The sequence below is a fragment of the Erythrobacter sp. S57(2025) genome (genome assembly GCF_057365055.1).
The window spans coordinates 398448-456118 of record NZ_CP200299.1 but is presented as its reverse complement, the minus strand read 5'-3'; the positions used below and the strand labels follow the sequence as shown (position 1 = coordinate 456118).

The 57671-nt window shown below is 57.8% G+C and carries 52 protein-coding genes and 1 pseudogene (2 of these 53 cut by a window edge); 23 read left to right on the top strand and 30 right to left on the bottom strand.

Features of this window, described 5'->3' with window-relative positions; all coding sequences use genetic code 11:
* Positions 1–568, top strand: partial view of a queuosine precursor transporter gene (locus AC0V6N_RS02040; RefSeq protein ID WP_486169930.1) — the 3' portion only. The gene continues 305 nt to the left of window position 1, outside the view; 568 of the gene's 873 nt are visible here — the last part of the coding sequence; its start codon lies beyond the left edge, outside the window; its stop codon occupies positions 566–568.
* Positions 569–577: 9 nt separating this feature from the next.
* Here the strand turns inward: AC0V6N_RS02040 and AC0V6N_RS02035 are convergent, their stop codons facing one another.
* The 11 genes and pseudogenes from AC0V6N_RS02035 to AC0V6N_RS01985 all read right to left on the bottom strand — a co-directional run bounded on the left by AC0V6N_RS02035 (position 578) and on the right by AC0V6N_RS01985 (position 13119).
* Positions 578–2125 (bottom strand): Ppx/GppA phosphatase family protein, encoded by a 1548-nt coding sequence (locus AC0V6N_RS02035; protein WP_486169929.1) that lies wholly within the window; start codon positions 2123–2125, stop codon positions 578–580.
* Positions 2122–4323: an RNA degradosome polyphosphate kinase gene (locus tag AC0V6N_RS02030; protein WP_486169928.1), complete on the bottom strand. Its 2202-nt coding sequence runs from the start codon at positions 4321–4323 to the stop codon at positions 2122–2124. Before AC0V6N_RS02030 ends, AC0V6N_RS02035 begins: the two co-directional genes overlap by 4 nt.
* A 101-nt stretch (positions 4324–4424) precedes the next feature.
* On the bottom strand, positions 4425–5462 hold the full coding sequence (gene virB11 / locus AC0V6N_RS02025; RefSeq protein WP_486169927.1) for a P-type DNA transfer ATPase VirB11: 1038 nt from the start codon (positions 5460–5462) through the stop codon (positions 4425–4427).
* Between the two features lie 24 nt (positions 5463–5486).
* On the bottom strand, positions 5487–6617 hold the full coding sequence (locus tag AC0V6N_RS02020; protein ID WP_486169926.1) for a TrbI/VirB10 family protein: 1131 nt from the start codon (positions 6615–6617) through the stop codon (positions 5487–5489).
* A gap of 22 nt (positions 6618–6639) precedes the next feature.
* A complete protein-coding gene (locus AC0V6N_RS02015) occupies positions 6640–7488 on the bottom strand; it encodes a TrbG/VirB9 family P-type conjugative transfer protein (protein WP_486169925.1) in 849 nt (282 codons plus the stop codon).
* Positions 7485–8675: a TrbL/VirB6 family protein gene (locus AC0V6N_RS02010; RefSeq protein ID WP_486169924.1), complete on the bottom strand. Its 1191-nt coding sequence runs from the start codon at positions 8673–8675 to the stop codon at positions 7485–7487. The genes AC0V6N_RS02015 and AC0V6N_RS02010 overlap by 4 nt, the downstream gene beginning before the upstream one ends.
* Positions 8672–11116: pseudogene (locus AC0V6N_RS02005) on the bottom strand (VirB4 family type IV secretion/conjugal transfer ATPase). Before AC0V6N_RS02005 ends, AC0V6N_RS02010 begins: the two are co-directional and overlap by 4 nt.
* 35 nt (positions 11117–11151) lie before the next feature.
* Entirely contained in the window at positions 11152–11460 is a 309-nt protein-coding gene (locus tag AC0V6N_RS02000) for a VirB3 family type IV secretion system protein (RefSeq protein ID WP_486169923.1), read from the bottom strand.
* 7 nt (positions 11461–11467) lie between these two features.
* Positions 11468–11803, bottom strand: coding sequence for a TrbC/VirB2 family type IV secretion system protein (locus tag AC0V6N_RS01995; protein WP_486169922.1), 336 nt, complete (start codon positions 11801–11803; stop codon positions 11468–11470).
* Positions 11804–11839: 36 nt separating this feature from the next.
* Positions 11840–12490, bottom strand: a complete 651-nt coding sequence (locus tag AC0V6N_RS01990; RefSeq protein WP_486169921.1) for a lytic transglycosylase domain-containing protein — start codon at positions 12488–12490, stop codon at positions 11840–11842.
* A 206-nt stretch (positions 12491–12696) separates the two neighbouring features.
* Positions 12697–13119, bottom strand: a complete 423-nt coding sequence (locus tag AC0V6N_RS01985) for a tetratricopeptide repeat protein (RefSeq protein ID WP_486169920.1) — start codon at positions 13117–13119, stop codon at positions 12697–12699.
* 317 nt (positions 13120–13436) lie between these two features.
* Between AC0V6N_RS01985 and AC0V6N_RS01980 the strand changes: the two genes are divergently transcribed.
* The gene (locus tag AC0V6N_RS01980) at positions 13437–14993 is read left to right on the top strand and encodes a hypothetical protein (RefSeq protein ID WP_486169919.1); all 1557 of its coding nucleotides are present in this window, start codon (positions 13437–13439) and stop codon (positions 14991–14993) included.
* A 123-nt stretch (positions 14994–15116) separates the two neighbouring features.
* Positions 15117–17813 (top strand): TonB-dependent receptor domain-containing protein, encoded by a 2697-nt coding sequence (locus AC0V6N_RS01975; RefSeq protein ID WP_486169918.1) that lies wholly within the window; start codon positions 15117–15119, stop codon positions 17811–17813.
* Positions 17814–17878: 65 nt separating this feature from the next.
* Here AC0V6N_RS01975 and AC0V6N_RS01970 read toward each other — a convergent pair whose 3' ends face one another.
* From AC0V6N_RS01970 to AC0V6N_RS01935, 8 genes are all read right to left on the bottom strand, one after another.
* Positions 17879–18898: an aldo/keto reductase gene (locus tag AC0V6N_RS01970; RefSeq protein WP_486169917.1), complete on the bottom strand. Its 1020-nt coding sequence runs from the start codon at positions 18896–18898 to the stop codon at positions 17879–17881.
* A 196-nt stretch (positions 18899–19094) separates the two neighbouring features.
* On the bottom strand, positions 19095–19835 hold the full coding sequence (locus tag AC0V6N_RS01965) for an SDR family NAD(P)-dependent oxidoreductase (RefSeq protein WP_486169916.1): 741 nt from the start codon (positions 19833–19835) through the stop codon (positions 19095–19097).
* 36 nt (positions 19836–19871) lie between these two features.
* A complete protein-coding gene (locus AC0V6N_RS01960; RefSeq protein ID WP_486169915.1) occupies positions 19872–20504 on the bottom strand; it encodes a glutathione S-transferase family protein in 633 nt (210 codons plus the stop codon).
* 42 nt (positions 20505–20546) lie between these two features.
* Positions 20547–21689, bottom strand: a complete 1143-nt coding sequence (locus AC0V6N_RS01955; RefSeq protein ID WP_486169914.1) for an acyl-CoA dehydrogenase family protein — start codon at positions 21687–21689, stop codon at positions 20547–20549.
* A gap of 82 nt (positions 21690–21771) precedes the next feature.
* Positions 21772–22167: a hypothetical protein gene (locus AC0V6N_RS01950; RefSeq protein WP_486169913.1), complete on the bottom strand. Its 396-nt coding sequence runs from the start codon at positions 22165–22167 to the stop codon at positions 21772–21774.
* A gap of 89 nt (positions 22168–22256) precedes the next feature.
* Entirely contained in the window at positions 22257–23087 is an 831-nt protein-coding gene (locus tag AC0V6N_RS01945) for a ferredoxin--NADP reductase (RefSeq protein ID WP_486169912.1), read from the bottom strand.
* A 150-nt stretch (positions 23088–23237) separates the two neighbouring features.
* Positions 23238–24290, bottom strand: a complete 1053-nt coding sequence (locus AC0V6N_RS01940) for a Fe(3+) ABC transporter substrate-binding protein (RefSeq protein WP_486169911.1) — start codon at positions 24288–24290, stop codon at positions 23238–23240.
* Between the two features lie 61 nt (positions 24291–24351).
* Positions 24352–25371: an ABC transporter ATP-binding protein gene (locus AC0V6N_RS01935; protein WP_486169910.1), complete on the bottom strand. Its 1020-nt coding sequence runs from the start codon at positions 25369–25371 to the stop codon at positions 24352–24354.
* A gap of 68 nt (positions 25372–25439) precedes the next feature.
* Here AC0V6N_RS01935 and AC0V6N_RS01930 point away from each other — a divergent pair, with 68 nt between their 5' ends.
* The 6 genes from AC0V6N_RS01930 (at position 25440) to AC0V6N_RS01905 (ending at position 30919) form a co-directional block, all read left to right on the top strand.
* Entirely contained in the window at positions 25440–27095 is a 1656-nt protein-coding gene (locus AC0V6N_RS01930; RefSeq protein WP_486169909.1) for an ABC transporter permease, read from the top strand.
* An 86-nt stretch (positions 27096–27181) separates the two neighbouring features.
* On the top strand, positions 27182–28183 hold the full coding sequence (locus AC0V6N_RS01925) for a magnesium chelatase ATPase subunit I (RefSeq protein ID WP_486169908.1): 1002 nt from the start codon (positions 27182–27184) through the stop codon (positions 28181–28183).
* Positions 28180–29484: a magnesium chelatase subunit D gene (locus AC0V6N_RS01920; RefSeq protein ID WP_486169907.1), complete on the top strand. Its 1305-nt coding sequence runs from the start codon at positions 28180–28182 to the stop codon at positions 29482–29484. The genes AC0V6N_RS01925 and AC0V6N_RS01920 overlap by 4 nt, the downstream gene beginning before the upstream one ends.
* A 35-nt stretch (positions 29485–29519) precedes the next feature.
* Complete coding sequence (locus AC0V6N_RS01915) at positions 29520–29846, top strand: hypothetical protein (RefSeq protein ID WP_486169906.1); 327 nt, start codon at positions 29520–29522, stop codon at positions 29844–29846.
* 10 nt (positions 29847–29856) lie between these two features.
* Positions 29857–30750 (top strand): alpha/beta fold hydrolase BchO, encoded by an 894-nt coding sequence (gene bchO / locus AC0V6N_RS01910; RefSeq protein ID WP_486169905.1) that lies wholly within the window; start codon positions 29857–29859, stop codon positions 30748–30750.
* Between the two features lie 13 nt (positions 30751–30763).
* Entirely contained in the window at positions 30764–30919 is a 156-nt protein-coding gene (locus tag AC0V6N_RS01905) for a hypothetical protein (protein ID WP_486169904.1), read from the top strand.
* A gap of 9 nt (positions 30920–30928) precedes the next feature.
* Here AC0V6N_RS01905 and AC0V6N_RS01900 read toward each other — a convergent pair whose 3' ends face one another.
* Both AC0V6N_RS01900 and crtD read right to left on the bottom strand, forming a co-directional pair.
* Positions 30929–31807 carry a hydroxyneurosporene dehydrogenase gene (locus tag AC0V6N_RS01900; protein WP_486169903.1) on the bottom strand — a complete coding sequence of 293 codons (879 nt, stop codon included), beginning with the start codon at positions 31805–31807 and terminating at the stop codon, positions 30929–30931.
* A complete protein-coding gene (gene crtD, locus AC0V6N_RS01895) occupies positions 31771–33345 on the bottom strand; it encodes a 1-hydroxycarotenoid 3,4-desaturase CrtD (protein ID WP_486169902.1) in 1575 nt (524 codons plus the stop codon). The genes AC0V6N_RS01900 and crtD overlap by 37 nt, the downstream gene beginning before the upstream one ends.
* 140 nt (positions 33346–33485) lie before the next feature.
* Here crtD and AC0V6N_RS01890 point away from each other — a divergent pair, with 140 nt between their 5' ends.
* From AC0V6N_RS01890 to pufM, 9 genes are all read left to right on the top strand, one after another.
* Complete coding sequence (locus AC0V6N_RS01890; RefSeq protein WP_486169901.1) at positions 33486–34613, top strand: methyltransferase; 1128 nt, start codon at positions 33486–33488, stop codon at positions 34611–34613.
* Between the two features lie 131 nt (positions 34614–34744).
* Positions 34745–35680 (top strand): chlorophyll synthesis pathway protein BchC, encoded by a 936-nt coding sequence (bchC, locus tag AC0V6N_RS01885; protein WP_486169900.1) that lies wholly within the window; start codon positions 34745–34747, stop codon positions 35678–35680.
* Positions 35677–36666, top strand: coding sequence for a chlorophyllide a reductase iron protein subunit X (locus AC0V6N_RS01880; RefSeq protein ID WP_486169899.1), 990 nt, complete (start codon positions 35677–35679; stop codon positions 36664–36666). The genes bchC and AC0V6N_RS01880 overlap by 4 nt, the downstream gene beginning before the upstream one ends.
* The gene (gene bchY / locus AC0V6N_RS01875; RefSeq protein ID WP_486169898.1) at positions 36666–38195 is read left to right on the top strand and encodes a chlorophyllide a reductase subunit Y; all 1530 of its coding nucleotides are present in this window, start codon (positions 36666–36668) and stop codon (positions 38193–38195) included. The genes AC0V6N_RS01880 and bchY overlap by 1 nt, the downstream gene beginning before the upstream one ends.
* Positions 38192–39637, top strand: coding sequence for a chlorophyllide a reductase subunit Z (gene bchZ / locus AC0V6N_RS01870; protein ID WP_486169897.1), 1446 nt, complete (start codon positions 38192–38194; stop codon positions 39635–39637). Before bchY ends, bchZ begins: the two co-directional genes overlap by 4 nt.
* Before the next feature lie 138 nt (positions 39638–39775).
* Positions 39776–39931, top strand: coding sequence for a light-harvesting antenna LH1, beta subunit (gene pufB, locus AC0V6N_RS01865; RefSeq protein ID WP_486172405.1), 156 nt, complete (start codon positions 39776–39778; stop codon positions 39929–39931).
* 37 nt (positions 39932–39968) lie between these two features.
* Entirely contained in the window at positions 39969–40115 is a 147-nt protein-coding gene (gene pufA / locus AC0V6N_RS01860) for a light-harvesting antenna LH1, alpha subunit (RefSeq protein WP_486169896.1), read from the top strand.
* Between the two features lie 101 nt (positions 40116–40216).
* Positions 40217–41053 carry a photosynthetic reaction center subunit L gene (gene pufL / locus AC0V6N_RS01855; protein WP_486169895.1) on the top strand — a complete coding sequence of 279 codons (837 nt, stop codon included), beginning with the start codon at positions 40217–40219 and terminating at the stop codon, positions 41051–41053.
* A gap of 1 nt (position 41054) precedes the next feature.
* Positions 41055–41978 (top strand): photosynthetic reaction center subunit M, encoded by a 924-nt coding sequence (gene pufM, locus AC0V6N_RS01850; protein WP_486169894.1) that lies wholly within the window; start codon positions 41055–41057, stop codon positions 41976–41978.
* Positions 41979–42165: 187 nt separating this feature from the next.
* On the opposite strand, the gene AC0V6N_RS01845 is transcribed toward pufM, so the two are convergent.
* The 9 genes from AC0V6N_RS01845 to AC0V6N_RS01805 form a co-directional block, all read right to left on the bottom strand.
* Positions 42166–42723 carry a nucleotidyltransferase family protein gene (locus AC0V6N_RS01845; protein WP_486169893.1) on the bottom strand — a complete coding sequence of 186 codons (558 nt, stop codon included), beginning with the start codon at positions 42721–42723 and terminating at the stop codon, positions 42166–42168.
* Between the two features lie 35 nt (positions 42724–42758).
* Positions 42759–43310: a P-loop nucleotide/nucleoside kinase family protein gene (locus tag AC0V6N_RS01840; RefSeq protein ID WP_486169892.1), complete on the bottom strand. Its 552-nt coding sequence runs from the start codon at positions 43308–43310 to the stop codon at positions 42759–42761.
* Between the two features lie 80 nt (positions 43311–43390).
* Positions 43391–43648 carry a hypothetical protein gene (locus tag AC0V6N_RS01835; protein ID WP_486169891.1) on the bottom strand — a complete coding sequence of 86 codons (258 nt, stop codon included), beginning with the start codon at positions 43646–43648 and terminating at the stop codon, positions 43391–43393.
* A 21-nt stretch (positions 43649–43669) separates the two neighbouring features.
* Positions 43670–44152 carry a TspO/MBR family protein gene (locus tag AC0V6N_RS01830; protein WP_486169890.1) on the bottom strand — a complete coding sequence of 161 codons (483 nt, stop codon included), beginning with the start codon at positions 44150–44152 and terminating at the stop codon, positions 43670–43672.
* A gap of 60 nt (positions 44153–44212) precedes the next feature.
* Positions 44213–45439, bottom strand: coding sequence for a geranylgeranyl diphosphate reductase (locus AC0V6N_RS01825; protein ID WP_486169889.1), 1227 nt, complete (start codon positions 45437–45439; stop codon positions 44213–44215).
* Positions 45436–46788 (bottom strand): BCD family MFS transporter, encoded by a 1353-nt coding sequence (locus tag AC0V6N_RS01820; protein WP_486169888.1) that lies wholly within the window; start codon positions 46786–46788, stop codon positions 45436–45438. The genes AC0V6N_RS01825 and AC0V6N_RS01820 overlap by 4 nt, the downstream gene beginning before the upstream one ends.
* Positions 46788–47741, bottom strand: coding sequence for a chlorophyll synthase ChlG (chlG, locus tag AC0V6N_RS01815; protein ID WP_486169887.1), 954 nt, complete (start codon positions 47739–47741; stop codon positions 46788–46790). Before chlG ends, AC0V6N_RS01820 begins: the two co-directional genes overlap by 1 nt.
* Positions 47742–47905: 164 nt before the next feature.
* Entirely contained in the window at positions 47906–49327 is a 1422-nt protein-coding gene (gene ppsR / locus AC0V6N_RS01810) for a transcriptional regulator PpsR (protein WP_486169886.1), read from the bottom strand.
* 13 nt (positions 49328–49340) lie between these two features.
* Entirely contained in the window at positions 49341–50240 is a 900-nt protein-coding gene (locus AC0V6N_RS01805; RefSeq protein ID WP_486169885.1) for a cobalamin B12-binding domain-containing protein, read from the bottom strand.
* 262 nt (positions 50241–50502) lie between these two features.
* On the opposite strand from AC0V6N_RS01805, the gene bchF reads away from it, so the two are divergent.
* The 5 genes in view from bchF to bchL are tightly spaced (at most 18 nt apart) and all read left to right on the top strand, a layout consistent with a single transcriptional unit that may run on beyond the window.
* Positions 50503–51009: a 2-vinyl bacteriochlorophyllide hydratase gene (gene bchF / locus AC0V6N_RS01800; protein ID WP_486169884.1), complete on the top strand. Its 507-nt coding sequence runs from the start codon at positions 50503–50505 to the stop codon at positions 51007–51009.
* Positions 51006–52301, top strand: a complete 1296-nt coding sequence (locus tag AC0V6N_RS01795) for a ferredoxin:protochlorophyllide reductase (ATP-dependent) subunit N (protein ID WP_486169883.1) — start codon at positions 51006–51008, stop codon at positions 52299–52301. The genes bchF and AC0V6N_RS01795 overlap by 4 nt, the downstream gene beginning before the upstream one ends.
* Positions 52302–52303: 2 nt before the next feature.
* Positions 52304–53869 carry a ferredoxin:protochlorophyllide reductase (ATP-dependent) subunit B gene (bchB, locus tag AC0V6N_RS01790; RefSeq protein ID WP_486169882.1) on the top strand — a complete coding sequence of 522 codons (1566 nt, stop codon included), beginning with the start codon at positions 52304–52306 and terminating at the stop codon, positions 53867–53869.
* Positions 53859–57482: a magnesium chelatase subunit H gene (locus AC0V6N_RS01785; RefSeq protein WP_486169881.1), complete on the top strand. Its 3624-nt coding sequence runs from the start codon at positions 53859–53861 to the stop codon at positions 57480–57482. Before bchB ends, AC0V6N_RS01785 begins: the two co-directional genes overlap by 11 nt.
* 18 nt (positions 57483–57500) lie before the next feature.
* A protein-coding gene (bchL, locus tag AC0V6N_RS01780; RefSeq protein ID WP_486169880.1) for a ferredoxin:protochlorophyllide reductase (ATP-dependent) iron-sulfur ATP-binding protein crosses the window boundary here: on the top strand, positions 57501–57671 show its start. It continues 726 nt past the right edge of the window; 171 of the gene's 897 nt are visible here — the first part of the coding sequence; its start codon is at positions 57501–57503; its stop codon lies beyond the right edge, outside the window.

Below are 57671 nucleotides of genomic sequence, written 5' to 3'. Positions count from 1 at the left end.
CCGTGTCATCTGGACCGGTTTTGCCGCGATGATCTTCCTCGCTTTCATGAGCTACATCGTCGTGAGCTTGCCCGCCTTTGACGGCTGGGCCTGCTCTGCAAGTGGCTTTGATGGACAAGGCCCGCTTACCTCAACAACCGATCCTGATGGACCCACGGGCGACATTTGCCAGCAAACGTACGAATCCGTGTTTGGCAGCACATGGCGCATTGTTGTCGCCTCTATCATCGCGTTCTGGGCGGGAGAGTTCGTCAATTCCTATGTCATGGCGAAAATGAAAGTCTGGACAAAGGGCAAAGCACTCTGGACCCGCACGATCGGCTCCACAGTAGTGGGACAAGGCGTAGACAGCCTCATCTTTTACCCCATCGCCTTTTGGGGCATCTGGACCACCGAGGCAGTGATCACAGTGATGATCACCAACTGGCTGCTCAAAGTGTTCTGGGAAGCCGCACTGACGCCGGTGACCTATTTGGTCGTAGGTAAGCTTAAAAAGGCTGAAGGCGTCGATTTGTTCGATACAGAGACCGACTTCTCACCTTTTTCCAGCAAAGATGCGAAAGCTTAGGCGCAAGCCTTATGAGTTTAGCTCCTCGTCTGGAACAATCTCAACGTTCCAATCAAGTCCGAGCCTACCCGCTAACAGCTTCATGTCTTTTTCAGTTGGAAGACCGAACAGTGCACCGTGAGAAATCGCAAGGCGCAGCACCAGAATTTCATCGCGCACGAACAATCTACTCACTTGAAGTGAACGCCTAGATCGCGCGCCAAGCCGGCGCGCCAAACGGATCGCAAGTCCCCAGCATATCGCCTCCTCAAGCGCCTCTTCGCTTGCCAAGGCTTGCACGTCACTTGGCAAATCGAGTGCGTTACCATTGGCCGCAATAGCGGCTGCAAGCATCGCACGCTGGGCGCCATCGACTGCGATCCAGCGTTTATGCATGGCCCAGTCAATCGCTTGTGGCAGGCGGATGTTTGGCTCAATCTGCATCGATGCGAGCCCCAGTTTTGTCGCGGCCAATCTTAGCCGTTCGCTGCCATGTGCACTTGCGGGCGCCGCATCTACCGTCCAAGCGGCAATGCGAGTAGCAAGAGTAGGGGGCGCACCGCGCTGCGTTGCAAAGACCGAAACACCCGCCAGCAAGGGATCTTGCGATTGGTCGTGCGGCGGCAAGCTATCATAGAGCAATCCTTCACGGAGACCCCATGACGAGAACACCAGTTTTTCAGGGCATAGCCTTGCCAAAAGCGCTTGAAGCAGCACTGCCGCATCGGGCAGTTTCTCAGCGCGCATTGTAGAGATCCGTTCGCGCCGTTTTAGGGTTTCGGGAGTCTCTTCTACCAACGTCGCCGCCAGCTCGCGCGCCTCTTTCAACGATAGTTCAAACCCATGCGGGTCCGATAATGGGTGCCCACGGTCCTGCATCGCAAACACTGCCATCGCTCGCCATGTTCCGCCGACAAGATAAAGCGGCTGTGCCTCGTGATCTTCAGACTGAGAAAGGTCCCATCCTGACTTCCGGATCACTTTCTCAAGCGACTTGCGCATATCAGCATCGCTCGATTTGCTCTTGTTGCCGCGAAAGTCTGGCAATCGCAGCGCACCGAGCGGCAGCGTCACCGCGCGTGCAACTTCACCTTTATTGAGCTCCACAAGTTCAAGACTGCCACCGCCAAGGTCTGCAACATACCCTTGAGCACCCGGAAATGCGCCTGCAACGCCATGTGCGCTCAGCGCAGCTTCTTCTTCGCCCGTCAGGATACGCGGCTTGAATCCCAGCCCTTCTAGTGTTCTGACAAATTTAGAGCCATTGCTCGCCTCGCGAACAGCAGCGGTTGCAACGGTTTCAACATTCTCGATACCAAGATCATCGAGCAGTACAGCAAAGCGTTCAAGGCCGCGCATAGCGAGCGCGATTGCCTCGTCCGTCATAGCTCCGTTTTTGGTGAGGTCTTGCCCGAGTTTTGCAGTGACTTTCTCGTTCAAAAGCACGGTCGGCGCTCGCATAGAGCCACCATAGATGACCATCCGAACTGTATTTGACCCAATATCAATAATTGCCCGTTCAGGCGTATTGCCCGCAAAGACTCCATCCCTGTCGCCCCGTTTGCGCTTCAAATTCATCCAGCACGGCCTCTGCGCAGGGAAAGTTTGGGCACACCGTCCGCCTCTAGCGAGCCACCACGACCGGACAACGATGGGTTTGTCATGAAATATCGGTGGCAATTGAAAGGCTTCGCATCGGTTTCAACGCGCGAATAGCTGCCGTCGGGATGCAACCACCAGCTTTGCTCGGTATCAAGCATATTGGCGAGCAAGACTTGCTGAAGGATTTGATCATGGACGGTACGATTCAGGATCGGGATGAGCGATTCAACCCTGCGATCCAGGTTACGCCCCATCAAATCAGCTGATGAAATGAAAACGGCAGCATTTGGCCCTGGCATCGGCTCCCCGTTGGCGAAAGCATAGATGCGGCTGTGCTCAAGGAAGCGGCCGACGATCGATTTCACCCGGATGTTCTCGCTCAACCCACGTACACCGGGCCGTAGACAACAAATCCCACGCACAACCAGTTCAACCGACACGCCCGCATCGCTTGCCGCATAAAGTCGGTCGATCATGCCTGAGTCGGTAACTTGATTGCATTTCATCCAGATAGCAGCAGGCAACCCCTTGGCGGCATTGGCAATCTCTGCATCGATCCTTCGATAGATTTCCTCACGTAGGTCAAGAGGAGCAATTGAGATCAATTCTAAACCGCTGGGTTCGACGTAACCGGTCACAAAGTTCATCATCTTCGCAGCATCGCGGCCCAGCTTTGGGTCTGCAGTGAAGAAGCTCATGTCGGTGTAAATCTTCGCAGTGACAGGGTGGTAATTGCCGGTCCCAAAATGGCAGTAGGTGCGAAATCCGTCGTCCTCACGCCGCACAACCATCGCCGTTTTTGCGTGGGTTTTCCAATCGGTGAAGCCATAGATGACCTGAACCCCTGCACGCTCCAGCTTGGTTGCCCATTTGAGGTTCTGCTCTTCGTCAAAACGGGCCTTCAACTCGACCACGGCAGTGACGGAAATGCCCGCCTCTGCTGCTTCGATCAGAGCGTTGATCACGGCAGATTGCGAACCTGCACGGTATAGAGTTTGCTTGATCGCTACCACGTCAGGATCAGCAGCTGCTTGCCGGATGAAATCAACCACCACTTCGAAACTCTCGTAGGGGTGATGGATGACAATGTCCTTTTCACGAATGGCGGAGAAAAGGTCTCCGTCATGTTCACGCACGCGCTCCGGATAACGCGGCGAATAGGCATCGAATTTTAGGTCAGGTCGGTCCTCATCAACAATCTCAGCCAATCCATCGATACCGATCATGCCATCGGTCTTGATCACGGCGGCCTCATGCACGCCAAGATGTTCGAGCAGCATTTTCTCGGCCTGAGGATCAAAATCCTCCTCAAGTTCAAGTTGAATCACCTGCCCTCGCCTGCGTCTTTGGATGGCGCTTCGGAAAGTGCGGACGAGATCTTCTGCCTCTTCTTCGATCTCAATATCGCTATCGCGCAGCACACGGAACAACCCATCGCCTTCGATTGTGAAGCCGGGGAAGAGCTTTTTCGCATAGCGCTGCACGAGACTTGCGATGGAAATGTAAATTGCCTCACCCGTTCCGCTAATGTCGCTCGGCACACGGACAAAACGCGGCAACGCAGTCGGTATTAGGATCATCTCCATGATCTGTTCTTGATCGGCATCGCGGGTCAGCGTGAAAAGCAGCCCCATGCCTTCGTTATGGACGAAGGGAAACGGGTGTGCGGGATCGAGCGCCTGCGGGGTAATGACCGGGAGAATTTCTTCGAGGAAGAACGCTTCGAGCCAGTGATGCGCCTCAGGCTTTATGCGCAACTCGTCGGCAATATGAATATCGGTTTCAGCAAGCGAAGTGCGCACTTCGCGCCAAATATCTTGCTGACGCTCTGATAACTCAGCCAGCTTTGCTCGCACTGCCAGCAATTGCTGCTTGGGGGTACGACCGTCGATTGAGGGCTTGTCGATCCCGCGTTGCGCTTGCCCCACAAGGCCAGCAACACGGATCATCATAAATTCATCGAGATTACTTCCCGAAATGGATAGAAAGCGCAGCCTTTCAAGCAGCGGGTAACGCGGATTGCAGGCTTCGGCGAGGACACGCTCATTGAATGACAACCATGACAATTCACGATTGAAATAGACCTCTCCGCCTGGCGCTACGTTGGATGGCGGAGCAGAAGGAGGAGTTGCCGCTGAAACATCGGGCACAGTGCTCGTCATCGGGCTGCTCATTCAACGTCCTGCCAAATCTGAAAGATCAATATGCCATGCATGGTCGGACTTCTAATTCACGACCCTTGCTATGTCACTTATCTCTCTGAAAATTCGCTTACTCAGATGAGTGATTTGCTATCCGCGATAGCGGTGATCCCGCGCTTGCCACTCGCATCGCGTCCTAATTGGACGATCACATCGATCACATTGGCAGCATAAGCAATCGTATCGGCCCGTGTGAGACCAATGCCGGTTTGCATGACCATCAAGGAGAGCTGCTCAAGAGCGCCTTTCAAAGAGTTAGCGTGGATCGTTGAGAAACTGCCAGGATGCCCGGTGTTGATTGCGCGCAGAAAAGACACACTCTCTGCGCCCCGCAATTCACCAAGGACAATGCGATCGGGGCGGAGGCGAAGGGCTGCCTGAAGCAACTCATTAGGAGTTACCTTGGCTTCGCCTAGCTCACCTTTGACAGCGACCAGGCCAACACAGTTTTCTCCAGGGAATTTCAATTCAGGCGTGTCTTCAACCAGAACAACGCGCTCTTGATGTGGTATTTCTCCCAGCATTGCATTGAGAAACGTGGTTTTGCCTGTGCTCGTGCCACCAGAGATCAAAACGGTGCGTCGGTGGCGAATGGCCTCACGCAGATAATTGATCGGATGCAATTGCGCGTCAGGCAGCTCAACCACTTGCTCGCCAAGAAGCGGGCCTGTGTCATAGGCGTCAAGCGGTAGATCAAGTCGTCGGTGGCGGCGAATGGCCATCACCCAGTGCTTTCGGCTTGCTGGCGGACCGCAAAACTGAATACGTGCGCCGTCTGGTAAAGTCGCACCTAAAAGCGGGTGCTCGCGATTGATCCCTTGATGGCTGACCCGCGCGACCTGTTCCGCTAAACGTTGAACGAGGCGATCATCAATTTCTGGAGTAGCAATCCGTTTGATGCCAGGGTCAGAGGCGTCCTCAACCCATACTTCGCCCGGTTGATTGACCATGATCTCTGTCACAGTGTCGCGGTCAAGCCAGCGCTTAAAAGGGGCAAGATAGGCATCAAGATAGACGCTGCGCTCACCACCGATGGTTTTAAACTCAGCCTCTTTGCTCGCTTCGCCCAATAAGTCACCGTTACCGTTGAGAGGATGGATATCTGCGGTCATATCGTCACATCGGCCAGATGCCGATCAATTGCTCACCGAACTGAAGTCGAGTGGTCGAGCGGTGAACACACGAATTGGCTCACCCATACGAACACGTATTGTAGGCGGGCGCTGCCCATCTTGCTGCAAGGCTGTGCTTGCCGCGCTTTGCCCTGCCCCGGTGATCAAAGTTGTTCCTCCAGAGGCAATCGCGCCAAGGCCGCCGACCACTGACAACAGAATGGACGAGCCAAAGCGGCTAAAGAAATGGGTGTCGACATCGCCTGCGAGGCCCGTCGTCCCGTCAAAGCCAACCGCAGGAGACTGTATCTGCACAGTTGCGCCGTCGGGCCGGATCAAATCGGTCCATATGACGTAGGCGCGTCGCTGACCCTGCTGAACGCCTGACTGGTACTGGCCAATCAATCGAGAGGAGCGTGGGATCAGAATGTTTTTGCCATCAAAGCTGCGCACATCCTGGCTTACCACCGCCCGGACATAGCCGGGCACATCGGTGTTGATCGCTGTCTCCAGGACGGCAGGGATCATCGTCCCCTTTGTTACAGTGGTCGATGGATTGGTCATCGGAACCGCTTGCGCAGGCCCTCCGCCAACGCCGCCAATTCGGCTCGCAAAGGCTGCCGCTGAGCTGCCAGCACCGGTATCTCCAGTGCTAGTCGTCGCCGCACCCGACTGTGCGCCGGTTATAGGCTGAGGCGCCGCCGCTGCCGCTGCGGCACTCGCATCGTAGACTAGACTTGGGCTGGCATATGGATTAACCGCTGGTCCCGCTGCGACAACAGGCGAATTTGCATAGATTGGCGCAGGTGCGGGATCGGGTCGCGTAGGGACAGGCGCGGGAACCTGAGCTGTTTGCGGCGTGGCAGCCGGAATTGGCGCTGCTGACTGCGGGGATTGCGGACCTGGGTTCTGCTGCGACAATGGTTGCTCAGAAGCGGTCATTGCCCAAAAGCTTACCGCACCGAGCAAGCCAACAATGGCAACTCCTGCGGCCAAGCCTAACCCTTCAGTCTTGGATTTGCGGTCGGCCACGGGAGAGAATCCACTGCGGCTAGCAAGATCAATGACGTCCGCAGATTCGTCATCACGCGGGTCAAAATCCCCAGCATTGCTACCATCGCCCTTTTTGGGCGGAAGACGCATAGCAAGACGCATTATTTCATCTCCCGTTCGAACATCATGATCCCCGCACCGCATCACTGGCAGCATTTGCGCTGCGCTCAGGCGCAGGATTGGTATTGGTCAAAGTTGCACTCTCACGGCCAGAGCGCAGGATTATCTGGGCTGGAACCATATCGAGTACCACGGTATCGCCGCGCGGCGTGAAGTTTACAGGGCCCTCATCTCCATCCGCATTTGTCACAAGGATAGCTGGTATCGGTGTACCCGCGGGCCATGTCAGGAAAACGGCTTGTCCATTGTCAAACACCCGCGCAGGAAACAGATCGCGATCACCCTGCGTATCCCAAGCGAAATTGAGCAAGGCTGGATCGGATACAGCGTAAGGATCACTCGCCGCTGCCAATTCTACGGCATTGGGTTCGCCGAGCGCCTCCTGCTCTGCAGCTTCTGCTGCAGCAAGTGCAGCCTCAGCCTGAGCTGCCTCCAATTCTGGATAGCGAAACTCCAAGACATAAAGCGGTTGGTTGCGCGGAGATGCAACCAGATCGAACAAGTAGGTGCGCTGGCTCGTCACAACAGTCATGTTGGTGCGGGCATTTGCTTCTAATGGCTTCACGAACAGGATCGATTGCGCCTGATTGGGCTGAATCTGCCATACCGCACTATCGCCCACAGCCACGTTCTGGATCACTTCGTCGGGGCCAAATTTGATCGTCGTCTGGACACGAGTTTTGCCGCGAATGGTGAAGACCCGGCTTTCATCAAATGTCTCTGTAACAAGGCGCGGATCGTTGGCTCGCACTTGCTCGGCGGGTGCGGTGCTGTTTTGCGCAGAAGCCGGAATGGCAATTCCAAGCATAAGGCCCATAACAGGCAGCCGAAGGTATTCGGCACGGATCATCATTGTGTCTCCGATTTTCGAGCAGCACCGCTGGCGCCCACTGGACGGAACCGATTACCGATTCCGCGTGTACGTGAAGCAGACTGGCTATTCGAACCGGCCTGACCTCCGCCTGAAGAAGTTGCAAAAACCTTTGTCTCGCGCACTGTGTTTGATCCAGTAGAGCCCATCGTGTCATTTGCCGCAATTGCGGTCGGCACAGAGACATCGATACGACGCGGAACCGCCGCATTGGAAGCCGTGGGGACCACTTGACGCGCGCGATCTATGGCAGCGCCTAAAGGCTGAGCAGTTGGCGTCATTTGAGGCGTATCGACACCGCGCGTGTCAGCTTTGTCCGGGGTGGCGAGTCCAAACACCTGCCAGCCGCCGACCATTTTGGCGGAAACAAACAGGACCATCAGCATCAACATGCAATGGACAAATCCGACAAGGAAGAAACCCATCGCAGCTTGCTGGTCGATCTCTCCCGGCACAGCGACAAGGGCCGCAAGGATTGGCACCGCCATTTCCAGCATGATGGAGCCACCGACAACTGCAAAAAGGGGAGCCAATGCGAGCATGACCAAACCCTTGAGCCAACCCACAAACAGCCCGCGCGTACCGTTGAATAGCGCGAGGACAACGAAAATCGGTCCCACTGCAAGCAACAGAGCAAGTCCGATGCGCGCGGTTACGAGCAGGCCGACCGTCCCAATCAGCAAAAGCATCGCACCGATCCACATCATGCCTGGTGGTGAAAAGGCGCTGATATCCTCTTGCCCCGTGCTTGCCTCTTGCACAGCGAGGAAAACAATATCGAGCTTGGTCGCAAAGGTCGCCGTCGCAGAGCCGGAACTATCGGTTAGGATGCCTGCGATCTGGTTGGGTCCGCCAACGACAAGATTGTAGAATACCGTTTGAAAGGCCGCGAAGCTTGTTGCGAAAGTTAGAACCAACCCGATCGTCATCATTTTCGGAATGACAGCGCGAATTGAGATGTTCGAACGGCCCAGCAGCAGGCTGATCCCGAAGAACGCAACGTAAAGCGTCAGCACGATGGTGAGCACCATTCCGAGCTGACCATCGGAGCCAAACAACCGGCTGAACGCCTGCTCACTCACTTCGCTTGCAATGCAATCAACCGCAGTCAGCGCCGCAGCGACGCCCGTGCCCATGTCTTGGGCGGCAAGGTCGCACGTGGTCGTCATTCGGCAGCCTGCCAGATCGGACTTCCATCCTCGTCCACATCGCTCGACCCGTCGGGCCAAGCGCGGTTGGTTAGCGCAGGATACCAGGTGCTTGGCTCATCACCCACAGCTTCGCGCACCAGATCGAGGCGGCGTACGGCTGCTTCGCGGCCTGAAAGGATGGTGAGGACCTCAGGCGCACCTGAAAGGTCGAGCCGTACTACCACACTCGCATCAGGCTGACGCACGAGGAAACACCGCGAATGCGCGGGCAGGGTTCGGATCAGTGCAAGCTCATGATCTGTCAGACCAAAGCCATCGCAATAATCCTCAGGCCGTGCACGGCTATTGGGCATAAAGACCATCGTGGCGGTCTGTTCCACCAATGCGGTTGAGATGCGGCTTTCCAGTGCATCCTTTGCCGATTGAGTTGCAAAGCCGACTAATGCATTGCGCTTTCGCAAGGTTTTCAGCCAGTCGCGAATGCGTGCGGCAAAAACCTCATCATCTAGCGCCTTCCAGCCCTCATCAATCAGGATCATGGTGGGTTCGCCATCCAACCGCTCATCAATACGGTGGAAGAGATACATCATGGTCGGCGTGCGCAAACGCGGGTTTTCGAGCAGTTGCGTCATGTCGAAGCCGAGCACGCGCTGATCAAGGTCAAGCGCGTCTATCTCATTGTCGAACAGCCAAGCATGTTCACCGCCATCGCCAGTGACTGATCCAATCCATGCAGCAAGACGGTCTGCTAAATCACCCGGTTCAGGGCGCCGAGCGCCTGAAAGCAATTCTTTGAAGTGGCGCAATCGACGCAAGCTCGGATCATTCGCGTAAGTCGCATCGACAGCTGCGCTAATAGTGGCAAATTCCTCAGGGCCATTGGCCTCTAGCAGCACACCCAGCCAATCGCGCAGGAAAGCCTTGTTCGAAGGCGTATCGGGCAGCGAAAGCGGGTTGAAGCCGGTTGGTTCTCCCGGGTTAATACGGTCGTACGTGCCGCCAATGCCGCGAATAAACAACTCTGCTCCACGATCTTTATCAAACAGGATCGTGCGCGGTTTGAACTTTTGCGCTTGGGCTGCAAGGAAGTTCATAACGACTGTCTTGCCTGACCCCGAAGGACCAATGACCGAGAAATTGCCAAGGTCGCCGTGGTGGAAGTTAAAGAAGAACGGGGTGGCGCTGGTTGTTTCCAGCAAAGTCACCGCATCGCCCCAATGGTTGTTCGCCGCTTGCCCCAATGCAAAGCCGTGAAAACTACCAAAGCTTGCCATATTGGCAGACGAGATGAGCGCGCGGCGCACGACATAGTCTTCATTGCCAGGGAACTGCGCCCAGAAACTCGGCTCAAGATTGGTGTCTTCGCGCACGGCAATTGCACCGGTATCTGCGAGCGCAGCTGAGCACGCAGCCGTTGCGTCATCTAGCCGATCCAGAGCACGCTCTCGTACTAGGACAGTCAGATGGTGATCGCCAAACCCGACACCGCCATTACCCAGCGCATCACGCGCCGCCATCATATCGGCTCGCTCAGCCGCAGCCTCTTCATCAACCGATCGCGAACGACGTAACGCCAGATCAATTCGTTCTCGCGCCGTAGTGCGCTCATTTGGCGCATAGCTCTCAGTCACGATCATCTCATATGGCAGCCGCAAGAGCCCATCGAGCAGGCCCGGAGAGGTTGCCTCGGGATAATCCTTAAGCCCGAGAATGGCTGAAAAATCGGGATTGCCGCTGCCCCGCAGCTCCATCGCATCCAAGCCAAAACTAGCGCGGCGATAAGGAAGCATGTGCCCGATATCGGTATCACTTGCCGGGCGACGCACGGGTCGCATTTCACCGTTATAGATCGCGGAGAGCAGTTCGAGCATCTCCGAATTTGTACCACCGCCATCTGGCGTGTTGTAATCCCCGAGAACCGCTGCGCCATAGGCAGAGAGCGAGGCGGTAACCCCCGTGACGGCAGCTTTCAGGCTGCGAATATCTTTGGGGTCTGCTTCCAATTCACTTGCAGCCGTGCGGGAGAAGAACTTCGCCATCCGCTCTGGCAAACCCGTCTTGCCCCGTGCTGGGCGCCGGATCAGGGTCACAAACTGATCATTAATAAACAACGATCCGCCCGCAAGCCGCTCTTTCCAGCGAGCATCTATATGGCGTGAAAGGGTGTCCGGGAACTCAGCGTCTAACTCCACCTCAACTCGGCGACGAATGACGTGGTGATAGAGGACAAATCGCGCATCAAGCGTGGAGCGCAAGACGACTTCGCGCGTCGCTGCATGTGCATTGAGCGCATCGGAGTCTTCGGTTTCGAACAAAAGTCCAGGCACTTAAATCGCGCTCATGACTGATCCATCGCGCAGCAACACGGTGTTTTCGTCAATGAGCCGCTCATAAGGCAGGCGATCGCCAACGCGCGCTTCTTTGGCGCTCCATGCCGCAGGTCCGATCCACTTTGCCATATCTAGCCCCTCCCTATGAGGCCTCAGACACGTTCTCAGGGCGCATAGCTATTGCACCCCCAACGTTTGAAATTGGGCACGCGCGGGCATTTTGAGACTTTGGTGATCCAAAGATCAAAAATTCGCGGTTCGCGAAGACTCGCAAAATAGCCAATCAAATGCGTCACCAATGGCACCAGCAAGAAAGCCAGCAGCATCAACGTATTGGTCAGAAAGTCCGACAGGATGAGAAACGCGATCGTCGTCACCATCATATTGATGACAAAGAAGTTCATCGTCACGCCTGCAAACATTTGCGGGCGCGTAAGCGTGCGATGAACAGGATGGCGGACAAGGTCTGTCATGCGTTGATTATGCTACCCCTGCACCGCTGATAGTCGCCACCAGACGTGGCGCGCCAAAGATAATAAACACACCGATGATTACCGTTGCGCCATAGCGCCAATTCATCCGGCCAGTGAGCATCATGAAGCCCACTCCCGCCACAGCCATCACAGCCACAGTGGTTGCAATAGGGCCAAGCAAGATGCCCTGCATCCACAGCAAAGCGCTGGTGATCGGATCACCGCCTTGATTAGTGCCCTGATTAACAGCCTGCGCCATTGCCGCGCTTGGCAATGCCAACGCGGTTAGCAAAGCAGCCATTTGGGCCGAAAAACGAGTAAGCGACATCATTTTATGTTCCATGTTCCTTTAAACGGAGGCCCTGCCCAAATCCTGTGTCTAGCGACCAGCCGACGTCGGGCCGGGTCGAGAGTGGTTGGACAGGCGCCCCATAATCGATGCGACGTAATTCTGCGTTTCGCGAATATTGGGAATGCCATTGGCGCGGATCACGCGGCCTGGCCCAGCATTGTAGGCAGCCAAAGCCCTTTCAAGATCGCCATCAAACCTGTCGAGTTGTTCACGCAGATACCGCGCGCCGCCCTCAAGATTTTGCATCGGATCATCGGGATTCACGCCAAGATAGCGAGCCGTGCCCGGCATCAGTTGCGCCAGCCCCCTTGCCCCTGCATGGGAGACCGCATTTTCACGCCAGCGGCTTTCTTGCCAGACCAGTGCTTCTAGCAGACTGGGGCTCAAGTCAAAGCGTTGTGCAAGTTCCTGGATCTTTGCAGCATATCGAGCCGGAATACCGGCTGCATTACTAGTCGTGTTGCCGACAATCGCCTCTGGAACGATCACAGCGCTTAAGTCCGTTTGAGCGGTTTGATTGTGTGCGGGCGCTGCTGGCGCACCAACGAGCACAGAGTTACCGCCGGCCACCCAGCGGGCGCCGCTTGCATCCAGCTCCATGACATCTGCTTTGGCGTTGGTAGCAATCAACGCCATTGAGACGGCAAGACAGTATGTGCTTGCACGTGCGAGAATCATTCCGGGCCCTCCAGAAGCTCTCTATTGTCTATCGTAAATGACACGCAGGTGACAGCCTTTGGTTTAACCACCATCATACGGACGGATGTCGCCGTACTAGTCTTGTGACCAAACTCGCGCTTCGATTGACCAAAAGAAAAGGGGCAGACCGACCTCTTCAGCTCGATCCACCCCATTTTCGATGACTTTCAAAGCGCGACGGCTGATCACTCACGCAATGTGAATTGCCGAGATGGGCGCATAGTCGTGCGGAATTCCCCGCGATCGAGCATGCCAAGTGCACGGCGTGCGAGACGTCGCGAATCTGTATCACGGCCAGAGGCGGTTTGCAGCTCCATTACTTCGCCGCCTTCAAGAGCAGCCTGAAAACTGGCGCGCGCTTCTGCGTCACTACCAGCTTGCGCATACGCAATCCCAAGGTTGATCAAAATCGCAGGATCACCGGGATGCTCATCAAGCGCGGTCTTTAGCAGCGCAATTGCGCGCACGCTTTCACCCTGGCTCAATGTCGCGGCCGCAAGCGTTTCATCTCCTACCTCACTCGATTGCGCCAAAGCAGGCTGCGTCAAAAGAGCAGAACCAGCCAAAGCAAGTGCAATGCTGAAAGGCTTGAGGGTCACGCGTGTCATTGTGTCATCTCCAAAATCATTGAGTGAATAATGACATTAGTTTCACGGAAATGCAACATCATTGTAACATTGTCATATTCAGTGAGATAACTTCACATTTTTCCGCCTTTTTTCAATCGTTTAATTTGTCTCAAAAATGTCATTTTGAAGACTCTTTTGGGAATTTAATAGGTCAGAAATGTCATAATTTGGCATTGTGACGATTGTTACGCATTGGCTTAAGCGACGCAAAAATTCTGTCACACAGCGCGCCTAGCGGTCTCCTCGCGAGCCAACTCGCATTGTTCCGATTCTCGGTTTTTAGGGGACCGCTTGCTGTGAAAAACATCCAACGCACTCTCGTTCTTGGCGCTAGCATTGTTGCACTTGCTGGCTGCGGCGCTGATGAAATTGTCTCGCCCGGCACTGGTGGTGACATCATCATCAATAACCCCACGCCAACTCCCACCCCCACGGCAACCGGCGGTACTGGAAATGTTACTCCAGCGGCGGGGTGCCCCACCATCGCATCGACCGGCGGTTTGACGGATGCAGGCACTATTCCTGGCCCAACTGGTGAGTATCGCGTTTGCACCTTGCCAACGACCTTTGATGTCGATGACAGTCTTCCAGCAATCGAGGGTCTGCTTTACCAAATCGTTGACCGCGTAAACGTAGGCACCGACCAAGGTTTCAGCAGCACCGGAACTGATGTCACCTTGACTGTTGAGCCGGGTGTGATCTTCTTCGCTCAAGGCGAGAGCTTCTTCGTCGTCAATCGCGGCAACACCATTGAAGCCAATGGAACGGCGACGAACCCGATCATTTGGACTAGCCGCGACAATGTGATCGGTGTTGCTGGCGACAACAGCCAAGCACAATGGGGCGGCGTAGTTCTTTTGGGACGCGCACCCGTTTCGGACTGCTCGACACAGGTCTTCAACACCACGGCAAACCCAAATGCTAACCCGCAATGCGAACAGCAGCTTGAAGGCACAACGGTCGCCACACCGTTCGGCGGCACAGACCCTGCAGACAGCTCAGGCTCATTCACTTTCAACCAAATCCGCTACTCGGGTTTCGAACTTCAACAGTCGAATGAGCTACAATCGCTGACCACTGGCGGCACCGGTTCAGGCACCGTCATCAATAACCTGTTGTCGTTCAACAGCTCTGACGATGGCGTTGAGTTCTTCGGTGGTGAGGTCAACATGACCAACCTCGCTGTGATCGGCGCTTCGGACGATTCAATCGACGCGGACTCCGGCGTTCAAGCCAACCTCGAAACCGTGGTAGTTGTACAGCGCGCCTCAACAGGCGACAGCATTGTTGAATTTGATTCTCCAGACGACTTGGGCGACGGCACGCCGGGCAATGCGCTGCCGCAGAGCCGTATGAACATCAACAACTTCACATTCGTGCAACGCTCATCATCGTCGAGCCAAGCGGTACGCGCTCGTGGCGGTCCGGCACTTGGTCTCACCAATGGCGTGATCGATGTCGACAGCGCGGGCGATGTCTGCATTCGGATTGACGAGCAGATCACCTTGGCGGCGATTATCGGCTTTGACTCAGTGGTTTGCGACGGCGTTGATCGTCCAGTTCGCGGCTCTTCGGGTGTCTCTGATGCGGAAGTTCAAACGGTTGTCGATGCGGGCACCAACAACAATGTGACGTTCACGCTCTCGCTTACCAACACATTGGTGAACGGAGCGAATGAGAACGGTGTCACCGTATTTGATGCAACTGCCCGCTCGGCTTTCTTCTCTACCTCCACCGCGATTGGCGCAGTTCAGGCTGACCTGACCGCCGACTTTGGCGATTGGACCTGCAATTCTGCGACAATGGATTTTGCCAGCGCAAGCGGCGCCTGCACGTCTCTGCCAGTCAGCTAATCGCGCAACTCAATTTGGGGAGGCGCGGCATTTGCACGCGCCTCCCCGCATCTATCTGAGCGGGCCTATTTTCATAGGCTCGCTTTCAATTCAAAGACCTAAATCATGAGGGGGTCTCGCATAATGTCGACCGGAACACGTCTGGCGGGCTTGCTGCTTCTTACCACGTCACTTTCCTTCCCATCAGTTCTCCATGCGCAATCAACTGGCGCGGGCGAGGATGAGCTAGCGCAGGATGTGCAAAGCGTTGAAGAAGAAGAATTCGACGAACCTGATGTGTCTGTTCCAGGCGGTTCAGGCATCATCGTGACGGGACGTCGCAACCGCAATCCAGAGCGTTCGTCGACGCAGGTGCTCAACGTGCTTTCTGATGAAGACATTGCGCGCACGGGCGAAGGCGACATTGCTGGGGCTCTCGGCCGTGTGACAGGCCTATCGCTGGTTGGTGATGGCCGCGTATTTGTTCGTGGCCTTGGCGATCGCTATTCACTGGCCCTGCTTAACGGCCTTCCTTTGCCAAGCCCGGAACCACTTAGCCGCGTTGTTCCACTCGACATCTTCCCGACCAACGTCATCGCCTCTTCCTTGGTTCAGAAGACCTATTCGGCAAACTACCCTGGCGAATTTGGCGGCGGCGTGATCAACTTGACCACCAAGGCTGTACCTACCGAAGACTTCCTCTCTGTCAGCTTCAGCGCAAGCGGCGACACGGAAACCACTTTCTCAAACGGCCTGACCTATCCCGGTTCGGACCTCGATTCTTTCGGGTTCGACACCGGCCTGCGCGATACTCCGACCAACCTTCAAGCATTCCTCGACAGTGGTGAGCGCATCAGTGCGGTCGATATTGCCACGGCTGAGGGCATTGCAGGGGAACTGTTCCCCTCAAGCCTCGTCACTTTGCAACGCGAAGACTCGCAGCGTCCGAACTTCTCAGGTTCGATCACAGGCGGTCTCTCGCTTGAGCTGGGCGGCGACACCTATCTCGGCATCATCGCGACAGCCTCGCTCAAGAACAGCCTGCGCAATCGTCAGGTCTTGAGCCAACGCGGTAGCAATGACCTGTCCGAAGTGTTTCAGCAGGACGAGACCTTTATCACTGATGAGAACGTGTTGGTGAACGGCCTCCTCAGCTTTGGCCTCGATTTTGGACCGCACACCGTGCGTTGGACCAACCTATATATTCGCGACACCCTCAAAACCGCGCGTTTGCAGGAGTCATTCGACATTTTCCCCGGTGAGACCGGTTTCGACTTCATCAACCAGCAAACCGCTTTCTTCGAACGTCAGCTGATTGATACGCAGGTCGTGGGTGAGCTCGACTTTGACCGGTTCAATGTCGATTTTCGCGCTGGGTACGCGCGGACGGACCGCGAGGCCCCGTTCAACGCCAATTTCAGTTACACGCGTACCAACTTCTCCGACAATCAGTTCGGTGATCTGTTCGTTGCGTACTTCAACCAGCTTTCCGATGCCGGCATTTCAACGGTCTCCTTTGATGACCTGCAGGAAGAGCTGTATTTTGGCAGCTTCGACCTTGGTTATGAGGTAACAGACAACTTCGAACTTACCGTCGGTTATGCATACACCGACACGGATCGCCGCTCAGAAAGCCGCGAGTTCCGTCCGTTCATCACGCCTGACCCTGCGAACCCCGCACTTGGCGAAACCGCCGCGATTGCGCTCGGGCTGCGCCGTCCGGGCAGCATCATTGACCAAGCGACACTTGATGGTTTCAACGTCAGTCTGACCGAAGCGACGCCGTTTCCTGTGTTCGACGCCGCGCTAGAGATCCAAGCGGGTTACGGCATTGCGCGCTGGTTGCCGACTGATCGCCTGACCCTCGAAGTGGGCGTTCGCTACGAAGACGCTGACCAGAACGTCGCGCTTGACCAATCCGTGTTCAACACGCCGGTTGCAGGCGCCACGCCCACCTCCATCGGCAATGACTACTTCTTGCCCGGTGGCACGATCACTTGGGAGGCGATCGACGATGTGCAACTGCGCGCCTCTGCCTCCAAGACCATCGCACGCCCGCAGTTCCGTGAACTGATCGAACAGCGCTTCTTCGATCCTGCATCCAACCGCCTATTCCAAGGCAACCCGCTGCTGCAGGACAGTGAGCTGATCAATGCCGAAATCCGTGCGGAGCACTATCTGGGCGGTCCCAACCGGGTAAGCCTTGCAGGCTTCTACAAGGAGATCGACAACCCGATTGAGACGACCTTCAACGTCGCATCAGGTCAGGTCTTCACTAGCTTTGCAAACGCTCCTTCTGCTGAGCTTTTCGGTCTTGAGTTTGATGCTGTTTACGGCATCGATCTGTATGGCCTTGGCGGGACCTTCTGGGAAACCAAGCAGTTCCTTATCATTGCCAACTACACCTACACGCAATCCGAATTGTCGGTTGGTGAGGGCGATCTCTCACCTGTGCCCGGCAACCCCAACCAGCTCGCCAGCCTCATCTTCGATGATGGCGCGCCGCTAGTGGGCCAGTCGGATCACCTCGTAAACCTGTCATTCGGCATCGAAGACACCGAGAAGACCCAGCAGATCACCGTGCTCTTCAACTACGCCAGTGAGCGTGTGACCCAGCGTGCTGGCGCTCAGCCGGACTTCGTTGAAGATCCCGGCCTCTCCATCGACATTGTCGCCCGCACTGAAGTCAATTTGGGCATCCCGATGGAGCTGAGCTTTGAAGCCCGCAACATCACAGGGCGCGACAACTTCGAGTTCCAAGAACTTGATGGCAACCGGATTGAGTTCAACACGTTTGACGTGGGCACCTCGTTCTCTGTCGGAGTGAAGGCTGAGTTCTGATACTCACCCACATTGAAGTAGGAAAGGGCTTTCTCGCGTCTGAGAAGCGGCCCTTTTCGTATGCGTTATCGGACAGTGACCTGATCCATCGCTGGCATCGCCATGCCCATGCCGGTGGGCCATTTGGGACGGTAGGGGCCTTCGATAGCTGCCACGTCCTCAGCGGTCAGTTCGATGTCGAGCGCAGCCACAGCAGCCTCGATGTGGTGCGGCTTGGTTGCGCCGATGATGGGAGCGGCCACCGCAGCCTTGCTGAAGTGCCATGCGAGCGCCACGCTCGCCATTTGCACGCCCCGCGCCTTCGCCACGCTTTCGAGCGCGTCGATCACCGCTCGATCAGCTTCATCAGCGTCCTTGTAGAGCATCTTGCCCACGCCATCGGTCTGGCTGCGCACCGTCTCTTCGCCTGCTGGCCGTGCGAGCCTCCCGCGCGCCAATGGGCTCCATGGGATGACCCCTACCCCTTCCGCTTCGCACAGGGGCAGCATCTCGCGCTCTTCCTCGCGGTAGAGCAGATTGAGCTGGTTTTGCATCGAGATGAAGCGGGTCCAGCCGTTTGCGCGCGCCGTCTCCTGCGCCTTCGCGAACTGCCATGCATACATTGACGATGCACCGATATAGCGCGCTTTACCCGCCTTCACGATGTCGTGGAGCGCTTCCATTGTCTCCTCGATCGGAGTGTGGTCATCCCAGCGGTGGATTTGGAACAGGTCGATATAGTCCATGCCCAGCCGCGTCAGGCTGTCATCGACCGCTTGCATCAGGCTCTTGCGCGAGAGGCCACCAGTGTTCGGAGCATTGCGCCAAGGGATGAAGGCTTTGGTCGCCACCACCACCTCATCACGGTTCGCCATCTCACCCAGCAGCTTGCCTGTGATCTCCTCTGACGTGCCGCCGGAGTAGCCATTGGCGGTATCGTAGAAGTTGATCCCCGCCTCCAGCGCTTGCCTGAAGAACGGACGGCTCACCTCCTCACCCAACAGCCAATCGCCGTGCCAGCCTTTGGTCGTATCGCCATAGCTCATGCAACCCAGACACAGCTGCGAAACGGAGAGGCCGGAATTGCCAAGCCGGGTGTATTTCATCGTATTTCTCTCTCCAACACGCCACTTGAGCGTTTACAAGCACTTAGCTGAGACATGGACCGCATGTTACACGGTCCTGGGGCTAAAAACTCTGGCTTCCCAAAACGGGAGCAATTGGCCGGGATTTGAGCGTCAATCATGCTGCGCAAAATGGCACAGATTTGCCCATGTAGGAAAGCTTTGCCTCCCCCTTCGCTCAAGACAAAGTCAGCCCGCCATCGACCACCAATGTCTGCCCGGTCATGTAAGACGACAAAGGCGAGGCGAGGAACAATGCTGCCCCTGCCATTTCTTCTGGCGTGCCGGTGCGGCGCATGGGGATGCCGCTCACCATCGCCTCGAGCCGCTCGGGGTGGTCGGTCATCACCGATGTCATTTTGGTCGGCACCAGACCCGGCGCAATTCCATTCACCCGGATTTGGTCCCTCGCCCAAGCCATACCCAGAGTCTTCACGAGGCTCGCCGCGCCAGCTTTGGACGCCGCATAGGCCGGGTTGCCGATCACCGCATTGAACGCCGCGACGGAGGAGATGACGATCATCGTGCCGCCCGTATCCGCCAAACCGGAATGGAAAGCGCGCGCCACATCCATTACTGAGTTGAGGTTCACATCGACCACATCGTCCCAGCCTTTTTGCGCAAATTCCTCTTGCCCATAGCGCACAAGCCCTTGGCACTGGATCAGCACGTGAGGCTCCAGCATCGCATCAGGCAGAGCATCAACTGCCTCGCGGTCCATCACATTCAATTGGTGGTAGGTCAGGCCGGTAAAGTCGCTATCCTCGGCCTCCAGATAGTCGCCTGCATCGGGCCGCGTGCCGGTGACAACCACCTCGCCTTCGCGCTGCCGAAAGGCTTGCGCAATGCCATTGCCAATCCCGCCAGAGCCTCCGATCACAAGGATGCGTTTGCCGGTAAAATCGAGTGGGTCAGTCATGGGATTTGCTCTCAATCAGTTGGGATCGAATAGACGTTAGGAGGATTTGCGCGGCTTCAGATCGGAAAGCGCCTTTTGAAATGCAGGGCGTGATTTGAGCCTGGCAAAATAGGCGTCGACCCGATCTGTGAACTCTACGCCCGTGCAGGCCTGCGCAAAAAACAGTGTGTATCCCATTGATATGTCGGCGGCGCTAAAGCCGCTGCGCAGAATATACTCGCGGTCCTCCAACTGGTTCTCAAGCATCTCAAGCGCCTTGACGATCTGATAGCGGCAATAACCGTCAAACTCGTCGGTCACCTTGTATTTGTCCAAGCCAGAGGCATGACCAAAGCTAACCGCGATGTAATTGGCCATACCGCTTTCGGCCATGTGCAGCCATTGGAGGTACGCTCCATACTCAGGATTGTCGGCGGTGACACTCAGAGGGCTTGGTCCATAGCGACCCAGCAAATATTCGAGCGTTGCGCCGGATTCGGCGATCAAGGTGTCGCCATCATAGAGCGCAGGAACCTTCCCCATCGGATTGATTGTTCGAAACTCATCGGATGCGAAGTAGGCACCATCATATTTGATGCTCTTCAATTCGTAAGGCAGCCCCATTTCTTCGAGCAGCCAAAGCGTACGGATCGAGCGCGTACCGGGTGAATGGAATAGTTTAAGCGTCATCGTGCCCTCCCAGGCGCCCGGTTTGATAGTCTCGACAGATCTCTAAATCTCGCGGCTCACGACTTCCTTCATGATCTCGCTCGTGCCGCCATAGATGCGCTGCACGCGCGCATCGCGCCATAGGCGGGCAATCGGATATTCGTTCATATAGCCAGCGCCGCCGTGGAGTTGGAGCGCGGCATCGACCATCTCCCATTGCATTTCGGTGTGCCACAGCTTGGCGGCAGACGCCTCGCCTGTGGTCAGTTCACCGCGAAGGTGGCGGGCGATGGCCCAGTCGAGATGCGCCCAGCCGACTTGCAGCTTTGCCGCCAAGTCCGCGAGCGTGAATTTGGTGTTCTGGAATTCAAACACGGTTGATCCAAAGGCCTTGCGATCCTTGGTAAAGTTCACAGCTTCGTCAAACGCACGCTGCGACCCACCCATGGCGGAGACGGCGATAGAAAGGCGCTCTTGCGGCAGCTCTTCCATCAAGTGGATGAAGCCGCGATTTTCGCCGCCCAGAATGTTGGTCTTAGGCACGCGTACATCGGCAAAGAACAGTTCGGACGTGTCGGCGGAGTGTTGCCCGATCTTGTCGAGATTGCGCCCGCGTTCAAAGCCGGGAGTGTCAGCATCGACCAGGATCAGTGAGGTGCCCTTGGCCCCTGCGCTCGGGTCAGTCTTTGCAACCACGATGACTACGTCCGCGTTCTGGCCGTTGGTGATGTAGGTTTTGGAGCCATTGATGACGAGGTGATTGCCATCCTCAACTGCGGTGGTCTTGATCCCCTGAAGATCACTGCCAGCACCCGGTTCGGTCATTGCAATCGCGGTAATACAATCACCCGAGATCATGCCGGGTAGATATTTCGCTTTCTGCTCGTCGCTTCCCAGCCGCTCAAAGTAATTGACGGTGATGTCGTTTTGCAGCGTGAAGCCAGCGGACGAGCCCATGTAGCTAAGCTCTTCAGCGAGCACGCAGTTGAAGCCGAAATCGAGCCCCAGCCCGCCATGCTCTTCAGCGACCGTGGGGCACAACAGCCCTGCATCACCCAACGCTTTCCATGCCTCACGCGGCACGACGCCCTCTTCCTCATGTTGGTCGAGGTGAGGCTCCATATGCTCTGCAAAGACCTTGCGAACCGTATCGCGGAACGCTTCGTGGTCTTCGTTATAGGCTGTGCGGTGGGCTACGTTGAGCATTGCGGGCATTCTCTCCAGTGGTCAGGTTGCGAGTGGCAACTGACCTGAGAGAGACAGCAATGTAAAGTGCGTTTTGTGAGGCCTAGACCAGGTTGCAGATCACCAGCACACGCAAAGTTTCACCATCTGTGGTGAGAACCGGAGTGGCCTCGCCGCTGGGTAGGTCTCTCAATAGCTCTTGCAGAGCCTCTGGCAGGGACGTTTGGCCAACAAAGCGATTGCGCACGACATCTGCGTCCAGGCTTTGCGCGACCTGATAGGCGTCTCCACAGGATTTGATCTCCTGTGTCATGGACTGAAATTCCGGCATCGGGGTCTTATCAGCCGTCACAGTGAGCTGCATCAGCGAATAACGCGGGACGGTGCTTGATCGTTCAACCGGGAAAAGAGCCTGCGCCGAAAGCGCCGCGGGCGCCAGAACCGCAGCAGCGATTGCAGCTGTTGAAAGGGATTTCGCTAACAAAGATTGAACCGACATTGCCACACCTCCTGTTTTCACCGAGGGGAAGCTGCGCCGATGACCGTGAACCCAAACTGAACTCTTGGCTCAGTAGAAATGCGGAAAGCTTAGCCGACAAAGGCGCGTTCGATCACAAACTGACCGGGCTTGTTATTCGCGCCCTCTTCAAAGCCGCGCGCTTCCAAATCCGCCGCATGGTCTTTGATCATCGCCATTGATCCGCACAGCATCACGCGGTCTGTTTCAGGGTCGAACTTTTGCGGGCCCTTGCTGTCCTTGAACAAGCGGCCATCGTCGATCAGCACCTGAATGCGGTCGGTCGTGTGGAATTCTTCGCGGGTCACAGTGGGCACGTAGATGATTTTCGCGCGGTCTTCGTCTTCGAGCAGCGGATCACCTTCAAGCTTCGATTCCAGAAGATCACGATAGGCAAGATCTTTCACTCGGCGCACCGAGTGTACGACGATCACTTCGTCATACATAGCAAAGACCTCCGGATCGCGCACAAGGCTCATGAACGGTGCGAGGCCGGTTCCTGTGGAGAGCATAAACAGACGCTTGCCCGGCAGCAGCGCATCAGTGACGAGCGTGCCAGTTGGCTTTTTGCCAAGGTAGATCGGATCACCCGGCTTAATGTGTTGCAGGCGCGATGTGAGCGGGCCGTCTTGCACGATGATAGAGAGGAATTCGAGCTCCTCTTCGTAGGATGGACACGCCACCGAATAGGCGCGCAGCAGCGGCTTGCCGTCTTCCTTTGGCAGACCAATCATCACAAATTCGCCAGAGCGGAAGCGGAAGCTTGCGGGCCGCGTCATCTTCAAGCTGAAGAGATCATCGTTCCACTGGTGAACATCGGTAATGGTCTCAACCGAAATCGCTCCGCTTTCCTGAAAAGCTTCGCGTGGTGGGATCGGTGATGTGGTCGCGGTGTCAGTCAAAACGTCAAACCTTCAAACTCTCGGGTGTCAGGCGTAATTCTCGCCTTGATATGACGGCGCAGATGGACGTTTGGGGGGCGCTATTCAAGGTAGTTTAGCGATGCGCAAGGAAAGCACGGCTTGAAACCGTGCTCTCCTGCGCTTGCCATATTAGTTCCAGCCAGCGCGGTCGAATATCTCGACAGCCTCGCGGCTATTCGCGCCGATTTGCGCGGCGTTCAGTGTGTCCGCTTTGAACTCACCCATCTCTTCGACGGAGGAATTGGCCACAACATCAGGGACGGCCGGATATTCATTATTGCCATTTGCGAAGTACTTTTGCGCGCTTTCCGAGGTCAGATATTCGAGGAAGCGGATCGCATTATCGCGGTTGGGCGCATTGGCAACAACGCCCGCGCCGCTGACATTGATATGAGTGCCTGCACCATCCTGATCCGGAAAGATCACACCCAGCGCATCAAAGATCGCGCGCTGTTCGCGGTCTCCACCAGCAAAGCGCGCTAAATAGTATGAATTCACTACCGCAATCCAGCATTCGCCATTGGCCACACTTTCAATTTGTGCGGTATCATTGCCCTGCGGATCGCGCGCGAAATTGGCGACGACGCCATTCGCCCAATCTTCGGCAGCATCTGAGCCGCGATTGGCGATGATACTGGAGAGCAGCGAAATATTGTAGATGTTCGAGGAGGAACGGATGCAAATCGAATTATTGAAGACCGGGTTGGCTAGGTCTTCGTAGGAGGAAAGCTCCCTCGGATTGCCTTTGTCCTTGTTGTAAATGATTACGCGCGCTCGGGTGGATAGGCCAAACCAAAGGCCTTCGGGATGCCGGAGGTGCTCTGGCAAACGCTCGGTCAACACGTCGCTTTCAACCGCAGACAGAATACCCGCCTCCTCAGCGCGCCACAGGCGACCAGCATCAACGGTGATGAGCAGGTCAGCGGGTGAAAACTCGCCCTCGCTCTGAATCCGTTCGATCAGCGCGTCTGCGTCCGCTTCAATCCGGTTGACCTTGATCCCGGTTTGATCGGTGAAGTCATCATACAGCGCCAGATCGGTGTCGTAATGGCGCGAGGAATAGAGGTTCACCTCGCCCGCATCAGCCACTCCATCAGCCGAACCATCTTCAGTTTCAGCACAGCCAGCAATCGCCAATGCGCCCGCCAAAATGGTGGCGGCGGCGAGAAAATTACGCTTCATGAAAGTTCCTTCCGAGCTTTATTGCGAATGCGTTGCAATAGTAGAATGGCAATTGCAAGCTCTATTTTCGTGAGAATGCCAATACGCTGCCCGGCTGCGGGGTCGGGGTGTAAAGCGCGCTCGCATCGACGGCCACTGTGGTCTCTGCGGTAATCTCCCCGCCGTTTGCACCTTGGAACAAGACGCGGTTTGCGCCGCCGATGGAGTGTAAATCACGGATCGCGAGGCCCTGTTTGCCCGGCACACAGGCCAGCCGCTCAGCATAGATCAGCAGGTCGAGCGCTTCGTCATCTGGCGCGCCTTGCGCAAGCACGCTTACCGGCCAGTCGCCGAATTCGGTCAGCAAAAAGCCGCCTTCGCGCGTCGCAGGCACCATTTGCGCGCCGCCGAAAATCGCACCAACGGATGCCGCCTCTGGTCGCTCATGCAAATCCTCCGGCGTGCCGAACTGCACGATGCGCCCGGCATCCATCACGGCAATATTGTCCCCGATATCGAGCGCCTCTTCGGGATCATGCGTCACCAAAATTGTCGTTGTCCCGCGCGCTTTCAGCAAACGGCGGCATTCGCGCCGTAAGTTCCGACGCAGAACAATATCGACGCTGGCAAAGGGTTCATCCATCAACAGGACTTGCGGCCCCGGCGCCATCGCGCGCGCCACCGCTGCGCGTTGTTGCTGCCCGCCGGAAAGCTCATGCGGATAACGCTCACCCAGCCCAGCCAGCCCGACCTGTTCGAGCCAGCCACCGACAAGTCCCTGCTCGCTGGCCTCCATGCCAAAAGCGACATTTTGCGCGATTGTCATATGCGGAAACAGCGCGCCGTCCTGAAACACCAGACCCACCGGGCGGTCCTCTGGTGGAGGGCAATTGCCAACCTCAGCCAACAGCGCTCCATCCACCAGCACCTCGCCCTGCTGAACCTCCAAGAGGCCCGCGGCCAGCTTAAGCAAGGTTGACTTCCCGCAGCCAGACGATCCAAGCAGGCAGGTGATTTCACCGGGGGGCGCTGTAAAGGACACGTCATGCAGCGCCATCACTTCTCCATACGCATGGGCAATATGTCGAAATTCAAGGCTCACAATACTGTCCTGCATGATGCGCGAATAAGCGCAGGTAAAGGTGCGTGCGGGTGAGAAGCCTTACGCAAATGCCACAGGAGAAAGCAAGCACAGGCGGTTTGATCGCCCGGCTAAAGCTTGACGCATGGACAATCGGCGCGCTTGTGATTGCTGCGCTGGCAGCTTTGCCGATACTAGCCATTGTTGTGTCCGCGCCCGCTGGCGGCCTCGAAGCGATTACTCATCTCGCAGGCACCGTGCTGGGCACTTACACGCTTAACACGCTGCTGCTGATGGTGCTGGCAGGCGGCCTTGCACTGGTGGTCGGCACAGGCTGTGCATGGTTGGTGAGCGCGGCGCGCTTTCCGGGGCGCGGGGCGCTGAGCTGGGCACTGGTCCTGCCACTCGCCGTACCCGCCTATATCGCGGCCTATATCTATGCCGACCTGCTCGACTTCTCCGGGCCTGTTCAAGCCGCGCTGCGCGGTATCACCGGATGGGGAGTGGGCGACTATTCCTTCCCACAAATCCGCTCGCTACCCGGCGGAGCCTTTGTGCTGGGAATCGTCCTATACCCTTATGTCTATCTGCTCGCGCGCGGTGCCTTTGCCGCGCAAAGCGTTGGGCAATTTGCAGCAGCGCGCAGCCTGGGCGCAAAGCCGGCGGGCGCGTTCTGGCACGTTGCCCTACCCGGAGCCCGGCCCGCGATCGCTGGCGGGTTGGCGCTAGTGTGCATGGAGGTGCTCGCGGATTTCGGCGTCGCGCAATATTTCGCCATCCCCACATTCAGCACAGGCATTTTCCGCAGCTGGCTTTCGATGGGGGACAAGCAAGCAGCCCTAAAGCTCGCCGCGTTTATGCTGCTATTCGTGATTGCGCTTATCGCGTTTGAGGCGCGCACACGCTCTGGCCGTGTGACCAGCAAGGATGTGGCGAACAGCGCGGATGAGCCTCTCATCCAGCTATCGCGGCGCGGTCAATGGTTCGCTACCCTCGCCTGCACATTGCCCGTGCTGCTGGGCTTTGGCATCCCTGCCCTGCACCTCCTCTCAATGGCACCCAGCGAGGCCGCGATTGGCGCGATGCGCGATCTTGGCAGCTATATCAGCGGCAGTTTCTGGTTGGGACTTTCGACGGCGATTGTCTGCGTGTTGGCCGCATTGCTGCTGGCTTTTGCGAAAGCGCGGTCAAACTCATGGGCTGTGCGTGGCGCCATCCGAGTGTCGACATTGGGCTATGCTTTGCCGGGCGCGCTATTGGCGGTTGGATTGCTCGCCCCGTTGGGCGCGATCGACATCTCGCTCACTCGCTTTTCGCGTGACAGCTTGGGCTATACGGGCGGGCTTATCCTGACAGGCACGAGTGTGATCCTGATCTATGCGCTCAGCGTGCGGTTCCTCACCGTCGCGTTCAATTCGGTCGATGGGGGACTGTCGAAAATTCCGGAGAATTTGGACCACGCCGCGCGATCCTTGGGCGCCAAACCTGCCCGTGTTCTTACGCGAATTTATGCGCCGCTGCTCTCCCCCAGCCTCGCGGCCGCCGCTGCGCTAGTCTTCATCGATACCCTGCGCGAATTGCCCGCAACACTCATCCTGCGTCCCTTCAACTTGGAGACTTTGGCAACCCGCACCTATCGCCTCGCCAGCGATGAACGGCTGGTCGAAGCATCGATCCCCGCGCTGATCCTTCTTGCGGCCGGATTGCTCCCCGTGCTGCTGCTCAACCGCGTGGGCAAGTCCTAAAGCGAGACAAGTGTCAGGCTGAATTGTCAGCGCAACTGTCATGCAAGCTTGTCGAATGCGCCATAAGTGTTCAAAAGAGGCCGCACATGGCCCGTTTTCCTTTCTCCGCCATCGTCGGACAAGACGAGATGAAGCAGGCGCTGCTGATTGCGGCGGTCGATCCCAGCATTGGCGGCGTGATGGTCTTTGGCGACCGCGGCACGGGCAAAAGCACCGCCGCGCGCGCGCTGGCTGGGCTGTTACCGCCAATCACTGCCCATGCGAATTGCGCCTATGGCGGCTCCAAGGAAGATGCGCAAAGCTATCCCGATGTGTGCGGCGGAGGCCCTTTGCGCAAACGCGCCGTGCCCTTTGTCGACTTGCCCCTGGGCGCGACCGAAGACCGGGTGATCGGTTCGCTCGATCTGGAGCGTGCATTGCGTTCGGGCGAGAAGGGTTTCGAACCCGGCCTACTGGCAAAGGCGCATCGCGGGTTCCTCTACATCGACGAGATCAACTTGCTCGAAGACCATCTGGTCGACCTGCTTCTGGACGTCGCAGCCTCCGGCGAAAACGTCGTCGAGCGCGAAGGGCTGTCGGTCCGACACCCGGCAAAATTCGTGCTGATCGGCTCAGGCAATCCCGAAGAGGGCGAACTGCGCCCGCAACTCCTCGACCGCTTCGGCCTCTCTGTCGAAGTGCGCACGCCAGAAGCCATCGAAACGCGGGTCGAAATCATGCGCCTCGTCGCCGCGAACGAACGTGATCCCGAAGGCTTTGCCGCTGATTGGGCCGATGAAGACGCGAAAATCCTCAAACAAATCGCGCGCGGAAAAACCAAGCTGGCTAAGCTGGAAGCGGGCGACGATGTGCTGACCGATGCCGCGCACCTGTGCCTTGCCGTTGGAGCCGATGGGCTGCGCGGAGAGCTGACTTTGATGCGCGCTGCACGTGCGCTGGCGGCGCTTAAAGGCGCGCGCAAGGTGAAGCGCGAACACTTAGTCGCCGTTGCGCCATCGGCCCTACGCCACCGCCTGCGCCGCGATGTGCTTGATGAAACGGGATCGACCGTGCGCATTGCTCGCGCGATTGACGAGCTGTTCGGGTGAACGATCCGGCGAGCCCGGACCCTCTTGAAAACGCGCATCTCGCGGCAACACTTTTCGCCGCGAAACCTGCAAAATTCGGCGCAATCGCGCTGCGCGGTGCATCGCCTGCTCGCGACGCCTTAGTGTCGGCAATCAGCCAAGCTTTACCCACCCGCCGCCTGCCCGGACATGTTGAAGATGAGCGCTTGCTTGGCGGGATCGACATCGCCGCCAGCCTTGCTGCGGGCATACCGGTCGAGACGCGCGGGCTATTGGCAGAGGCCGAAGGCGGAGTGCTTGTTGTGCCTATGGCCGAGCGGATGGAGCCGGGAATTGCTGGGCGCTTGGCGCAGGCTTTGGATGACCGCCGCATTGCACTGGTGCTGCTCGACGATGGAATTGAGCCTGAGGATACGCCGCGGCCAGCATTGCTAGAACGAGCCGCGTTTCATTGCGACCTTGGCACATCGCGCGAAGCGGAATGCGCGCCGCTCCCCAATCCCCCTAATGCAACAGCAACTCTAGATGAAAATGGCCTCCAAGCTCTCGCGGCGACAGCTGCGGCTTTGGGCATTCACTCACTAAGACCCCTGCTATTCGCGAGCGAAGCGGCGTGCAGTCATGCGGCTTTGGCCGGACGCGGCACGGCGACGAACGAGGATCTGGAGGCTGCCGCGCGCTTAGTGCTTGCACCGCTCGCCAAGCAGCTTCCGCCTCAAGCTGAAGAAGCGCCCGACGAGCCTCCTCCGCCACCGCCGGAAAGCTCTTCCGACCCGTCGGACAATGACGGCGACAATTCGGAGATGTCGCTGGAGGAGTTGATCGTCGCTGCCGCCGCTGCCTCAATCCCCAAAGACCTGCTCGCTGAACTGGCCAAAGGCAAAGCGCCAAGAAAGGGCGCCATCGGCACAGGGCAAAAGCGTAAAGCGGGCCTTCGCGGCAAACCTTTGGGCGCGCGGCCCGGAATGCCGCGAGGCGGCGCGCGGCTTGCGCTCATCGACACATTGCGCGCAGCGGTCCCTTGGCAAGCTGTGCGGCGACGCGAAAGTGGCTCAGACCCCGACGCCCCGATCATTATGCGCAAGGAAGATTTGCGCGTGCGCCGGTTCGAGGAAAAGTCCGCGCGCGTTACGATCTTTGCGGTCGACGCTTCGGGGTCAGCCGCTGCCGCGCGGCTTGCCGAGGCCAAAGGCGCGGTCGAGTTGATGCTCGCACAAGCTTACGTCACGCGCAGCGAAGTCGCGCTGATCGCCTTTCGCGGAGAGGAAGCAGAGCTGCTTCTCCCCCCACCCGCTCACTCACGCGGGCCCGCCGCGCCTTAGCGGAACTACCCGGAGGCGGCGGCACACCGCTTGCCATGGGGCTGAATGCAGCGCGCGAAGTGGCTCGATCAGTCGCGAGCAAAGGGCGCACGCCGAGCCTTGTGATCCTTACTGATGGGCGTGCGAACATCGGCGCTGACGGCTCGCCGGGGCGCAAGCAGGCGGGCGAAGACGCTGAAGCCGCAGCAAAGGCAATTGCGCGGGAGGGGCTCGACGCTTTGGTGGTCGATATCTCTGCAAGACCGGGGCGCGAGGGGCCGATGCTGGCGAATAACCTCCAAGGCCGCTATCTCGCTTTGCCGCGCGCCGATGCGAAGGCGCTGCATGAGGCAATCTCTGAAAAGACACGAGAAGCCGCGTGAGGCTCTCCCCATGAGTAGGCCCCTCAATTGGGAGCGCGAAGGCCTGCTTTGGCCGGGCCGAGACACCTCGCATTTCGTGAAAACAGGTGGCGCGCGGTGGCATATCCAAACGGCGGGAGACACGGGCAAGCCAAAACTTCTGCTGCTGCATGGCACTGGCGGTTCGGTGCATTCATGGGCCGGAATGATCCCACTACTAACCAAGCAATTAGATTGGCTCGCCCCAGACTTGCCGCGCCATGCCTTCACCACCGGCCACCCGCCAGAGGTGATGTCGCTGCCCCGAATGGCGCGCGAGATCGCAGGGCTCTTGGCCCATTTGGACTTTCAGCCGGACATGATTGTCGGCCATTCCGCAGGCGCGGCTTTATCGCTGCAATTGGCGCTCGATCACGGGTTTTCGGGGCCCGTTGTGGGGCTGAATTCTGCGCTTCGCCCTTTCCCTGGCCCTGCCGCCCAACTGTTTCCCGCGCTTGCCAAGCTGCTGTTTGTGAACCCCTTCGTGCCGCGTGTCTTTTCCTCACTCGCTGAGCGTAGCGGGGAGGCAGAGCGGTTTTTGATCCGTTCTACAGGCTCGACAATCGGCGCAGAAGGCATGGCGTGTTATGAGGCATTGTTTGCCAATTCGCGCCACACCAAAGGCGCACTGGCGATGATGGCGAATTGGGATTTGCCCACTTTGCGGAACCGGATGAGCGAAATCGCAAACCCGGTGCTGCTGGTACACTCAGACAAAGACGCTGCGATCCCGCTCGATTGGGCGCGCGAGGCGAATTCGTGGCTTTCCACCTCGCGCCTCGAGGTGCTCAGCGGCCTCGGCCATCTTGCGCATGAAGAAGCGCCCGAGCGCACAGTGGAACTGATCCGCGCGTTCAGCGCTGAATATCTATCGCAGCCCGCCTAAGGAGGACCAGATCATGGAGAACTTTGCCTGGATTGAGCTTGTTTTCTTCTACGGGATAGCGATGGGTTTTGGCCTGTGGCAATGGCTCAAAATGAAGCGCGAGCTAAAGGAAAGCCGCGCGCGCAAAGCGGCCGAAGAGGCAGCGGCAAAAGAGCAGGAAGACAGCTAAAGCGCGCCCCTACCTCACCGATTGCCGAGGCATCCGGAACGGCAGCATAAACTGAACCACGGGCGAAGCGAACCGCCGCATGTCCAAGCTCTCCTGAACCGCGATCACCTCTTCCCCGTAGAGTTTAGATGCAAGTTCAGATCGCGCGTAGAAGGGCGTATCCTCCCAAGTTCGTCGCACTTCAGCCACGCCAATCTCAGACCGCGTCCGCCGCCCGATTTGCCAGCGTGAGTTGGGCAAAGGCGCGATGGCGGGAAGGTCAACTTCCACCGGAATAGCTTCGCGATCAAAGCGTATAGCGCTTGCAAAAAGGGAGCCATCACCGCGCTCGCCCTCATAGCAGACGACTGCGCCCGATTTCATATGCGCGCGCGACCAGTGCCAGGTGCGAAATCCGCTTTCCAAGGGTTCACGCCCGCGGTTGTGATCGAAATATCCTTCGCCCGACCAGCTGAGGTCAGGCCGCTCCATCTCCACTTCGATCCGGGCACGCGGGGCCATGCAGTGCCAGATGTGATTTTGCGCAGGGTCCAGCGCGAAACTGGTGGGATTTAGCGCCTCCGGGATCACACGAACTTTGCCGCATACTCGTCGGTGGATGGGATTAAACAGCCGCGTATCGCGCTCTTCAATGTCGATCTCCAGCACACTGCCATCCCAGCGCACTTGGCTGGTGCCAATGGTCAACGTCTTGTCATCGCGCTCAACATCGCCCGAAGGCCGCTCGTGCATAACCCAGCGATGTTGTGGGCCGTACATGGCGACATTTAGCGAGCAATGATCCATCGGACGCCCACGCCCGCTGGCTTTGTAATAGGGCGAGAAAACGCTGCCCAAAAAGGCGATCAGCGTCAGCCCGTGGCGTCCGTCTTCGCTGATGGCATCCACGTACCACCAGCTATAGCCACCCGGTTCGATTTCCTGGTCAAAACGAGGTCCGCGTGTGCCTTCTTCGCGGCCAGCAGCCCGGACAAGGCGGCCATCGGGACCCCGGCAGACGGGTGCGTCGCCCCCCCTGCGCAATACAGACCCGGCATCCGCGTGCGCGGTCCCTGTCTCAGAAAAGAGGCCGCCGAGCCGTGCGACGCTCTGCCATATAGAGCGCCCCCCGTTGCCGGGAACAGCGCCTCCCAATCCTGAGGTGTCATGAGTTGGTGAGGTGCCTCGTCCTCCAGCTTCAGGCCGCAGCGTTCCAATGTCGCTTTCATCGCCTTTGTGCATTGCTCTCTCTCCTCAGGTGAATAGGAACGGGTGTCGCCGTCAGCCGGTGCGTTGACGATGATTTGCAAGCGCTCTCGAATGCCGGCGCTGGATGTGTGAGCGTCCGGGGTATGACCGCTGCGATCCATCGCGCAGACATAGACGGTGGGTTCGCTGGGGGATCGGCCACCTGCGATCTCATCAAACTCACGCTTGTAGTCAGACGAGAAGAAGACGTTGTGATGCGACAGGTCGAAACCGGATGTTTCGGCATGCGCGTACCAGACATTGGCGGATAGAGAGCGTTTTGCAGGTGCCAGCGCTGACACAGCTTTGCTCGGCTGCGCGCCAAACTTTCCGGTCGCAATCGCATTGGGATCTGCGTTGCAGATGACGGCGTCCGCTTCGATCCGGTCGCCATTAGCAAGCCGCACTCCGGTCGCACCGCGCCCACGCTCGCTCAGAACTTCCGCCACGCCCACGCCCATGCGGAACCGCACGCCTTTGGCCTCGCACACTTTGCGCAAAGCCTCAGCCAGCGCGTGAATCCCTCCATCGATCAGCCACACGCCTGTCGCTTCAACATGTGCGATCAGCATAAGGGTCGCGGGCGCTGCGAAAGGGGAGGAGCCGCAATAGGTGGCGTAGCGGCCGAACAATTGTTGGAGGCGCGGATCAGGGAAGAACCCGGCCAAAGCGCGCCACATGTTCTGGTGCGGGCGCATCTTGGCAAAGGCGTCAAAACGCCAAAGACCAATGCGCCATAGCAGCGGCAGCGGGGTCGAGACATTGTCCCCGCGCATCATCGGCTCATTCAAAATGTCATACATCTCGCGCGTCGCGTGGCGGAACCGGCGATAACCAGCGGCAGCGTCTGCTCCTGCGAAATCACCCACCGCCTCTTCGCTACGCAATGGGTCGGCAAACAGGTCAAGCGTTTCGCCTTCATCCCAAGCATGGCGGGCGATGACATCGGCGCGGCGAATATTGACGTGATCATCCAGGCGCTCACCAAGCCTTGCGAAAACCTCGTCAAACACATCGCGCATGGTGAAGACCGTGGGGCCACCATCGACCTGCTGGCCATCGACCAGAACGCGCCGCGCTTTACCGCCGACGCTTTCCTCTTTTTCGACCACAGTGACGTCGTAACCTGACGCAGCGAGCCGAGCGGCGCTGGCCAGCCCGCCCATTCCTGCTCCGATCACGATGACTTTCTGAGCCATTTTCTACGCGCGAATGCTCTCCACCCTGCTGAGTGATCGCACGGGGACAACCCGCCCGATTCCCACATTATTATTGACCTCACAGCCCCATCTGTCCAATCTTTTGGACAATTGGTGTGTCAACCGATAGGGATCATTGGGTGGAACAGGGATCGCAAAACTGGAAAGTGCGCTGGGTGGCACGGCGCAATGCAGTCTTTGCCAATCCGCGCTTCCAATACTGGGCGGCCAAGCTCCCACTCATCAATCTGATCGCCAGAAGCCGCGCCAAAGGCGCCTTCGATATGGTCGCAGGCTTCGCCTATTCGCAAATCCTTCGCAGCTATGTCGAAAGCGCATTGTTCGATGTGCTTGCCAAGGGCCCGGTTACCCATGCGCATGTGGCCGACAGACTGGATTTGAGCGAGGAGGCGGCGCTTACCTTACTACGAGCGGGCCGCGCTTTGATGCTGTCCGAAGAAGCGATCAACGACGGCTGGATGCTAGGTGAGCAAGGTGCGGTGCTTGCGGCTGACAAAGGCGCGCAGGCGATGATCCGGCATCACCATATCCTCTATCGCGACTTGGCCGACCCGCTGGAATTGCTGCGCAAGGATCGCAAGGAACCGACCGAATTGTCGCGCTATTGGTCCTATGCAGGCGCGCTGCACGGCGCGGCTGAGCGGGGGACGCAGACAGCGGAATATTCCGAGTTAATGGCCACGTCTCAACACTTTGTCGCCGATCAGGTCCTTGCCAGCTTCACGTTTCCGCAGGACGCAAGGCTGCTAGATGTGGGTGGCGGACATGGTGCTTTTCTGCGCCGTATGGGGGAGGCGAACCCGACGCTGCAACTTGGCCTGCTCGACCTACCTGAGGTGGCGGAAGCAGGTGCGACTATTCTTGCAGACACATTCGGCGAGGAGCGCGTGACTGCACATCCCGGCAACTTCTTCGAAGACACAATTCCCACCGGCTACGACATTGTGTCACTTGTGCGCATCCTGCACGATCACGACGATGAACCGGCACGCGCATTGCTGTCCAATATCCAAAAAAGCCTCAAACCCGGCGCCAGCCTTCTGATTGCCGAACCCATGGCGCGCGTGGCGGGGGCAGAGGGCATGGGAGAGGCGTTTTTTGGCATGTATTTGTGGGCGATGGGCTCTGGCAGAGCGCGCAGCGTGCCGGAGATAAAGGCCATGCTGCACGATGCCGGATTTGCCACCACTCGCTTCATCGCGACCCCGCAACCGATTAACGCCAGTCTCATAGTTGCACAAAACTGACCAAAACTGTCTGCTTTGTTTGACACTTCTATATGTAAGGCGTAGCAAACATCTGAGAGAGGCCCCTTTAAGGGTCTCATCGCGAGTCGTTTAGGGATCAACGAAACGCGAGAGGGGAAGTTGAGGCTGGAATGAACACATTGGCCGTGATCCTTGAGGGACCTGAGCGTTTAACGCTTCAGGCGCTTGAGCTGAATCCGGTCGGCGTGGATGACCTGCTTGTCGACATCGCGTGGAGCGGCATCAGCTCCGGTACCGAAAAACTCCTTTGGAATGGCGACATGCCGGAATTTCCCGGAATGGGTTATCCGCTTGTGCCCGGTTACGAATCCGTTGGTCGCGTCGTCGAAGCCGGTGACAATGTCGCCGGTCGCGTGGGCGAGTGGGTCTTTGTCCCCGGCGCCAATTGCTACAAAGATGCGCGCGGATTGTTCGGCGGCACTTCCAGCAGAGTTGTTATTCCTTCTGCGCGCGCCTTGGCCGTGCCGGAAAGCTTGGGCGCAGATGGCGTGCTTTGCGCGCTCGCCGCGACAGCCATGCATGCAATTGCAGGGGGCTGCGCTCCTGATCTGATTATCGGGCACGGCGTCCTTGGTCGCTTGCTTGCCCGCATCACCATCGCAATGGGCAAAGCTGCTCCCACCGTTTGGGACACCAGCCCGTCGCGCCGCGAAGGCGATCACGGCTACAGAGTTCTCGCGCCAGAGAATGATGATCGCCGCGACTATTCCTCAATCTATGATGCAAGCGGTGACGCCGACATATTCGACACGCTTATTACGCGGCTTGGCAAAGGCGGAGAAATCACGCTGGCAGGCTTCTACTCAGAGCGTGTCAATTTCGCTTTCCCACCTGCTTTCATGAAAGAGGCTCGCTTTCGCGTCGCCGCAGAATGGCAGCCAGCGGATTTGGTGGCCACGCGCGACCTCATCGAAAGCGGCAAACTGAAACTCGACGGGCTAATCAGCGACCGCGCACCCGCGCAGCGCGCTGCCGAAGCCTATCCCAAGGCATTCAACGATCCTGACTGCCTCAAAATGGTTCTCGATTGGAGCGAAGCTGCATGACAATGTTGGACATTCAGACCGAAGCATTGCGCGAAGAAGCCTCGCAAGAGCCCGACCCCGTGCACACTGGCGAGGCCACCAGCGAAACGCAGGTGATCGCGATCTACGGCAAAGGCGGATCGGGTAAGAGTTTTGCCCTGTCGAACCTCAGCTACATGATGGCTCAGCAAGGCAAGCGCGTCTTGCTGATCGGGTGTGACCCCAAATCAGACACAACCAGCCTGCTTTTTGGCGGCAAAAGCTGCCCGACTATCATCGAAACCTCTTCGAAGAAGAAACTCGCGGGCGAAGAAGTGACAATCGAAGATGTCTGCTTCCAGCGCGACGGCGTGTTCGCAATGGAGCTTGGCGGGCCAGAAGTTGGCCGGGGCTGCGGTGGTCGCGGGATCATTCACGGCTTTGAACTGCTTGAGAAACTGGGCTTCCACGAATGGGGCTTTGACTACGTTCTCCTGGACTTCCTGGGTGACGTGGTCTGCGGCGGGTTCGGTCTGCCGATTGCGCGCGACATGTGCCAGAAAGTGATCGTGGTCGGGTCGAATGACCTCCAATCGCTCTATGTCGCCAACAATGTTTGCCATGCGGTCGAATATTTCCGCAAAATGGGCGGCAATGTCGGCGTGGCTGGCATGATCGTGAACAAGGATGATGGCACTGGCGAGGCGCAGGCTTTTGCCGAAGCGGTCGACATTCCTGTGCTCACTGCGATCCCCGCCAATGAAGACATCCGGCGTAAGAGCGCAAACTACCAGATTATCGGTACGCCAGGCGGCGAATGGGCCTCTCTTTTTGAAGAGCTGGCCGTCAACGTCGCTGAGGCCCCGCCGCGTCAACCCTCTCCACTCGATCAGGATGGCTTGCTTGACCTGTTTTCACCCGAAGAAACGGGCGGAAATGTTGAGCTGATCCCTGCCACTCAGGCCGATATGCGCGGCGGAGTATTTGAAGAAAAACCATCGCTTGAGGTCGTTTACGACGAGATTTGATGACAGACGCACCCGCCTCTAATCGCGATCGCGACACGCTCGATCTGGCAGCGCCAGCACCCGAAAGCGGTGCCTGCTCCAGCAGCGATACAATGCGCCAGGCCGCGCGCGATGCGGGTAAGAGCGATGTGCTCGATCAATACGCAGCCGACTATCCCGTTGGCCCGCATGATCAACCGCAAAGCATGTGCCCAGCCTTCGGGTCGCTCCGGGTGGGCCTTCGCATGAAGCGCACCGCAACCGTGCTATCAGGCAGTGCGTGCTGCGTTTACGGTCTCACTTTCACCTCGCACTTTTACGGTGCGCGGCGCACGGTCGGCTATGTGCCGTTCTCCTCAGAAACGCTAGTTACCGGCAAGCTCTTTGAGGACATCAAAGAAGCGGTTGAGGACCTCGCGAACCCCGACGATTACGACGCGATTGTCGTCACAAATCTGTGCGTTCCCACCGCGAGCGGCGTCCCGCTGCGGCTGCTCAAAAAGCAGATCAACGGCGTGCGGATTATCGGTATCGACGTACCCGGCTTTGGCATCCCAACCCATGCTGAGGCAAAGGACGTGCTGGCTGGCGCGATGCTGCAATATGCGCGCGAGGAAGTCGCCGCAGGACCAGTGGCTGCCCCCAAAGAGCGTTCTGACAAGCCCACGGTCGCGCTGCTTGGTGAAATGTTCCCAGCAGATCCGGTGGTCATCGGGCAAATGCTCGAACCGCTCGGTTTAGCGGCTGGGCCCGTTGTTCCTACACGCGAATGGCGCGAACTCTATGCGGCGCTCGATTGCTCGGTCGCTGCGGCAATCCACCCGTTCTACACCGTCAGCATTCGCGAATTTGAAACCGCTGGTCGCCCTGTGATTGGCTCAGCCCCCGTAGGCGCAGATGGCACGGCTGCATGGCTCGACAGCCTCGGCAATGCGATGGGCTTGCCCCAAGACAAAGTTGACGGCGTGAAGAACGCCATGATCGGCGCTGTTAAGGGCGCGCTGGCGTCGGCTCCGATCAATGGCCGCGTGACAGTGTCAGGCTATGAAGGCTCTGAATTGCTGGTCGCCCGCCTACTAATCGAAAGCGGCGCGGATGTGCCCTATGTCGGCAGCGCTTGCCCACGCACCAAATGGTCCGATCCAGACCGCGAATGGCTCGAAGCGCGCGGCGTGAAAGTCAATTTCCGCGCGAGCCTTGAAGAAGACATCGCCGCAGTTGAGGAATACCGCCCTGATCTGGCCGTTGGCACCACTCCCGTGGTCCAGCATGCCAAGGCAAAGGCCATCCCGGCGCTCTATTTCACTAACCTGATCTCAGCCCGCCCACTAATGGGTCCTGCAGGCGCTGGCAGCCTTGCGACGGTCATCAATGCGGCGATGGGTAACAAGGCGCGCTTTGACAAGATGCGCAACTTTTTCGAAGGCGTGGGCGACGGACACGCAACTGGCGTTTGGGAAGACACTCCCATCGACCGTCCGAAATTCCGCAAAAAATACGCAGCCCTCAACGAAGCAGCGCGCAAAGCGTCTGAGGCGGTGGGTACATGACGCTGGTTCTCGATCACGATCGCGCAGGCGGCTATTGGGGGGCGACCTACGTCTTCACCGCAGTCAAAGGCCTGCAGGTCATCATTGATGGCCCGGTGGGTTGTGAGAACCTGCCGGTGACATCCGTGCTGCACTACACCGACGCCCTTCCCCCACATGAATTGCCGATTGTGGTGACGGGTTTGGGCGAGGAAGAGCTGGGCAAGACCGGCACCGAAGGCGCGATGAAACGCGCATGGCAAGCGCTTGACCCTGAATTGCCAGCCGTGGTGGTCACAGGCTCTATCGCCGAGATGATCGGCGGCGGCGTGACGCCCGAGGGCACTAATATCAAACGCTTCCTGCCGCGAACGATTGATGAAGATCAATGGGAAAGCGCAGACCGTGCGCTGACATGGCTCTGGACCGAATTTGGCCCCAAGAAGGCTGTGAAGCCTAAGGCCCGCAAGGAAGGCGAAAAGCCGGTCGTCAACATAATCGGCCCATCTTACGGCATGTTCAATATGCCTAGCGATCTCGCGGAAATTCGTCGCTTGGTCGAAGGGATTGGCGCTGAAGTTGGCGTGGTCTTTCCATTGGGATGCCACCTCGCCGATATCCGCCAGCTTGGCACATCAGACGCCAATGTCTGCATGTACCGCGAGTTTGGCCGCAACCTTTGCGAGACTTTGGAACGCCCTTACTTCCAAGCGCCGGTTGGGCTCAGCTCCACCACCAAATTTCTGCGAGCGCTTGGTGAAGAACTCGGGCTTGATCCCGAACCCTTCATCGAGCGCGAAAAGCACACGACGATTAAGCCGCTGTGGGATTTGTGGCGTTCGGTCACGCAAGACTTCTTTGCCACCGCCAATTTCGGCATCGTCGCAAATGACACTTATGCGCGCGGCATCCGCCACTTCCTTGAAGAAGATATGGGCCTGCCTTGCGCGATGAGCGTGAGCCGCTGCGCTGGGGTCAAACCCAAGAACGAAGACGTGCGCGAGGCAATCCATACGAACCCGCCGCTCGTCATGTTCGGCTCTTACAATGAGCGCATGTATATGGCTGAGGTCGGCGCGCGCGGGAAATTCATCCCGGCAAGCTTTCCCGGGGCGGCCATTCGCCGCCACATAGGCACACCCTTTATGGGATATTCGGGTGCGACTTACCTCGTTCAAGAGGTTTGCAATGCGCTGTTCGACGCGCTGTTTCACATCCTGCCGCTCGCAACAGAGATGGACAAGGTCGATCCGACCCCGGCGAAGAGCGAGGGCGAAGTCACCTGGGATGCGGACGCCAAGAAGCGCCTCGACGATCTGGTCGAAGCGCAGCCCGTGTTGATCCGAATTTCCGCTGCCAAACGCCTGCGCGATGCCGCAGAGCGCAGCGCCCGGCGCGCAGGCAGCGACATTGTTACCGAAGATTTGCTCGCAGAAGCGCTTCTCGAAGGAGAAGGCGCATGATGCAGACGAGCGCACCAGCTTTGTCCGGCCCCGAATTCGTCGGGACCGGATATCCGCAATCCACGTGGGGGATCACGCGCGGATATCGCCGGGGGCAGTTCTGTCCCCGCTCCAATGTAACTAAACGGAGTATTGAACATGGCAGATGGTGATCGCCCCTCAGTGGGGACGTATCTGACCGACGACGAAGCAAAGGAAATCCATGGCGCGTTCATGGGTACCTTCACGCTTTATGTCGGAATTGCGCTCGTCGCGCATGCCCTGATGTTCTGGTGGAAGCCCTGGTTCTACTAAAGAGCCCGCGTTTTCCTATTAGAATAAGGAATTGATTATGTACAAGATTTGGCATCATTTCGATGTACGCCGGACTCTCGTTGCCCTTCATGTGGGCCTCGCTGTTCTGGCGTTCACGATCCACTTCATCCTGCTCAGCACGGAGAAGTACAACTGGCTCGGCGGTATCGCTGCAGCCGGCTGATTAAGCCGATAAACTGTGAGGGGGCAGGTTCGCCTGCCTGCCTCCCACAATTCGAATTCGGAAACTAATTGACCCACCCTTTTGGTGGGAAGGATGGACCTATGGCGCTCCTTAGTTTCGAGCGGAAATACCGCACGCGCGGTGGTACATTGATCGGCGGAGACCTATTCGATTTCTGGATAGGGCCGTTCTATGTCGGATTCTTTGGAGTCACGACGGCAATCAGCGCCCTTTTGGGCACAATGCTGATTTTTGCCGCCGCGCTTCAAGGCACCACCTTAAATCCCTGGCTGATCGACATTCAACCACCGTCGATCGAAGCCGGACTTGCCTTTATGCCCCTTAATCAGGGTGGCTATCACCAGGTCATTACGGCCTGTGCGTGTGTCGCCTTTATATCTTGGGCGCTGAGGCAGGCAGAGATCTCTCGCAAGCTGGGCATGAGCTATCACGTGCCGATTGCTTTTGGCTTTGCAGTCTTTGCCTTCATCACATTGAACGTGATCCGTCCGTTTTGGATGGGTGCCTGGGGACATGCGTTCCCATATGGCATCTGGACCCATTTGGACTGGGTATCGAACACTGGATATTCCTATGTGAATTTCCATTATAATCCGGTGCACATGCTCGCGATTGCGTTCTTCTTCACGAACTGCCTCGCGCTTGCCCTTCACGGCGGCCTTGTTCTGTCAGCGGTCAACACCTCTGACGATGCAGAGGTGCGTTCACCGGAATATGAAGACACCTATTTCCGCGATTTTATAGGCTATTCGGTCGGCACTTTGGGCATCCACCGTGTGGGTATGTTCTTAGCGATCAACGCTGCGTTCTGGAGCGCGATCTGCATCGTGATCTCAGGCACGCTGGTGACCGGCAGCTGGATTGAATGGTGGGATTGGTGGCGAGCCATTCCGATCTGGTCAGCAGGAGCATATTGATATGGCGACTTATCAAAACATCTTCACGCAGATCCAGGTTAAGGGTCCACCTGAAATGGGTGTTCCGCTAACCGATGGCAGCGAAGACCGTATCGAGGCCACAGGCTACAATTACTGGATGGGCAAGATCGGTCAGGCGCAGTTTGGCCCGCTCTATCTGGGTTGGCTCGGCATGATTTCGCTGGTCTTTGGCTTTGCCGCATTCATGATCATTGGCCTCAATTTCTGGGCTGAGGCCGGGTGGAGCCCGCAAGTGTTCATGCGCGAGCTGTTCTGGCTCTCGCTCGATCCTCCGGGACCTGAATATGGCTTTCAGTTCATGGTACCGCTGAATGAGGGCGGCTGGTTTATCCTAACCGGCGCGTTCCTCACCATCTCGGTGCTGTGCTGGTGGGCGCGGACCTATTACCGGGCAAAAGCTCTGGGAATGGGCATGCATATCCCATGGGCATTTGCGAGCGCGATCTGGCTGTTCCTGGTGCTGGGCTTTATCCGCCCTGCTCTGATCGGCAGCTGGTCTGAAGCGGTGCCTTACGGTATCTTCAGCCACCTTGATTGGACGAACAACTTTTCGCTTATTCACGGGAACCTGTTCTACAATCCGTTCCACGCCCTTTCGATCGTGTTCCTCTATGGCTCAGCTGTGCTGTTCGCCATGCACGGGGCAACGATCCTCGCGCTTGGCCGCTATGGCGGTGAGCGTGAGATTGAGCAGATCACGGACCGCGGCACAGCCTCGGAACGCGGTGCACTGTTCTGGCGCTGGACCATGGGCTTTAACGCCACGATGGAATCCATTCACCGTTGGGCCTGGTGGTTCGCAGTGCTGACAACGCTTACAGGCGGCATCGGCATCCTGCTATCCGGCACCGTGGTCGATAATTGGTACCTCTGGGCGCAAGAGCACTATTACGCGCCAAAGTGATGTGAAGTGGCGGCGAGGAGAAAGGCGCCCTCACCGCTCACCTCAAATCACGCGCCAAAGGTTCAAGGAGCCCGGCCCACAGCAATGTGCGGCCGGGCTTTTTGGGCTTGGGGGACGGCTTGGCAACGACTGCGTGTAGTGCAGCGTCCGCCAAAGAACTTCGACGGCTCTGGGGGGAAAGCGGACCCTAGGGCACTGCGCGGTGAAGCATTGACCAATTTTCGAACCACTCCTTCTTCCGAATTCTTTCCTCAAAGATCGACCGCTTTTGCACATCGAACTTTGCCGTTGGACGGATGACCAGGTGGAAGAGGTCGTCCAACCCCAATGGGCTTGCAATTTCACATCCGTCTGAGCCGATGCGTCTTGCCGCAACGGCTGTCGCCGTCTCCGGCCAGTGGCGCATGGCGTCAGTCGCAGATTGGTAGGGTGCATCACAGTTGCGGACGTGCATTCTAGCTTGATTCTTGACTGACCAATCAATCGAAGGATTGGTAGTGCGGAGCGCTTCTTCAATCGCATGGTCACGAGCCGGGTCGGAACAATCCTGGTCGAACCAAATGACGTCCACATCCCCATGAATGGGGCTTTCGGGGCGACCGTGGAGAGCGTCCCAAACAGCATTTCTCACAAAGCCAGCGGCAATCCAGCAATCAGGAAGCTCCAGATCGGCAACAACACCTAGCAGACGCCAACGAAATGCATCGGCTCGAAGGACTGCTACAACTTGCCCGGCGTAATCCATCACAAGAGTTTCCCGGTTACAACCAAACTGGTCGACTAAGCGAAGAGCCGTTGGAGCTCTGCTCTAGCTTGGTCAACCAAAGCATCAATGTCGGTTAAGTCGCTGGTCTCGATCGTGGCAACGGGGAAGGCTCCAAGTGGCCCCAGCGAAGAGAGCTTATCGAACTGCCTGGCCACAGCATCATATCTAGAAGCATCATTGTGACCTGGGTGGCGTTTCCGTTCGAAAAACCTCTTTTGGGCGATAACTGGATCGCATCTGCAATGAAGCTCGACGACTTTCGATTGCAGCTCAGCAACCCAAGTTGTCGGGGTCCCATACGACACCTTGTGATCCGTTGGTCGCCAGAATGAGACCAGCACAGCGCATGATTGAGCATTCGCGCATTCTTCAAGTCGGACGTCACTCTTACGGCTCAATTCTTGCCGAAGAACCATATCCACACTGTCAAACTTCTCAAACTCAGCTTCGAGAAATTGGTCTTTGTCTAGAAACGGCCAGCAAATAGCCTCTGCAAGTCTCTTTCCAATTGCTGTCTTACCTGATGCAGGCAAGCCCGAGACAAGCACAAATCCTTCTTGCTTCATGGGCCATATATCGCAGAATCAGCGTTGCCTGAGAAGTACGCAACTGGGTCGAAAGCGGAATAACAGGTTTTGGCGCGTTGCTAATCCAGAATCCGCCCCTGCAAATCCATCAAGTGCAGCGGCAGTGACAACGCGAGCAACCCTGCGACCCACCACCAGCCAGCACCTACCAACGCAGCTCGTAAGGCCAGTACGATAAACACCGCTGGGCCGAGGAAGCCTGCAATCCTGGCGAAGCTCCACCCGCGCGACTTCAGCCAGACTGCCTCAAGCGCTAGCACAGCCAGCACCACGTCTGCGCCGTGGCCTTTTGTGAAGAATTCAGCGATCCAATCCACGCGCTCGCCTACAACCCGCGCTCAGCCGAAGGGGCCGTTTAGGTCGACCACAGCCCAATTGAGCGCACCGGCAAATGTCACCCACACCAGATAGGGCATGAAGAGCAGCGCCGCGCTTTTTGAATGCCTTCCCGAATAGACGATCAACGCAACGATTGAGAGCCACAGCAGCAGCAACTCAATAAACGCCCAATCGGGTCGCTGGATGCGGAAGAAGATCATGCTCCAAGTGATGTTGAGGAAAGCATTGAGCGCGAACAGCCCGATAATCGTGTCGGAAACTTTTGGCGTCGGCGCGGCTCTCCAAGCGCTCACAATCGCAGCCGTGTTAAACGCAAAGATCAGCGTCCAACCGATGGGAAACAGCCAGTCAGGCGGGTTCCAACTCGGCTTCTCAAGGCTTTGATACCAGGGCCCAAGATCCGTAATCGTCGCGCCCATTGCGGCCACGATCACCGCAGCGACTGCGGCAAGAATGCTCGGTAAAATCCAGGTCTTCTTCATGGTGATCCCCATCACATGTTGCTCAACAGCGCTCTACCCGTCGCGCCTTTACAAACGCGATTACTGCCTGCTCGGCGTTGATGTCGCGCCGGCGCTCGCCTCCGGCCGCAAACCCAACAAATGCGCGGTGTCCTTCAGGAAAATTTTGACATGCGCCATCGGCTTTGACCGAACCAGCTTCTTGTTCATGTAAGCCTGCCAGGTAAGCTGCTGCACGTCTTTGTCATCGCACATGTCAACAAAACGCTCGCGCCGCTTATCTGACGAATACCAGAAGTACTGCATGATCCCGAGGATCCAGAACACGCGGCCATGCTCTTTCATAAAGCGGCTGCGCGCGCGTTTGAGTGCCTTCGCCTCGCCCGTTTTGAGCATCTCGCTGGCGGCCTGCGCAGAGACACGTCCGCCCACCATCGCGTAATATATCCCCTCGCCTGATGCGGGCGCGACGATACCAGCGGCATCGCCTGCGACGATAACATCGCGGCCATTATCCCATTTTTTGAGCGGCTTTAACGGGATCGGCGCGCCTTCACGCCGCACGGTCTCACACCGGGTGAGGTCGAGTTCGGAGCGCATTTCTGACACCGCGCCTCTTAGTGAAAAGCCCTTGTTTGCACTGCCCACGCCGACGCTTGCGGTTTCTCCATGCGGGAAGACCCAGGCGTAAAAATCAGGCGAAAGCTTGCCCTGATAGAACACGTCGCAGCGGTTCGCATCGAACGCTTCGGTGTCGTTTGCAGGGGATTTGATGATTTCGTGATAGGCGAAAACGCATTTGACGCGCTCGGCATTGGGCAGCGCCTGTTTGGCGACGGAAGACCGCGCGCCATCAGCGCCAACAATGCAGCGCGCGCGGATTCTCTCAATCGGTCCACCGCGTTCACGGCGGAAGGTCACCATTGGATGCGGCTCATCATCGCGCTCAATCTTTTCAAAGGTCGCGCACAACCGCTCTGCACCGCTCTCCACAGCGCGCACCCGCAGCCATTCATCGAAATCTTCGCGATCAACCATTCCTACATAGCCGATCTCGCCCACCGGCATATCCACCGCGCGTCCCGAAGGTGCGATCATGCGGGCGGAGCGGGCACGTGCAACCAACAGGCTTTGTGGGATGTCGAAATCTTCGAGCATTCGCGGTGGAACAGCCCCGCCGCACGGTTTAATCCGCCCGCCGCGCTCCATCAGCAAAACCGAATGGCCAGCCAGCGCGAGCTCGGTTGCAGCCGTTGCCCCAGCGGGGCCTCCGCCCACGACGACTGCGTCATAGATTTCCTGCGTCATGCGAACACCTCTGCTTCCCTCTCTCGAATTGCGCGCGATGGGGACAGCCCCTTGGCCGTGGCTCTCACCGCCAGCCATGCGGCGATGACAAACAGCCCCGCCTCAATCGCGAAAATTAGCTGAAACGCGCTTGGATCATTGCCGATCAGGCGACGTGCGGCATCCAAACCGCCTCCGCCCAGCATCCCGCCAAGGCCAAAAGCGATGGCCTGCGCGGCACCCCACACGCCCATGCGTACCCCTTCGCGTGTTTTTGCACCGGCGCCTGCAAGCCCCATCATCGCTCCAATGGCTGCGACCGCGAAAAGCCCGTTGCAAAAGCCGAGCACAAAGACATTGGCAGCGATCGGCCAGCCCGGCCCAACCACGGCGGCAAGCGCTAAACTTGCAAGCGCAATTGCCGAACCCAAGCACCCAAAGACGATCCAATGGCGCAGCTCAAACGGCATTCGCCCAGCAAAAGCGCTCCCGCCAATTCCGGCGACAATCATTCCGACCAGCACGCCGCCTGATTGCATTCCGCCCAACTGCGTGGATTCGCCCGGTGTCATGCCAAATATCAGCCCGGCAAATGGCTCCAGGATCAAATCCTGCATGTTAAACGCCATCATCGAGACAAAGATGAACAGCGTGAAGCGGCGAGCAGCCTTTTCGTTGAGTATCTCACGCAGGGCTTCTTTGAACGCAGGCGGAGGATCGCTCTTCGCGGTCTCAGCAAAGGTCACACCCCCGCGCGGTTCAAGCCGAAATACGGCAAGCGCGGTGATTGCAATACAAGTGAGAAGCAGACCCGATGCCACCGCCAGCAAACGCTCTGGTGAGAAAGGTTGGAGGAGCTTACCCACCGTGATGGCGGACACAACGATGCCAGCAACCATCATGATCCATGTCACTGCCGCTGCTGCCGCTCGGCGATCTGGCGCTACGCCGGAAGCGAGCAGTGCGAGCGCGGACGTGCCGGCTGCGCCAACACCTACGCCGATCAATGAATAGCCAAGGATCGCCAGCGCCATCGCGGCTGTGAAATCGTCCGCGACCATAATTGTCGCCTGAACCGCCATTATGGCTCCGAGGCCTAGGACGACAATGCCCCCTAAAATCCAAAGCGCACGGCTGCCGCCCTTATCGGAGCCATGCCCCCAAAGCGGGCGGCACAATTGCACCGCATAATGCCAACCGACCAGCCCTGCGGGGATGGCTCCTGCGAGCGCATACTCGACCACCATCAAACGATTGAGAACCGTGGTGATCAGCATCACCATCGCACCGATTGAAGCTTGCACCAAACCGATGCGAATGATCGCGAACCAGCCAAGACCTGCGGACGAAGGCGTGCTTGGCGAGCGCATCAGATGTACCCCCCAAGGCCAAGCGCAGATGCGAGCATGCCCAGCACAAACAGGGTAACTCCAACGCCATTGTACCAAGGCGCATATTTCTTGGGATCGCGCAGAAGCCGGGGCATCGCGGCAAGTTGCAACAGCAGCAGTCCGGTCACCACGATGGCCGAATTGGTCAGACCCCATGAGGCCAGCAGCGCGATGACAACAATCTGCGGCAGCGCCATCACTGCGCAAGCGAGCAGAGCAGCGCGCTTCACGCCCAAAATGACGGGCAGCGATTTGAGACCTGTGGCCCGGTCGCCCTCCACCGCCTTAAAATCGTTCAGTGTCATGATGCCGTGCGCGCCAAGGCTATAGAGCAGCAGCGTGACCAGCACTTCCATACGCGGCATTGCGCCCAACATCACAGCGGCGCCAGTAAACCAGCTCAATCCTTCATAAGTGAGACCAACAACCGCGGGTCCTGTCCAACCGCTCGTCTTAAAACGGAATGGCGGCGCGCTGTATCCCCATGCGAGGGCCAGGCCGACCAGAGCCGCGACAAAAACCAATGGGCCAAGCAGCCATGCAACAATCGCTGAGATCGCTGTTGCGATCAGTGCAATATAAAGCCCCCAGCGCCCCGCAATCCTGCCCGACGGGATCGGACGGTCGGGTTCATTGATCGCATCAACGTGCCGATCAAACCAGTCATTGACCGCTTGGCTCGTCCCGCAAACCAGCGGGCCTGCAAGCATCACACCGCCCGCAACAAACAGCCAGCGACCATCCAGGCCTGCGCCTGACGAAACCGCGCCACACATGAACGCCCACATTGGCGGGAACCATGTGATCGGTTTTAGCAGTTCGAGGATATCGCGCGATGCCGGTGCGCCAGCCGTGTGTGGCTCAGGCTTCTTATTGGAAACCGGGCCTTCGCCTTTGATGGCGTTGCGAGTTGAGACGGCAGAGCGCTCCATATAAGGAGGCTATGCCTGACAGTCGTAGGCGTCAAATATATTTGACACTATTGGACCTGAGAATGCCGGTTTTGGGTATGTTTTATGGAAAATTCGGGATAATGAGCCATTTTGACAAGACACAGCATGTGTCCAAACGGAGCATTTGGCGGCTCAAGTTGTGCTTATTCGGGATCGCCGCCGAGATCGCCTAGGCCGTGGCGATGGAGTTTTGAATAGAGGCTCTGACGCGAAAGCCCTAGGATCTCGGCTGCCGATGCACGGTTATCCGATGTGTATTGCAACGCCGCTTCGATACACAGTCGCTCGATCAAATCAGTGCTTTCGCGCACAATTTCCTTAAGCGACATGCGACCGACAAGGTCAGTCAATTGCTCTACCGAGCGCGGCATGTCCTGTGTGCCCGGTGGCAGATCCCGTAAACGGCGTCCAATGGGGCGAATTACAAAAGCATAAAGGCCATTCTCGCCATCGGCGCGAACCGCAGACAGCTCGATCGGCTCCCCTTCAACTTCGTCGCCATTGCGCAAAACCGTGCTTACATTGCGCGCGGCGCCATGCTGGTCAATCTGCCCTTCGATAAGGTCCAAATCGATGCCTGGCCGGCCAATCCATTTGGACAAATGCTGACCTCTCAGCTGATCGAGGCTGGCTGCTTCAACCATCTCAATGAAGGCCGTGTTTGCATTGACAACTTGCAGCGCGGCGTCCGACACCACGAAAGCGTCAGGCATGTGCTCGACCAAATCCACCACCGGTGAATGCGTCGATACCTCACCCTCTTCGACGGGGTTGAGACGGAGCAACAGGAACTGCCCGCGATCCTGCGAAAAGCCTGATGCGGATGCAGTGACAGCGCGCGAACCTTTGCCAATTGTGATGTCCAGCGGGGCCGTATTGTCAGATGCAAGCGCTGCACCAATGAGGCCCTGAAGCCGCTCACGTGATGATTTTTCCACAAGTGAGGCAAGTTTTTTGCTCGCTAGTGCGCCAGGACGAGCCCCGAATAGCGCATGAGCGGCGCTATTCGCTTCACGGATTCGCTGCGTATTTGCCTCGAGAATCAGCACCGCCTCGCGTGATTGGTCGAACAACATGCGGTAGCGAGCATCGAGTTGACGCATGCGCAGATAGTCCCGCTCCAACGATTGCTGAACTTGCAACAAACGCTGTTGCATCTTGCCAGCTTCGCGCAAATCGCGGCCAAATGCGATCCGGTGCTCGCCGCCATTTACATTGAGCACAGCGTACCGAATGGGCACGTCACCATCGCGTGTGGGGTGATTAACCTGGCGCCAGTGCTGGACTTCACCGCGCCGAGCAGCAGCCAACATTTCCATCACTTTCGGGCGGCTTTCGATGGTCACAGTGTCGAGCCAGTTGGTACCCTCCCAGCCCTCAAACCCCGGAAATTCCTTAGGATCAAAGGCAGTATCGACGATCAAGCCAGTGTCATCGAGCACCAAAGTGATGTCACCTGCAACCATGGCAAGTTTCATCGCAGCATCAGCGTCGAGCGAGTTAAACAGCTCAGCCGCTTTACCGAATGGGTTCTTCCCTTCGATCGAGTGTTTGCGTGTCAGCATCCGATCGCCGACCCTATCTCAGCATGTGCGCACGCACCGGTGCGACCTGTACCAATCGCTCCGCCACGTCTAGCGCGGCACGAGCGTCGGCGCCGGTCCCATCGGCTCCTACTTCGGCAACTATTGCTGGATTTTGGTTGATCATGTGACCACCGATAAGAATTGAGAGGTTTGGATTGGCAGAAACCTTTCGCACCGCCGTAATGAATTTGGCAAGGGCCGGGCTAGGACAATCGCGAGATACGGTCAATCCTACCAGGTCGAAGCGCTCACGCGACACCGCGTCGAGCAATTCCTTGCGAAGTGGCCTTGCGATCGCGGTGCTGTGCCATCCGGCGCGGGCAAAGATTTCATCAATCATCAACGCGCCAAAACTGTGCTGATCACCCGGCAATGGCGCGAACAGTGCGCGCGGTGCATCGGGCGCTGGAGCGCGACGCTCAACCGGTGAACGCGCGGAGATTTCGCGCATGACTTCTTGCAAACGCCAAAGGCCCATTGTGACATCGGTGAAGTCGCATTCATCCGCGCTCCACATCTCGCCAAGGCGGCGAGCTGCAGGAGCGAGCAGATCGATGTAGATGGACTCGACGCTAACGCCGTCATTCAGAAACGCGTCAACTTCTGCGAGCAAGCCAGCAGCTTCAATGTGCAGCGGCAGCGCCGCAAAACGATGCGCGTCGACTAGCGTGATTGTGTTGTTCGGCTTTGGATTGTGCGACGCCGCTTCGACGGCGTGCGCCATCAGCAGTTTAGGGATGATCTCCCCCTCAATGATCGCGTTCAAGCTCTCAGCGGATTCAAGCGCTGCTGCATCATGCGGAGTTTTGCGACGCCCAAGCGGGTTGGACATAACCTTCTTTAGCGCGGCTGAGCCTGCGCCAATAACTCCTGTCCCCTTCGAGTCTGCCATTTGAGACCCTTCCCATTCCCGGCTGGATAACTCCGGGTAGGCGCGGTCAAGTGTGTCTGGATCGCGTCGACGCCGATGAGGTCGAAACGATTCCGACTCCTACTCCATCAGTGACGAAGGGTTTACCTCATCTCGTGCCAATACGCAATCTGTCTCGCAATGAAGCACACAAAGTGTCTAATTATTTATACGTCAATAAAATTTGACACTTGTATGAGCAAAGGCGTACCCCAATGCCTGACAGGAAAGGCAATTGGGACCGATGAGTTGTCAGACACATACGGATTTGAGGGAGAACGGGGCGCTCTACACACCTGCAGAGCGCCAGCGCCGTGACGAGTCGGTTTGGACAATCGTCCAAGGTGTCCTTGCGCCGTTACAGTTCCTAGTTTTCCTGATCAGTCTCGGCCTTGTGATCCGCACGTTGATGACCGGCGAGGGCGCCTTTGCCGCTGATGCTTCGATCGTGATCAAGACGCTCGTCCTCTATACCATCATGATCACCGGCTCGATCTGGGAAAAGGTCGTGTTTGGTCGCTGGTTGTTTGCCCCGGCATTCTTCTGGGAAGATGTCTTCTCGATGCTCGTGCTGGCACTCCACACGCTTTATCTGGTGATGCTGTTTGGAGCGATTGGCACGGTTGAACAGCGCATGTGGGTCGCGCTCGCGGCCTATGGCTCATACGTCATCAATGCTGGCCAATTCCTTTGGAAACTGCGCATGGCCCGGCTGCAAGGTTCGCTTGAACCAAAGGCGGTGCCAGCATGAACGCGCCCACCGTCTTACCCGGTTGCGATAGCCCAAAAAACCAAGGCGCGGCCCGCCCCGTTCTTCGCGAACGCGGGCAACGCGAAGTTTTCTGCGGCCTTACCGGCATCGTCTGGCTTCACCGCAAGATGCAGGACGCCTTCTTCCTCGTAGTAGGCTCACGCACCTGCGCTCACTTGCTGCAATCGGCGGCAGGCGTAATGATCTTTGCAGAGCCGCGCTTTGCGACCGCCATCATGGAAGAGCGTGATCTGGCGGGCATGGTCGACGCGCAGGAAGAATTGGACCGCGTTGTCACACGCCTGCTCGAGCGCCGCCCTGACATCAAAACGCTATTCCTTGTGGGCTCATGCCCATCCGAGGTCATCAAGCTCGACCTTGCTAAAACGGCAGAGCGTTTGGGCGCGCAGCACATGCCAGATGTGCGCATCCTCAACTATTCCGGCAGCGGGATCGAGACGACCTTTACTCAGGGCGAAGATGCCTGCCTTGCAGCGCTTGTCCCCGTTATGCCAACCGAAACGGCTGACGCTGCCAAGCAATTGCTGATCGTGGGCGCCCTGCCTGATATCGTTGAAGATCAATTCCTGCGGCTCTTTGAACAACTCGGCATCGACAATGTCGGCGTTCTGCCTGCTCGCAATGCGCGCGACCTGCCTCCTGTAGGACCGAACACGCGCTACCTTCTTGCTCAGCCTTTCCTGTCCGAAACGGCAATGGCGCTGGAGGGTCGCGGAGCAACGCGGATAGATGCTCTCTTCCCATTTGGCGCAGAAGGCACGACCGGATGGCTGAACGCGGCGGCGCAGGAATTTGGCATTGATGAAATGCACTTCAATTCCGTGGTCGCACCGGGCCGCGAACGCGCCAAACGCGCGATTGAGCACTCACGCCCAGCGCTCGAAGGCAAGCGCATCAGCTTCCTGCCAGACTCACAACTCGAAGTGCCGCTTGCGCGTTTCTTAGCAACTGAGCTCGGCATGGTTCCGGTCGAAGTCGGCACGCCTTACCTTCACCGCGCGCATTGTGCGCAAGAGCTCGACCTGATCCCGCCATCGGCGCGTATCAGTGAAGGCCAGCATGTAGAACGCCAGCTGGACCGCGTGCGTGAGGACAAGCCGGACCTTACCGTCTGCGGCCTAGGCCTAGCCAACCCGCTGGAGGCTGAGGGCTTCTCTACCAAATGGGCGATTGAGCTCGTCTTCTCGCCGATCCACGGCTTCGACCAAGCTGGCGATCTCGCTGAACTCTTTGCGCGCCCGCTTCGGCGGCGTGACGTGTTGGAGGTGTAGCGATGCAGCTGTCTGTCTGGACCTATGAAGGACCGCCTCACGTTGGCGCGATGCGGATTGCGACCGCAATGGAGGGGCTGCATTATGTCCTCCACGCCCCGCAAGGTGACACTTACGCAGACCTTCTCTTCACGATGATTGAGCGGCGCGGGAAGCGCCCGCCGGTCACTTACACTACATTTGAAGCGCGCGATCTAGGCAAAGATACAGCGCAGCTTTTCCAAGACGCTGCGACCGAAGCGGCAGAGCGCTTCAAACCGCAAGCGATGATTGTTGGTGCGTCGTGCACAGCAGAGCTGATCCAGGATGATCCAGGCGGCCTAATAGAAGCGATGGACCTGCCCTGCCCCGCGATCCCGTTAGAGCTGCCCAGCTATCAGCGCAAAGAGAACTGGGGCGCGGCGGAGACATTCTACCAAATCGTGCGCCACTTGGCGGACAAAGATGTAACGTCCGGTCCGCGCGAAGGACGCCGAGCAAGAGCCAATATCCTTGGCCCAACCGCGCTTGGCTTCCGCCACCGCGATGATCTGGTTGAGATTCGCAAGATCCTCGAAGCACTTGATGTAGACGTCAATCTGGTTGCGCCTTTGGACGCCACACCAGCCGATATTGCGCGCATTGGCGCTGCTGACTTTAACATCTCCCTTTATCCCGAAATAGCAGATGAGGCCGCACGCTGGCTTGAACGCACGTTCAAACAGCCGACCGTGCGGACCGTCCCTATCGGTGTGAGCGCCACCCGTGCGTTCATTGCCGACGTCGCCGAGTTGGTGGGTGCAGATCCCACGCCTGCCCTCGGCGACACCCATTCCCGGCTTCCCTGGTGGAGCCGATCTGTCGATTCGACATATCTCACCGGCAAGCGCGTCTTTATCTTTGGTGATGCGACCCATGCGGTTGCGGCCGCTAGGATCGCGCGTGATGAGCTGGGCTTCGAGGTGTGCGGGCTCGGCTGTTACAACCGCGAGTTTGCCCGCGAAGTGCGCGAGGCGGCAAAACTCTACGGTGTCGAGCCGCTGATCACGGACGATCACTTGGCCGTCGAAGAAGCCATAATCGAGGCCGCACCTGAAATGGTGCTTGGCACGCAGATGGAACGCCATATCGCCAAACGTTTGGGTATGCCCTGCGCGGTCATTTCTTCGCCTGTTCATGTGCAAGATTTCCCTGCGCGGCATTCCCCGCAAATGGGTTTTGAAGGCGCGAATGTGATCTTTGACACTTGGGTGCATCCGCTGGTGATGGGGCTGGAAGAGCACTTGCTCACCATGTTCCGCGAGGACTTTGAATTCTCTGATGAAGCCGGCGCATCGCATCATGCAGCGCATTCGCCAAGCGCCCCAGCAAAGCCATCGGTTCAGGTGGACACTACGCCTTCACCCACCCCTGCTCCTGCCAATGACGGCAATCTTTGGACGGATGAGGCGGAGCGGGAGTTGAAGAAGATACCTTTCTTTGTGCGCGGTAAAGCACGTCGCAACACGGAAGCATTTGCTGTCGATCAAGGCCGCGAACAGATCGACCTCGACACGCTCTATGATGCGAAGGCGCATTATGCACGGTAGGGCGAGCCTCCCTACCCCTTTGGGTGATGCGCCAGTTCGCGTCACCATCATCACGCTCGACAACCATCTCAAAGGTGCTGTTGAACGCGCCGATGCGGCGCTTGCCAGCGATGGCATTTCGGTCTCACTTCACGCGGCCTCAGAATGGGATCGTGACGCAGCCGCGCTGGAAGCCGCCAAACAATCAATCGGCAAGGCTGACATTGTCATCGCGACGATGCTGTTCCTCGACGATCACGTCCGCGCGATCCTACCAACACTCGAAGAGCGCCGCGAAGACTGTGATGCGATGGTCTGCCTGATGAGCGCAGGTGAGGTTGTAAAGCTCACCCGCATGGGCGGCTATCGCATGGATGCGCCTGCAAAAGGACCGCTGGGTCTGCTCAAAAAATTGCGCGGATCGAAAAAAGCGGGCGCAAGTTCAGGTGCGGGCCAGATGAAGATGCTGCGGCGCCTGCCCAAAATCCTCAAATATATTCCCGGCACCGCGCAGGATGTGCGCGCTTATTTCCTCACGCTGCAATATTGGCTGGCTGGGTCGGACGAAAACGTCACCGCGATGGTCCGCGCATTGATAGACCGCTATGCAGCCGGGGAACGGGAATGGCGGCGCGGTGAAACGGCGGCAGAGGCTCCGCTCGAATATCCTGAGACGGGTGTCTATCACCCGCGCGCGAAGCAGAAAATCTCGGACCGTTTGAGCGCCCTTCCTCGGGACAATAAGGTCAACGGTCAGGGCAGAAACGGAACAGTCGGGCTGATCCTGCTGCGCTCCTACCTGCTTGGGTCTGACAGCGGCCATTATGATGGCGCAATTGCTGCATTCGAAGCGGCAGGCATGAAGGTTGTGCCGGTCTTCGCAAGCGGCCTTGATGCGCGTCCCGCGATTGAGGCGTTCTTCAAACATCGCGGCGAAGTGATGGTCGATGCTGTCGTGAATCTTACTGGTTTCTCGCTAGTTGGCGGCCCCGCTTACAATGACGCGCAGGCCGCACGCGAAGTGCTAGGCGATCTCAACGTCCCTTACATCGCGGCGCACGCTATCGAGTTCCAAAGCCTCGAAGAATGGCGCGCTCGCGATCAGGGCTTGCTGCCATTAGAAGCCACGATGATGGTCGCCTTGCCAGAGCTTGACGGCGCAACCACGCCAAGCGTTTTTGGCGGGCGGATGCAAGCTGGCAAAGGCATGTGCGAAGGGTGCGCGCGCCAATGCGAAGGCAGCCAATCTGACAAACTCACGCCCATGCAGGTGTGCCCCGAGCGCGCCGAAGCTTTGGCTGCGCGGGTGGCCAAACAGATTGCCTTGCGCCGCGCCGAACGCGCGAGCCGCAAGCTGGCAGTCGTCATCTTCAATTTCCCGCCCAATGCAGGCGCGACGGGGAGCGCTGCGTTTCTTGCGGTGTTTGAATCGCTGCATGCGACGCTCTCGCGACTCAAAGCTGAGGGCTATAGCGTCGACGTTCCCGAAAACATCGATGCGCTTCGCGATGCCCTGCTGAAAGGCAATGCAGATCGCTACGGCGCGGACGCTAACGTCGCCCACCGCGTGCCCGCAGATGAGCATGTCTATCGCGAGCAGCATTTGGCTGAAATCGAAGCGCAATGGGGCCCTGCCCCTGGCAAAGCGCAGACGGATGGCTCGCACATCCAAGTGCTTGGCGCGCATTTCGGCAATGTCTTTGTCGGTGTGCAACCCGCTTTCGGCTATGAAGGCGATCCGATGCGGTTGCTGTTCGAAGGGAACTTTGCTCCAACCCACGCTTTCAGCGCTTTCTACCGCTATATCCGCGAAGACTTTGGCGCGCATTCAGTGCTGCATTTCGGCACCCACGGCGCGCTCGAATTCATGCCGGGCAAGCAGGCGGGCATGACGAGCGATTGCTGGCCGGAACGTCTGATCGGCGACCTACCGAATTACTATCTGTATGCCGCCAACAACCCATCGGAAGGCATGCTGGCGAAGCGGCGCTCTGCGGCAACATTGGTGAGCTATCTCACTCCGCCACTCGCGCAAGCGGGTCTCTATAAGGGCCTCACCGAACTCAAAGCGAGCGTTGAGCGCTGGCGGCTATGCGATGATGAAGCGGAACGCGCAGACCTTGCAGAGATTATCGCGGACCAGGCCGATGCGCTCGATATTGAGTATGCCGAAATTGGATCGCTTTCCGCCAAGCTTTACGAGCTAGAAGAAGCGCTGATCCCGCATGGTCTGCATGTGCTAGGCCGCAATCCTTCCGGCGATGCGCGCGATGATATGCTCGCTGCCATGGCTGAGGCTGCTGGTGATGATGCCGACACACAGACTCTGGCCGCAAAGCTCGATGAAAGCGACGAACTTAGAGCGCTAATCCACGCGCTTGACGGCGGCTACGTCCAGCCTGCGCCCGGTGGCGACGTGGTGGCCAACCCCGATGTGCTGCCAACGGGCCGTAATATTCACGGCTTTGACCCATTCCTCATCCCCTCTGCTTACGCCTGCAAGCAAGGCGCTGAGCAGGCCGAGCGCCTAATCGCGCGCCATGTAAGCGGCGGAGCGGACATGCCTGAAAGCATCGCGATGGTGCTGTGGGGCACAGACAATATGAAATCCGAAGGCGTCCAAATCGCGCAAGCGATGACGCTTTTGGGTGCGCGGCCGCGGCGAGACTCTTATGGTCGCTTATGCGGCTCCGAGTTGATCCCTCTCGAAGAGCTTGCCCGGCCGCGTATCGATGTTGTGATGACCCTGTCAGGCATCTTCCGCGACTTACTGCCGTTGCAAACGCGCATGTTGGCAGAAGCGGCGTATCTGGCTGCGACGGCGGACGAACCGCTCCACGCCAATTTCGTGCGCAAACATTCGCTGGTCCATGCAGAGCGTCATGGGATCGACCTTGAGACCGCCGCTTTGCGGGTCTTCTCCAATCAGGAAGGCGCATACGGTGCGCAGGTCAATCAGATGATCGATGGCGGTGTCTGGGCTGACCCGGATGAGCTCGCCAATGCATTCGAGATCAACAAAGGATTTGCCTACGGCGTGAAAGGCACACCAGTGCAGCAAAGCGAATTGCTCACCAGCGCTTTGGCCGATGTCGAGTTCACCTATCAGAACCTTGAGAGCATCGAAGTCGGAATCACCGATCTCGATCAATATGTCGACGGGCTTGGCGGAGTGAGCCGCTCGATTGCGCGGGCCAAGGGCGAAGAGGCTCCGGTCTACATCCTCGATGCGACGCGTGGGAGCACCAAAGTGCGCACTCTGGGCGAACAGATTGACCTTGAGACCCGCACCCGCACGCTGAACCCGAAATGGTTTGAAGGCATGCTCGACCACGGTTTTGAAGGCGTGCGCAATATTGAGCAGCACGTCACCAATACGCTGGGCTGGTCCGCGACCACGGGCGAGGTGAAGCCGTGGGTTTATCAGAAGATTTCCGAGACTTTTGTTCTCGACGAAGAAATGCGCCGGCGGCTGGCCGAGCTTAACCCAAAAGCCAGCGCACGCGTTGCTGGTCGCTTGCTCGAAGCCTGCGATCGCAACCTATGGAAGCCTGACGAAGAAACACTCGCCGCCTTGCAAGAAGCCAATGACGAACTCGAAGACCGCCTCGAAGGCGTCTTTGTTGCCGAATGATTTGAGGGATTTGAGAATATGAACCTACACACTCCCAATTCCGGCTTTACTAAGCCCGATGGTGAAGGATCAGTCCAGGTCCAGCTTGACCCAAGCGACAAGATCAAAGGCGCGAAGGTCTTTGCCGTTTATGGCAAGGGCGGCATCGGGAAATCGACAACGTCATCAAACCTTTCTGCGGCATTCTCA

What these genes read in the sequence shown, in the direction of transcription:
- AC0V6N_RS01985 (WP_486169920.1), bottom strand. Translation starts at nt 13,119, where the DNA reads ATGACACGCGTGACCCTCAAGCCTTTCAGCATTGCACTTGCTTTGGCT.
- AC0V6N_RS01820 (WP_486169888.1), bottom strand. Translation starts at nt 46,788, where the DNA reads ATGCGCTCGCCAAGCACGCCTTCGTCCGCAGGTCTTGGCTGGTTCGCG.
- pufA (WP_486169896.1), top strand. Translation starts at nt 39,969, where the DNA reads ATGTACAAGATTTGGCATCATTTCGATGTACGCCGGACTCTCGTTGCC.
- AC0V6N_RS01880 (WP_486169899.1), top strand. Translation starts at nt 35,677, where the DNA reads ATGACAATGTTGGACATTCAGACCGAAGCATTGCGCGAAGAAGCCTCG.
- AC0V6N_RS01970 (WP_486169917.1), bottom strand. Translation starts at nt 18,898, where the DNA reads ATGAAATACACCCGGCTTGGCAATTCCGGCCTCTCCGTTTCGCAGCTG.
- bchB (WP_486169882.1), top strand. Translation starts at nt 52,304, where the DNA reads ATGCAGCTGTCTGTCTGGACCTATGAAGGACCGCCTCACGTTGGCGCG.
- AC0V6N_RS01840 (WP_486169892.1), bottom strand. Translation starts at nt 43,310, where the DNA reads ATGAAGCAAGAAGGATTTGTGCTTGTCTCGGGCTTGCCTGCATCAGGT.
- AC0V6N_RS01950 (WP_486169913.1), bottom strand. Translation starts at nt 22,167, where the DNA reads ATGTCGGTTCAATCTTTGTTAGCGAAATCCCTTTCAACAGCTGCAATC.
- crtD (WP_486169902.1), bottom strand. Translation starts at nt 33,345, where the DNA reads ATGGCTCAGAAAGTCATCGTGATCGGAGCAGGAATGGGCGGGCTGGCC.
- AC0V6N_RS01930 (WP_486169909.1), top strand. Translation starts at nt 25,440, where the DNA reads ATGCCACAGGAGAAAGCAAGCACAGGCGGTTTGATCGCCCGGCTAAAG.
- bchF (WP_486169884.1), top strand. Translation starts at nt 50,503, where the DNA reads ATGAGTTGTCAGACACATACGGATTTGAGGGAGAACGGGGCGCTCTAC.
- AC0V6N_RS01940 (WP_486169911.1), bottom strand. Translation starts at nt 24,290, where the DNA reads ATGAAGCGTAATTTTCTCGCCGCCGCCACCATTTTGGCGGGCGCATTG.
- AC0V6N_RS01785 (WP_486169881.1), top strand. Translation starts at nt 53,859, where the DNA reads ATGCACGGTAGGGCGAGCCTCCCTACCCCTTTGGGTGATGCGCCAGTT.
- chlG (WP_486169887.1), bottom strand. Translation starts at nt 47,741, where the DNA reads ATGGAGCGCTCTGCCGTCTCAACTCGCAACGCCATCAAAGGCGAAGGC.
- AC0V6N_RS01825 (WP_486169889.1), bottom strand. Translation starts at nt 45,439, where the DNA reads ATGACGCAGGAAATCTATGACGCAGTCGTCGTGGGCGGAGGCCCCGCT.
- AC0V6N_RS01795 (WP_486169883.1), top strand. Translation starts at nt 51,006, where the DNA reads ATGAACGCGCCCACCGTCTTACCCGGTTGCGATAGCCCAAAAAACCAA.
- pufL (WP_486169895.1), top strand. Translation starts at nt 40,217, where the DNA reads ATGGCGCTCCTTAGTTTCGAGCGGAAATACCGCACGCGCGGTGGTACA.
- bchY (WP_486169898.1), top strand. Translation starts at nt 36,666, where the DNA reads ATGACAGACGCACCCGCCTCTAATCGCGATCGCGACACGCTCGATCTG.
- AC0V6N_RS01975 (WP_486169918.1), top strand. Translation starts at nt 15,117, where the DNA reads ATGTCGACCGGAACACGTCTGGCGGGCTTGCTGCTTCTTACCACGTCA.
- bchC (WP_486169900.1), top strand. Translation starts at nt 34,745, where the DNA reads ATGAACACATTGGCCGTGATCCTTGAGGGACCTGAGCGTTTAACGCTT.
- AC0V6N_RS02010 (WP_486169924.1), bottom strand. Translation starts at nt 8,675, where the DNA reads ATGACGACCACGTGCGACCTTGCCGCCCAAGACATGGGCACGGGCGTC.
- AC0V6N_RS01915 (WP_486169906.1), top strand. Translation starts at nt 29,520, where the DNA reads ATGGGGCTGAATGCAGCGCGCGAAGTGGCTCGATCAGTCGCGAGCAAA.
- AC0V6N_RS01990 (WP_486169921.1), bottom strand. Translation starts at nt 12,490, where the DNA reads ATGATTCTCGCACGTGCAAGCACATACTGTCTTGCCGTCTCAATGGCG.
- AC0V6N_RS02030 (WP_486169928.1), bottom strand. Translation starts at nt 4,323, where the DNA reads ATGAGCAGCCCGATGACGAGCACTGTGCCCGATGTTTCAGCGGCAACT.
- bchO (WP_486169905.1), top strand. Translation starts at nt 29,857, where the DNA reads ATGAGTAGGCCCCTCAATTGGGAGCGCGAAGGCCTGCTTTGGCCGGGC.
- AC0V6N_RS01925 (WP_486169908.1), top strand. Translation starts at nt 27,182, where the DNA reads ATGGCCCGTTTTCCTTTCTCCGCCATCGTCGGACAAGACGAGATGAAG.
- AC0V6N_RS02035 (WP_486169929.1), bottom strand. Translation starts at nt 2,125, where the DNA reads ATGAATTTGAAGCGCAAACGGGGCGACAGGGATGGAGTCTTTGCGGGC.
- ppsR (WP_486169886.1), bottom strand. Translation starts at nt 49,327, where the DNA reads ATGCTGACACGCAAACACTCGATCGAAGGGAAGAACCCATTCGGTAAA.
- pufB (WP_486172405.1), top strand. Translation starts at nt 39,776, where the DNA reads ATGGCAGATGGTGATCGCCCCTCAGTGGGGACGTATCTGACCGACGAC.
- AC0V6N_RS01805 (WP_486169885.1), bottom strand. Translation starts at nt 50,240, where the DNA reads ATGGCAGACTCGAAGGGGACAGGAGTTATTGGCGCAGGCTCAGCCGCG.
- virB11 (WP_486169927.1), bottom strand. Translation starts at nt 5,462, where the DNA reads ATGACCGCAGATATCCATCCTCTCAACGGTAACGGTGACTTATTGGGC.
- pufM (WP_486169894.1), top strand. Translation starts at nt 41,055, where the DNA reads ATGGCGACTTATCAAAACATCTTCACGCAGATCCAGGTTAAGGGTCCA.
- AC0V6N_RS01905 (WP_486169904.1), top strand. Translation starts at nt 30,764, where the DNA reads ATGGAGAACTTTGCCTGGATTGAGCTTGTTTTCTTCTACGGGATAGCG.
- AC0V6N_RS02015 (WP_486169925.1), bottom strand. Translation starts at nt 7,488, where the DNA reads ATGATGATCCGTGCCGAATACCTTCGGCTGCCTGTTATGGGCCTTATG.
- AC0V6N_RS02020 (WP_486169926.1), bottom strand. Translation starts at nt 6,617, where the DNA reads ATGCGTCTTGCTATGCGTCTTCCGCCCAAAAAGGGCGATGGTAGCAAT.
- AC0V6N_RS01995 (WP_486169922.1), bottom strand. Translation starts at nt 11,803, where the DNA reads ATGGAACATAAAATGATGTCGCTTACTCGTTTTTCGGCCCAAATGGCT.
- AC0V6N_RS01830 (WP_486169890.1), bottom strand. Translation starts at nt 44,152, where the DNA reads ATGAAGAAGACCTGGATTTTACCGAGCATTCTTGCCGCAGTCGCTGCG.
- AC0V6N_RS01965 (WP_486169916.1), bottom strand. Translation starts at nt 19,835, where the DNA reads ATGACTGACCCACTCGATTTTACCGGCAAACGCATCCTTGTGATCGGA.
- bchZ (WP_486169897.1), top strand. Translation starts at nt 38,192, where the DNA reads ATGACGCTGGTTCTCGATCACGATCGCGCAGGCGGCTATTGGGGGGCG.
- AC0V6N_RS01955 (WP_486169914.1), bottom strand. Translation starts at nt 21,689, where the DNA reads ATGCTCAACGTAGCCCACCGCACAGCCTATAACGAAGACCACGAAGCG.
- AC0V6N_RS01960 (WP_486169915.1), bottom strand. Translation starts at nt 20,504, where the DNA reads ATGACGCTTAAACTATTCCATTCACCCGGTACGCGCTCGATCCGTACG.
- AC0V6N_RS02000 (WP_486169923.1), bottom strand. Translation starts at nt 11,460, where the DNA reads ATGACAGACCTTGTCCGCCATCCTGTTCATCGCACGCTTACGCGCCCG.
- AC0V6N_RS01845 (WP_486169893.1), bottom strand. Translation starts at nt 42,723, where the DNA reads ATGGATTACGCCGGGCAAGTTGTAGCAGTCCTTCGAGCCGATGCATTT.